Genomic DNA, 57,671 nt, shown 5'->3' with positions numbered 1-57,671 from the left:
CAGATCCGGTAGTCAGGGGGATCGTCGCACCCGTCGCGCGTCAATAGCGTCGGTGCCGAGAGTTATCGGGCGACAATCGAGGAGAACCCCACCATGAGAAGCAGACTCGTAGCCTCCGGGCTCGCCGCCGCGGTCACCGCGCTGCTCGTCGGCGCGACGCCCGCGCTCGCGCAGCCCCAGGCACCCGCTACCGCCGACGGCGCGGCGGTGCAGCAGGCGATGGACCGAATCCTCGCGAACGGCGCGGTCGGGGTGCAGGTCCGGACGACGTGGGACGGACGGACCGCGACCGCCACCGCCGGTTCGAGTGTGCTCGGCACGCCGTGGGCGGTTCCCGACGACGGCCGGTTCCGGATCGGCAGCGTGACCAAGATGTTCATCGCCACCGTGCTGCTGCAGCTGGTGGAGGAGGAACGGGTCGAGCTGGACGCGCCGGTGACGCGGTACCTGCCCGGCCTGCTGCCCGACGGCGACACCATCACCGTCCGGATGCTGTTGCAGCACACCAGCGGGCTGTACAACTACACCGATTCCCTCCCGCTGGACGACGGCGAGTTCCTCGGCATCCGGTTCCGGCCCTACACCCCGCAAGAGCTGGTGGACCTGTCGACGAGCAAGCCTCTGGACTTCGCGCCCGGCACCGACTGGGCGTACTCCAACACCAACTACATCGCGGCGGGCATGCTGATCGAGAAGGTGACCGGGCGATCCTGGGACACCGAGGTCGCCACTCGGATCACCACGCCGCTCGGGATGCTCGCGACCAGCGCCCCGCACGGCAGCGTGTTCATCCCCGCACCGCACGCCCGCGGCTACCATCCGGTCGCGGGGGTGCCCGTGGACACCACCGAACTCGACCCGAGCTGGGGCGGCGCCGCCGGTGAGATGATCTCCACCACCTCCGACCTGGACCTCTTCCTGACCGCGCTGGTCGACGGGCGACTCCTGCGACCCGCCCAGCTCGCCGAGCTGACCTCCGCCCGGTCCATCACCGACGGGCACGGATACGGGCTGGGCGCCCAGTCCAGGAACACCCCGTGCGGGTTGACGGCGTGGGGTCACAGCGGCGGCATCCCCGGCTACACCACCCTCGCCTTCACCACCCTCGACGGCAGCAGGCGGATGGAGGCGTCGGTGACCAACGGGCTCGGCCCCGACTCCGAGGACGCCGTGTACGGGATCGTGGACGCGGCCATCTGCGGCTGATCCGCCCCCGGTCAGCGGGGGGAACTGGGTGGACCCGCCGATCGCGCTGCGCGGATGGCTTATCCGTGACCTCGGGAGCCGAACGGGGGCCTCAGAGCCGAACGGGACCTCAGGAACCGAACGGGACCTCAGGAACCGAACGGATTGGCCGAGCTGCCGAAGTCGCCGAGGCCGCCGCCGTAGATGTTGAGGTCCACGTTGCCGTTCACGCCGGGGATCCGGCCCGTGCTGGTGTACTGCCAGAACGTCCAGTGCCGCCAGCCGCCGGGCAGCGGGCCGGGCTCACTCCTGCCGTTGTAGTCGGCGATCCAGAGCGGGTAGTTGGAGAACTCCGTGGTGTTCGCCATCGCGGTGCGCCAGAAGTTCGGGTACGTGTAGATGATCGGCTGCTTGCCGGTGAGCGCCTGGACGGAGTTGAGGTAGCGGCGCGTCCAGTCGATCACCGCGGCGGGCGGCAGGCCCTTGGCGTCCTCGATGTCGAGCACCGGTGGCAGTCCGTCGCCCCCGATCACCGGGAACGACGTCGATGCGAAGAACGCGGCCTGCGCCTCGGGCGACTCCCGGACGTCGGCGTAGTGGTAGGCGCCGCGGGACATCCCGGCCGCGCGCATGCCGATCCCGTCCTGCACGAAGAACGGGTTGACGTACCAGAGACCCTCGGTGGCCTTGACCATCGCGAACTCGTGGCCGGAGGCGCGGACGGCGAACCAGTCGATGCCCGACCCGCCCGGGTGTTGCCACGAGGCGACGTCGGGACCGTTGTACGGCTCGGCGCTCGCGGTGCCAGGCACGGCGAAGGCGAGGGCACCGGCCATCAGCACCGGGACCAGGCGGGTGACGGCTCGGACACGCTTACGACTCGACGACGTCATCGCCCGAGACTAAACCGATATTTCGGGCACGACCACGAAACCGAGGATGAACTTTAGGCGTCGGCCCGCGCGCGTCACCCGCAGTTCGACATCACGGCCTCGGCGTACTGCGTCAGGGCTGCGACCTTCTGGTCCAGCGGCTCCGTGTCCTGCGCGACGCTGTACGGGTCGCGGAAGCCGACGATCACGTCGGTCACGCCCTTGTCCTCGAGTCGCCTGATCCCGTCGACCGTGTAGGCCTGCGGCGAGATCACGTGGATCTCGAACGGGCTGTTCTCCGTGCCCTCCTCCCGGCGCATCCGCTGCAGCTTCGCGAGCAGGACGTCGAGTTCCTCGTCACCGCCGCCCGCGTGCATCCACCCGTCGCCCCGGACCACCGCGCGCCGGAGCGCGGCGTCGCTGTGCCCGCCGACGAGGATCGGGATGGGCTCGCTCGGCACCGGGCTCAGCTTGATCGCGGGCAGGTCGAAGATCTCGCCGTGGTACTCGAAGTAGTCACCGCTCACCAGACCGCGAAGGATGTCGATCGCCTCGTTCGTCCGCTTGCCGCGCCGCTCCCATGGCACGCCGAGCACCTCGAAGTCGTCCGGCCACGGGCTCAGTCCGATGCCGAGGCTCAGCCGGTTGTTGATCATGTAGGCCACCGAGGTGGCCTGCTTGGCGACGAGGACCGGGGGACGGATCGGCAGCTTCAGCACGAAGGTGGTGAACCGCAGCGTGGTCGTCGCCATCCCGAGCGCGGTGGCGAGGACGAACGCCTCGACGAACGCCTTGTTCTCGAGGAACTCCCGGCTTCCGTCGGGCGTGTAGGGATAGACCGAATCGGATTCCTTCGGATAGCAGAGGCTGTCCGCGATCGACATCCCGTGATAGCCGGCTTCCTCCGCCGCCTGCGCGAGCGGCACATAGAAGGCCGGGTCGGTCATGGCCTCGGCATAGGTGAATCGCACAGCCCTGCTCCTTCGGTCCGGTGTGGTCTACGTCATACCTGACCCGACGCACCCGGGGTACCGAATCCCGACCTCCCGCCCAGCGAGACGAAATCGGCTGGAGGGTTCAGCCGAGCCAGTCCAGCACCGCGGCCGCGGTCCAGGACTGCTGCATGCTCCCCAGCGGCGCGCCGGTGAACGGCTCGTAGTACTCGGCGAAGCTGCCGTCGGCGGCCTGCCTCAGACCCTCCGCCCGCAGGTGCCGGGCCCGCTCGGCCCACCCGCGGCGGGCGAACGCCCAGGAGAACAGCCAGGTCATCACCGGCCACACCGGGCCGCGCCAGTACTCGCGCGGCCGGAAGTCGCCCGAGACCGGCGAGGTCGACGGCGGCACCGCGTACCGAAGATCCGGATGACCGCAGAACCGCGGTCCCTCGAAGATCCGCACCAGCGCGCGCTCGGCGTCGCGGTCCAGCCCGCCGCACAGCAGTGGGGCGAACATGGCGAGCGTCTCGGTGGGGATCCAGCGCCCCGACCGCAGGTCGAAGTCGCGGGCGGCGCCCGACCGCGGGTCCGTGGTCGCGATGGTGCCCCGCTGGAACTTCTCGGCCCAGTACCGCAGGTCCCGGACGTCGGACTTCGGCGCCGAATGCTCCTCGCCGATGGTGGCGAGAACGTCGCAGGCGAGCGAGAACACGGCGCTGACGAACACGTCCTCGACGGCGAAGCTCATCGTGGAGGCCAGCTCGGCGTCGTCGTAGCGCGCCAGCTTCATCTCCTCGAGCAGCCACAGGTAGCGGTCGTACTCGGCGTTCGACGGCCGCTGCGTGGGGTCGGAGATGATCGCGGTGTCCTCGCGCAGGTAGGGCGGCACCTGTCCGGGAACGACGTTCGCGTACGCGGCATCCCAGCGCGGCGAGTTGTCCATGCCGGACTCCCAGCCGTGGTACAGGCTGATCCGTCCGTTGTCCTTCGGGTCGCGGGCGGTCGCGAGCCACCGGTGCCAGCGCACCAGATCGCCCCAGCGCCGGTCGAGGAACTCCTCGGCCACCGCCCGGGTGCTGCGACCGTGCCTGCGGGAGTGGTCGAGGATGCGCTGGACCGCGATCGCGTGCACCGGCGGCTGGGTGATGCCCGAGGTCTGGGGGACGACGGGGGCCGTCGCCGCCAGCTCGCCGCAGGCCCACCGCGCGGGCCCGGGGAAGTACCCGTCGACGCCGTTCGCGAACACGATGTGCGGGATCATCCCGTTGCCCCACTGCGCGGACAACAGCGTGTCCAGCTCGACGACGGCCCGCTCCACGCTCAGCGGCGCCAGCCCGACCGCGACGAACGCCGCGTCCCAGCTCCACATGTGCGGGTACAGGCGCGGCGCCGCACTGGTCATGGTGCCCAGGTCGTTGCCGCGCAGCAGGTATGCGGCCCGGGCCGCGAGCTGGGTCGGGATGAATCCGGGATCGGCGGCCATCGTCCTAGTTTGCGTCCGCCGCGCCGATTGCGCCCGTCGGGGTGACGTCTCGGGCCTTCCTTGGTGAGAAATGCCCACACCCGGGGGTCCGTCGCACCACCCCAAGGGTCCGTAGTCACCGGAGCCGCGGCCAACAAGTGTTGAGGACGTTCCCAGCGCACCCCGAACTCGTCGTTCGACCGCATCGTGCACCCCGAGGAAAGAGCCCCCGTGTACCCCGATTTCGTTTCACACGTCCGCGCCCAGGTCGGCGCCCACGGCGACACCCGCTCCTACACCTACCACCGCGAGGTCGGGCTCGACCTGGTCGAGGAGGTTCTCAGCTTTCGCGAGATCGACCGCAGGGCCAGGGCAACGGCAGCCTGGCTGTCGCAGCGCCCGGAGGCCGACCGGCCGGTCCTGCTGCTCTACCTGGACAGCATTGATTTCCTGCCCGCCTTCCTCGGCTGCCTGTACGCGGGGGTCGTCGCCGTGCCCGCCCCGTTGCCACACGACCAGCAGAGCACGCAGCGGGTGGCCGGGGTGCTGGACGACGCTGACATCGGCCTCGTCCTCACCACCTCCGCCTACGCCGAGCTCCTGACCGCGTGGATCGCCGACAACGGCCGCGCAGAGACGGTGTCCTGCGTGAGCACCGACGCCGATGAGTTGGGCGACGCCGACGCGTGGCGGATGCCCGATCTCGACGGACGCACGGTTGCCTTCCTGCAGTACACGTCCGGCTCGACGAGTGAACCCAAGGGCGTCATGGTGACCCACGGCAACCTGCTGCACAACGAGGCGACCATCTCGGCGACGGTCGGCTTCGACGACGCCGCGACCGGGGTCAGCTGGCTTCCGCACTTCCACGACATGGGCCTGATCTCGATGCTGCTGCCCCTCTATGCCGGGGCCGATGCCGCATTCATTTCCCCACTGGCCTTCCTCAAGCGCCCGGTCCGCTGGCTGGAGTTGATCGACCGGTACCGCGCCGAGTTCACCGTCGCGCCGAACTTCGCCTACGAGCTGGTCGCCCGGCGCGCGACCGACGAGCAGTTGGCCGGCCTCGACCTGTCCTCGCTCCGGGTTGCCCTCAACGGTGCGGAGCCGATCCGATCCCGCACCCTCGACGCCGTGATCGAGCGGCTCGGGACCGCTGGCTTCCCGCCGCACGCGTTCGTCACTGGATACGGCATGGCCGAGGTGACGCTGCTCGCCACCGCGAGCCGGGCCGGCGAACCACCGGTCCGCATCGACGTCGACGCGGCGGCCCTGGAACGCAATGTGGCCGTACTGACCACCGACGGCACCGGCGTCCGGCTGGTCAGCAGCGGACCCCCGCGGGATCTCGATATCCGCATCGTCGACCCCGACACCGGAATAGCGCTGCCGGACAATCGAGTCGGCGAGATCTGGGTTCGGGGCGCGAGCGTCACCGCCGGCTACTGGAACCGCCCGGAGGAGACCGCGGAGACGTTCGGGGCCGAGCTGGCGGGGGAGGGGACGTACCTGCGTACCGGGGATCTCGGCCTGCGCCACCACTGCCACATATTCGTCACCGGCCGGCTGAAGGATCTCCTGATCATCAACGGGCGCAACCTCTATCCCCAGGACATCGAGGAGGTCGTCCGCGACGTTCACCCCGCGCTCGCCGGGACCGCCGGGGTGGCGCTCTCGATCGACGCCGGACGGCAGGAGCGGCTACTGGTGATCCAGGAGGTCAGGACCGCGCTGCTCGACGGCATCACCCTCGCCGAGGTCACGTCGCTGATCAAGGTCGCGGTGTCCCGACACTTCGAGGTGCCCGCACCCGATGTGGTCCTGGTCGATCGCCGCGGGGTGCACCGCACCACCAGCGGCAAGGTTCAGCGCCGCCTGATGCGCAAGTCATTCCTGGAGAACAGGATCCACGCGCTGCTCCACGAAGACATCGCCACCACCGTGCAACGGCTGCGCGGCGCCGCGTAAACGCTGTCCGCTGCCACCCACCCCCGGAACCACGAGGAGTACCCCCATGTCCACCACAATCTCCACCCCCACCGCCGCCGCTCTCGCGCCGATAACGCGCTGGCTCGTCGAGCGGGTCGCCGGCTACCTCGACGTCCCCGCCCCGGACATCGATCCGACGACGCCCCTCGCCGAGATCGGGATCGATTCGGTATCCGCGCTGAGCCTGTGCGGCGAGGTCGAGGAAAGGTGGCGGATCCCCGCGGACGCCACCCTGGTCTTCGACTACCCCACGATCGCGGAGATCGCCGGATACCTCGCGAGCGAGCTCGCGCCGGAAGCAGCGGCATCATGACCGACATCGCGATCGTCGGACTCGACTGCCGATTCCCGCAGGCCCCGAACGCGGAAGCGTTGTGGGCGTTGCTGATGGACGGCGGGGACGGCATCACCGAGGTCCCGGCCCAGCGGTGGCACGCCGACGACTTCTACGACCCGAAGGGCGGCCCCGGCAGGGTCAACAACACGAGCGGCGGCTTCCTGAGCGACGCCGACGCCTTCGACCCCGAGTTCTTCAGCATCCCCCCGCGCGAGGCCGAGGCGATGGATCCGCAGCAGCGACTGCTGCTGCAGGCCGCCTGGCGCGCGTTCGAGGACGCCACGCTCGATCCGCGCGCCCAAGCCGGCTCGAACACCGGTGTGTACGTCGGTGTGATGGCGAACGAATGGGCGAACCTGCACCTGAGCGACTACGCGAAGATCACACCCCAACTCGGTTCCGGCAATGGATATTTCATGACCGCAAACCGGATCTCCTACCAACTGGACCTGCGGGGACCGAGCGTGGCGGTCGACACCGCCTGCTCGTCCTCGCTGGTCGCCGTCCACATGGCCTGCGCGGCCCTCCGGGCAGGCGAGTGCGATCAGGCCCTCGCGGGGGGTGTCAACATCATCCTCACACCCACCCTCAACGTCTTCTACGCCCAAGCCGGGCTCTCCGCACCCGACGGGCGCTGCAAGCCGTTCAGCGAGAACGCCGATGGCATCGGCCGAGGCGAGGGTGTCGCCGTGCTCGTGCTGCGACGCCTGGATGACGCTCGGCGCGAGGGACTTCCGATCTATGCGGTGATCAAGGGCAGCGCGGTCAACTCCGACGGCCGCAGCAACGGGATCACCGCGCCGAACCGCTGGGCGCAACAGCAGGTCGTCGGCGAGGCGTACCGGCGCGCGGGCGTGCGACCCGAGCAGGTCGCCTTCGTCGAGGCCCACGGCACGGGGACCGTGCTCGGCGACATGATCGAGGCCAAGGCACTCGGCCATCTGCATGCGGTGCCGCGGTCACAGCCCTGCGCGGTCGGCTCGATCAAGGGCAACCTCGGCCACACCGAGGGCGCCGCCGGTGTCGCCGGACTGATCAAGGCGGCACTGAGCCTGCACCGCCGCATGGTGCCACCCAGTCGATTTGCCGCACAGGAGAATCCACGCCTCCGCCTCACCGACCACGGCCTCCGCCTGCTCACCGAGGCGCTGCCCCTGCCCGAGGGCACGGTCTACGGCGGCGTGAGCAGCTTCGGCATCGGCGGCACCAACGCACACCTGCTGCTGGGTAGCGCGCCCGAACGCGCACCGGCGTCCGAATGCCCCGGTGGGGGCGTGCTGACCGTGTCCTCGGCGAGCCGGGACGGGTTGCGGCGCAACGTGGCCCGGATGGCCGATGATCTCGCCGGACTGCCCGATGGACGACTGGCGCAGATGTGCTGGTCCAGCAACGAGGTCAAGTCGTCCGGGCGCCATCGCCTGGCCTTGCCGGTGCGGGACCGCGACCAGGCGATCTCGGACCTACGCGAGTTGGTCACCGACGACGGCCGGTTCGCCGCCGCGGCGGGCCTGGCCGGGGGAGTGAGCACCGGGTGGCTGTTCACCGGCCAGGGATCGCAGTACCGGGGCATGTCCGGCCCGCTGTATGCGGAGTCCGGGAGCTACCGGCGCGCGCTCGCCGAGGTGGACGAGCGGATGACGACGCACCTGGGCCGGTCGATCCGCGACCTGGTGCTGGGCGGGGAGGACCTCGACCGGACCGAGCACGCACAGCCGGCAATCTTCGCGGTGCAGTACGCGCTGGCACGCACACTCACCGATTCCGGAGTCGAACCGTCGTGGGTCATCGGCCACAGCATCGGCGAGTACGCGGCCGCGACGCTCGCCGGGGTGTTCGGTCTGGACGACGCCTGCCGGCTGGTCGTCGCCCGGGGACGGCTCATGCAGCAGCTCCCCGCCGGCGGCGCCATGCTCGCCGTCCGCGCCGCCGCTTCGGAGGTCGCCGACCTCCTCGCGGACGAGCCCATGGCGGCGGTCGCCGCCGTCAACGGCCAACGCGAGCTGGTGCTCTCGGGCGCCGCCGAGACCCTCGCGCGGATCGCCGAGGAACTCACCGCCCGCTCCGTATCCGTCCGGACGCTGTCCGTCTCCCACGCGTTCCATTCCCCGTTGATGGAGCCGATGGTGGCCGCGTTCGGCGCCGTCGCCGCGGACTGCACCTTCGAGCCGCCCCGCATCCCGGTCTACTCGACCCTGCGCGGGGGCCTCCTCGACCTCGGCGATCCGATGGACGCCGACTACTGGACCGAGCACATCCGCGGGACGGTCCGGTTCGGCGATGCGTTGGCGGCCGGGCTGGAAAGCGGCCCCACCCACCTGATCGAGCTCGGACCGAGGCGCGTACTCGCACCGATGGTCGCCCGCGCCAACCCCGAACTCACCTGCCTCGTTCCCTGCCCGGGTCCGGCGGCGACGGGGCGCGAGCTCACGGAGGTCGTCGCGGCCCTGTACCGGGACGGCCACAACCCGAACTGGGATGCCCTGTACGAACCGGCACAGCGGGTTCGTACGGCGCTCGGCGGCTACGACTTCGACACCACCCACCGCTACTGGACGCCCGGCGCGTCCGTTTCATTGACGAATTCGACAGCACCGGAACAAGAGTCACCCGCCGATGCCCCCATATCCGTACGCAGCGAGGACACCACCATGGACAACCTGATCTCCCTCTTCCGTGAGCAGACCGCACTGCTCGCCGCCCAGTCCGGCCCGGCGGCACCGGGCGCCGCGCCCGACACCGTGACCGCCGCCGCGGCGATCCGGCCGCAGGCGAGCGCCGTGACTCCGGCACGCGAGGTCACCTCCGACACCGTCACCGCCGTGGTCAGCGCCGAGATCGCCCGGATCGCAGGCTATTCCGCCGACACGCTGCGGTCCTCCCAGACGATGTCCGGTGAGCTCGGGTTCGACTCGATCATGGTGGCCGACCTGGTGTCCGGGCTGGCGCGCAGGTTCCCCGAACTCACCGCCGAGCCCGCCTGGTTCTCGCCGACCAGCACAGTCGGTGATCTGGTGGCCATGGTGTCCGCGCAGCTCGGCGCTGCGCCCGCCCCGGCGGCGCCGGACAAGGCGGCTGATACCGGGTCCGCACGTCCCGTCGTCCCACCGAACGCGGCAACTGACGAGATCGCGACCGAGACCTACCTCATCGAGCAGTTCCCCGAGGTCAGGGAGATCGCCGAGCGATTGACTCTCGGCGAGGCCAACGGCCTGTCCAACCCGTACTTCCTGGTCAACGACGGGATCACCAGGGACACCTCGATCATCGACGGGCAGGAGGTCCTCAACTTCTCCAGCTACAACTACCTCGGCATGTCCGGCCACCCACGCGTCGTCTCCGCGGTACAGGACGCGGTCGCCCGTTACGGCAGCTCCTGCTCGGCCAGCCGGCTGATCTCCGGGGAGAAGCCCCTGCACGGGCAACTCGAGGCGGAGCTCGCCGGGCTGCTCGGCACGGAGGACGCCATCGCGCTCGTCAGCGGCCACGCCACCAACGTGACCGTGATCGGTCACCTCGTCGGCGAGGGCGACCTCGTCATCCACGACAGCCTGGCCCACGACAGCATCCTGCAGGGCTGCAAACTCTCCGGTGCCACCCGAAGATCGTTCCCGCACAACGATCACGCTGCCCTCGACGCCATCCTCACCGAGATCCGGCCGCGGTTCCGCCGAGTGCTGATCCTCATCGAGGGTGTGTACAGCCAGGACGGGGACATCCCGGATCTGCCCGCCGTGATCGCGGTCAAGCGCAAGCATCACGCCCTGCTGATGATCGACGAGGCACACAGCATCGGGGTGCTGGGGGCCACCGGCGGCGGTATCGGCGAACACTTCGCCGTCGACCGCGCCGACGTCGAGCTGTGGTCCGGCACGATGTCGAAGGCCCTGGCGGGGTGCGGGGGTTACGTGGCCGGCAGCCGCGCGTTGATCCAGTACCTCAAATACACCACCCCCGGGTTCATCTACAGCGTCGGCATGACACCGTCGAACGCCGCCGCCTCGCTGGCCGCCCTGCGGCAGATGCGTAACGAGCCAGAGCTTTTCGAGCGCCTGCACCGACATTCCCGGCTCTTCCTGACCCAGGCCGTCGAGGCCGGGCTCGACACCGGTGACAGCTGCGACACCCCGATAATCCCCTGCATCGTGGGCGATTCGATCAAGACCCTGAAGCTGTCCAACGCGCTGCTCACCCGGGGGATCAACGTCAACCCGATCCTGTATCCGGCGGTGCCGGAGGATCAGGCTCGGCTGCGCTTCTTCGTGACGTCCTGCCACACCGAGGATCAGATCCGCTACACCGTGAAGACCACGGCCGAGGAGCTCGCCCTGCTGGAAGAGGGGCACTGATCATGGAGACCGCGCCCCTGACGCCGTATCTCGAGGACGGGGTCGGATCCGACACGGCGCTGCGGATGTTCTGCTTCCATCACGCGGGCGGCGAATCGTCGATGTACCGGGCGTGGCATCGCGCCCTCGGCCCGCACGTCACCGTCGTGCCCGTGCACCTGCCGGGACGGGGCAGACGCGCGGAACACGAACGGTTCGTCGACCTCGACCTGCTCCTGGACGATCTCGAACACCATCTCGCCGAACACCTCTCTGGCCCATACGTGTTCTTCGGGCACAGCATGGGCGCACTCGTCGCGTACCGGCTGGCACGGCGTCGCGATGCGGGCGGCCATCGGCGGCCCGAGGCGCTGCTGCTCTCGGCGTACGCGGCCCCGCACCTCCCTGCGCCGCTACCGCCGATCGACCATCTGGACGACGCCCTGCTCGCGCGGTTCCTCACCGCCATCGGTGGGCTGCCCGCCGAGATCCTCGGATGGCCCGCCTGGCTGGAGGCGGCGCTGCCGGTGATCCGGGACGACGTCCGGATGTGCGCGGACCACCGGGATCCCGGCGAGGCGCCGCTGGCCTGCCCGATGCACCTGTTCGGGGCCGATGCGGATCCGCTGGTCGGCGAGCTCGACCTCCGCGCCTGGAGCCGGCACACGACCCACCCGACCGACCCGCAGATCCTCGAGGGCGATCATTTCTACCTCGACGAGTCACCCGACGAGCTGTTCCGCCTGCTGCGGCCGCTGCTCCGCGGCTACGCGCGCGCCGCCTCCGCCGATCGCAAGGAATGATCGAATCATGGTCACGAATCACGCACCGAAATCGAGTGGCAGGCAGCGTGACGGACCAGTAAGTTCGATAACCACCCCACCCTGTTCCGTCGGCCGCCGGGGTGACCCCAGTTCCCACCATCCGAAAGGTCCACCGTGACCGAGTCCACCCGTCTCGAGACCGATGGCGTCGTCGTCGGCGACCGAATCGAACGGCGCCACCTCCAGGTGATCGGTGTCCTGTTGGTAGCCACCTTCGTGGTGATCCTCAACGAGACGGTGATGACCATCGCCATCCCGGTCCTGCAGGTCGAACTGGGCGTACCTCCGAGCGTGGGGCAGTGGCTCACGACCGCGTTCATGCTCACGATGGCGGTGATCATCCCTCTCACCGGCTATCTCATCCAGCGCATCCCCACCCGCACCCTGTTCACGCTCGCCATGTCGCTGTTCACGGCGGGAACTCTCATCGCGTTCGCCGCACCCGGCTTCGGTGTGCTGCTGATCGCCCGCATCGTGCAGGCATCAGGTACGGCGATCATGTTGCCACTGCTGATGACGACGATCATGACGCTCGTACCGCCTGCTCGCCGGGGGGCGATGATGGGCAACATCTCCATCGTGATCGCGGTTGCGCCTGCCCTCGGCCCCACGGTGTCGGGATTCATACTCGACCACTTCGGGTGGCGTTGGATCTTCGGATTCGTGGCCCCGTTCGCGTTGGCGACGCTGGTCATCGGCGCACGATTCGTCGTTTCGGTGTCCGAGACGACGATGGCGCGCATCGACCTCTTGTCGGTCCCACTCGCGGTACTCGGATTCGGTGGACTCGTGTACGGCCTGGTGAGCATCGGTGAATCGGCGCAAGGGTCCTCGACGACCCCGGTGTGGTTGCCCTTCCTCATCGGTGCGGGCGCGATGTTCGGCTTCATCGCCCGACAGTCCAGGCTGCAACGCGAAGACCGCGCCCTGCTGGACCTACGCGTGTTCGGATCCCGCCAGTTCACCATCTCTGTTGTCGCGATGCTGGTCGGCATGGGAACCATGATGGGCACCTTCATCATCGTCCCGTACTTCGCGCAGTCGGTGATTCACCTCGACCCGTTCGAAACGGGTCTCATCACCCTCCCCGGCGGCCTTCTCATGGGTGTCGCCGGACCGATCGTGGGCCGCATCTACGACCGGCGGGGTCCACTCGTGCTGGTCATCCCCGGATCGATCCTCGTCAGCATCGGCGTGTGGATGCTGACGGCGGTGAGCACTTCGACCTCGCTGTGGTGGCTGCTGTTGTCGAACATGGCTCTGTGCCTTGGTCTGTCGGCGACGTTCACACCGCTCATGACATCGGGATTGGGATCGGTGGCCCCCCACCTCTACGCGCACGGTTCGGCAGTTGTTGGCACGTTCCAGCAGGTTGCCGGTGCCGCAGGTACGGCATTGTTCGTCACAGTGATGACGGTGGTTTCCTCGCGATCCGTCGACCCAGCCGATTCACCCGAGGCCATCGTCGAGGGTGTGCGGGCGGTCTTTCTCGTCGCCGGGATCCTGTCGTTCGTGCTGATCGCGGTATGCCTCTTCGTTCGCAAGCCGGCGGACTCGGTGGAACCGACAGGCGGCGAGGCAGACACAGCCACCGCACCGGTGGACGTACCCGCTCAGCACCCCTGAAGGGGTAACCCTTCAGGGGCGTGAACGGCGGTTCATCTCACCCGCGTCCGTGCCGCAACGACACGATGGTGGCGAGGATCTTGTCGGTCTTGGCGGTGCGGGTGAAGCTGGTCAGCGCCATCAGCGCGGGCATCCGCCTGCGGGCGACGGCCTTCGCGTAGGTGAACTCCTTGAGCCCGTCCGGGCCGTGGATGCGACCGAAGCCGGACTGGCCGACCCCGCCGAACGGCAGCGAGGGGATCGCCGCGAACGCGATCACCGAGTTCACCGCCGTCATCCCCGACCGGATCCGGCGGGCGAGCTCGGTGCCGCGGCGCTTGCTGAACACCGCCGATCCCAGGCCGTAACGCGAGGCGTTGGTGAGCTCGATCGCCTCGTCCATGTCGCGCACCCTGGCGACCGTCAGCGTCGGGCCGAAGGTCTCCTCGGTGACCGCGATCGAGTCCTCCGGGACATCGACGAGGATGGTCGGCTGGACCAGCCTGTCTCCCACCGAGTCCGGGCCACCGACCACCGCGCGGCCGCCCCGCTTGATGGCATCGAGCACGTGGCTGCGTACCACCGCGGACTGGGTCGGCATGGTCATCGGGCCGATCTTCGCCTCGGGATCGGTGCCCGCCCGCACGCCATCGGCGAGCGCGACGAGCTTGGCCAGGAACGGCTCGTACACCCGCTCGTGCACGTACACCCGCTCGGTGCCGACGCAGGTCTGCCCCGCGTTCGACATCCCGCTCCACAGCGCCGCGTCGGCGGCTGCATCGAGGTCCGCATCGGCGTCCACCAGCAGTGCGTCCTTGCCGCCCGCCTCGATGACCACGGGCGTGAGGGTGTCCGCGCAGGCGGCCATCACCTTCTTGCCGGTGGCGGTCGATCCGGTGAAGGCGAGCTTGTCGACCCCGGAGCGGCACAGCGCCTCCCCGGTCGGTCCGAGGCCCGTGACCAGCTGCAGCACCGGCTGATCCGGAACCACCTGCGTGAAGGTGTCGACGAGCCAGGCCCCGACACCCGGGGTGAACTCGCTGGGCTTGAAGACCACCGCGTTGCCCGCCGCGAGCGCGTAGGCGATCGAGCCCATCGGCGTGAACGCGGGATAGTTCCACGGCCCGATCACGCCGACCACCCCGAGCGGGAGGTACTCCACGCTCGCGGCGTGGTCGATCATCTCAAGGCCCGACGGAACACGCTTGCGCCCCAGCACCTTCGGTGCGTTCTTGGCCGCCCAGGCGAGATGGCCGATGGCCATCACGGCCTCCAGCTGGGCATCGGAATGCGGCTTGCCGGTCTCGGCGTGCATCACCTCGGCCAGCTGGGCGATCCGGCGGGTGAGCACTCCGGCCCACGCGTCCAGGTGGGTCCGGCGCTGCGCGAAGCTCAGCCCGGACCACCACTTCGCCGCGGCCCGCGCGCGCTCGACCGTCGCGGCGACCGCCTCCGCGTCCTGCACGGGATAGGTGCCGACGACCTCACCCGTCCCGGGATTCAACGAGTCGAAGGTGGCGCCCGCATCGGTCGTGGGGTCGGTCTCGAGCGTGGTCATGTGGTGTCCTCGAATCTGGTTGTGGGAGAGATGGTCATCGCGGAAGCGGTGTGCCGATCGGGGGCTTGCCGAGGATCAGGTCCGCGGCCTTCTCGGCGACCATGATCGTGGGGGCGTTGGTGTTGCCGCGGGGCACGGTCGGCATCACGGAGGCATCGACCACCCGCAGCCCCTCGACCCCGTGCACGCGCAGCTGCGAATCCACCACGGAGTCCTCGCCGTCGCCCATCGCGCAGGTGCCAACGGGGTGGTAGAGGGTCTGACACCAGGCGCGGATGTGATCGGCCAGATCGCTGTCGCTGTCCATCCGGATCGGCAGACTCGGCCCCTCGAGAAACGCCGCGATGGCGGACTCACCGGCGATGTCGACGGCGCGCCTGCAGCCGGCCAGCATCGCATCCATGTCGGCCTGCTCCTCGAAGTACGCGGGATCCATCTGGGGCCGCCACAGCGGGTCCGCCGAACGTAGCCGCAGCCGGCCGCGGCTCGCGACGTCCACCAGGGTGACCCCGGCCGTGAACCTCTTGCCCACCGGTTCCCGGAGGCCGTTGTCGTAGAAGCCCGAGGCCGCCACCAGGATCTGCAGGTCCGGCGCCGGGAGACCGTCGCGGCTGGCGAAAAAGGCACCGCCCTCGCCGACATTGGACGCCAGCGGTCCGCGCCCGGTGGCCTGCCACTGCGCGAGCCGAAGCGGGGTGGAGAAGTCGGCCAGATCGGTGGTGTTCCTGGTGTTCCACAGCATCGGGGTGACCGGGTGGTCCTGCAGGTTCTCCCCGACCCCCGCCAGGTTCACCGCCACGTCGATGCCCAGTTCACGCAGGTGCCCGGCGGGGCCGATGCCGGAGAGCATCAGCAGCTGTGGGCTGTTGATGGCCCCGCCGCTCAGGATCACCTCGACGGACGCATGGGCGGTGCCCTCGACACCGCCGCGCAGGTAACGGACGCCGACGGCGCGGTCTCCTCGCAGCAGCACCCGCGTGGTGTGGGCGCCGGTACGCACGGTGAGGTTCGGCCGCCCGAGCGCGGGCCTGAGGTAGCCGTCGGCGGTGGACCAGCGCCTGCCCTTGTGGCAGGTGACCTGGTATCGGCCCGCCCCCTCCTGTTCGGCGCCGTTGAAGTCCTCGGTCGGCTTGATCCCCGCCGACACCGCGGCGGCGACCCAGGCGTCGGTCAGCTCGTGCGTGTAGCGGCGGTCCTCCACCCGCTGCGGGCCGTCGGTGCCGTGATACGGGCCCGACAGGCGCGAATTGTGTTCCGCGCGAACAAAGTATGGCAGCACATCCTGGTATCCCCAGCCCAGCGCACCGTGCTGATCTCGCCAGCCGTCGTAGTCGGCGCGGTTGCCCCGGATGTAGATCATCGCGTTCATCGACGAGCAGCCACCCAGCGCCTTCATCCGCGGCCAGTACGCGCGGCGCTCGTCCAGGTGCTTCTGCGGGGTGGTCTCGTAATTCCAGTCCCACTTGGTCTTGAACAGGGTCGGGAAGGCCGCCGGGATCTTGATCTCGTCGGCGTCGTCCTCGCCACCCGCCTCGAGCAGCAGCACTGAGACACTCGGGTCCTCCGTCAGGCGGGCCGCCAACACGCATCCGGCGCTACCCGCCCCGACGATGACGTAGTTGAACACGTCTTGTTTCACGCCAGCCTGCTCCGACGCGGTTTCTCCAGCCACGGGTGCTCCTCGACCTCGGTCGTGCCACCGCGGCGCGACGGACGTCTCACCGCACCGTCCAGTCTAGGAATACCGGAGCCGACACCACAGCCTTTGAAGAATCCGGGATTCTCCCCGCCCAGCACTGAAGCGAGGGATACGCAAACACGGATGATCTTGGGCTGCATTTCCGCATTCACCGATCTAGAGTGAATTTGAGGACGCAGATAAGAAACACAGACGGGAATGCTCATGTCGTCGATACGAATCAAGGACGCGGCCGCGCTGCTCGGGGTCAGCGATGACACCGTCCGTCGCTGGATCGACGGCGGCAGCCTCGCCGCCACCAAGGACGCGTCGGGCCGCAAGGTCATCGACGGCAAGGTCCTCGCCGACTTCGCCCGCGAGCACGCGACGCCCCCGCCGGACCCGCTCGGCGTGGGCAGCTCCGCCCGCAACCGCCTGGTCGGCCTGGTCACCAAGGTGACCGCCGACAAGGTGATGGCCGAGGTGCAGATGCAGTGCGGCCCCTTCACCGTCGTCTCGCTGATGAGCAGTGAATCCGCGGCCGAACTCGGGCTCGAGCCCGGGAAGGTCGCCGTGGCGGTGGTCAAGGCGACCACCGTGATCGTCGAAACCCCAGGAGGAATGTCGTGACCCGCACTTCCCGCGCGATGCGCATCGGCCCGACGGCCGTGGCGCTCGCCGCGTTGACCGCCGCCACCCTCGTCGCCGGCTGCTCGAGCTCGGACTCCGCGCCGGCCGGGGACACCACCACGTCCGCGGCGGCCTCCCCGGTCAGCGGCGACATCACCGTCTTCGCCGCGGCCTCGCTGAAGAAGACGTTCACCGAGCTCGGCGAGAAGTTCGAGGCCGAGCACCCCGGCACCAACGTCGAGTTCAGCTTCGCAGGCTCGTCCGACCTGGTCGCCCAGCTCACCCAGGGCGCGCCCGCGGATGTGTTCGCCTCCGCCGACACCAAGAACATGACCAAGGCCGTCGACGCCGGGCTCACCGCGACCGCCCCGGTGAACTTCGCCACCAATACGCTCACCATCGTGACCCCGCCCGGCAACCCGAAGCACATCGCCACCTTCGCCGACCTCGCGAACCCGGGCAACCAGGTGGTCGTGTGCGCGCCGCAGGTGCCGTGCGGGGCGGCGACCCAGAAGATCGAGGAGACGACCGGCACCGACATCACGCCGGTCAGCGAGGAGTCCTCGGTCACCGATGTGCTCGGGAAGGTCACCTCCGGTCAGGCGGATGCCGGGCTGGTCTACGTCACCGACGCCGCGGGCGCCGGCGCCGCCGTCGCCACGGTCCCGTTCCCCGAGTCCGCTGGCGCCGTGAACACCTACCCGATCGCCGAGCTCAAGAGCTCCGAGAACAGCCCCGCCGCAGCAGAGTTCGTCGAACTCGTCACCGGGCCCACCGGCCGTCAGGTGCTCGCCGGGGCGGGATTCGCCGCACCGTGACTCCCATCGGGGTGCTCCGCACCGTGACCCGCTCCCGGGGACCAGGGGGCGAGGTCGCGGTGGGACTGCCCCGATGGGTGTACCTCCCGGCGCTGCTGGGCGCCTGCTTCGTGATCCTGCCCCTGGTGGCGATGCTGCTGGAGATCGACTGGGCCCACTTCGTGCCGCTGGTCACCTCCGAATCATCCAGGGCCGCACTGCTGCTGAGCCTGAAGACCGCAACAGCGAGCACGGTCCTGTGCGTGCTCATCGGGGTCCCGATGGCGCTCGTCTTGGCCCGCAGCAGCTTTCCCGGCCAGTCGGTACTGCGATCGTTCGTCTTGCTGCCGCTCGTGCTGCCACCCGTCGTCGGCGGCATCGCGCTGCTCTACACCTTCGGCCGCCAGGGCCTGCTCGGGCAACAACTCGAGGCGTTCGGGGTCCGGATCGCGTTCACCACCACCGCGGTGGTCCTCGCGCAGACCTTCGTCGCGCTGCCGTTTCTCGTCGTCAGCCTCGAGGGCGCGCTGCGCACGGCCGGCAGGCGCTACGAGACCGTGGCCGCCACCCTCGGCGCCCGGCCCACCACCGTGTTGCGCCGGGTCACCCTCCCGCTCGTGCTGCCCGGACTGATCTCCGGCGCCGTGCTGGCCTTCGCGCGCTCTCTCGGAGAGTTCGGCGCCACCCTCACCTTCGCGGGCTCGCTGCAGGGTGTCACCCGGACCCTGCCCCTGGAGATCTACCTGCAGCGCGAGACCGATCCGGAGGCCGCGGTGGCGCTGTCGCTGCTGCTCGTCCTTGTCGCCGCGCTGATCGTGATCGGCACCAGCAGGCGCCGGTCCGGCGGTGTGCTGTGAACCGGGCCGCCGAGACCACGGCCCGGGCGACGGGCCGCGACGGGCTCCGGGTCCATGCCCGCCTCGACCATCGCGACGTCGACCTCGACCTGGACCTCGAGCCCGGGCAGGTGCTCGCCGTCCTCGGCCCGAACGGGGCAGGCAAGTCGACGCTGCTCTCGCTGATCGCCGGGCTGGTCCGGCCCGACCGGGGACGCGTCGAACTCGAGGGACGGGTGCTCACCGACACGGCGTCGGGGGAGTTCGTACCGGCCCACGCGCGCGGCGTGGCGATGCTGTCGCAGCAGGCGTTGCTGTTCCCGCACCTGAGCGTCGCCGAGAACGTCGCGTTCGCGCCGCGCAGCCGGGGCGAAACCCGTTCCGCTGCACGCGGGATCGCCGAGCAATGGCTCCGCGAGGTGGAGGCGGACGAGCTCGCGAGCAGGCGGCCGACGCAGCTGTCCGGCGGCCAGGCCCAGCGCGTCGCGATCGCCCGCGCCCTCGCCGCCGACCCGCGACTGCTGCTGCTGGACGAACCGATGGCGGCCCTCGATGTCGGCTCGGCTCCTGCGGTGCGCCGACTGCTGCGCCGGATCCTGCGGGAGGAGCAGCGCACCGCCGTGCTCGTCACCCACGACCTGCTCGACGCCCTCGCGCTCGCCGACCGCGTGATCGTCCTCGAGTCCGGGCGGATCGTCGAACGGGGGAGCGTGCGCGAGGTGCTGACCTCTCCGCGCAGCGCCTTCGCCGCCCGGATGGCGGGGGTCAACCTGGTGTCCGGGACGATCGAGGAGCCGGGAATTCTCCGGACATCCTGGAGCACAACGCTGTCCGGGATCGGCGAGGCCGCGGTCGGGTCCGATGCCGTCGCCCTGTTCCGGCCGGGCGCGGTCGCCGTGCACCTCGAGCCGCCGCCACACGCCAGCCCCCGCAACGTGATCGCGGTGACCATCGCGGAGCTGGACGTGCACGGGGCCACCGTCCGGGTCAGGGGAGTGGACCACCCGGACGGCAGCACCGGACCCGCCGCCGATGTCACGGCGGCCGCGGTCGCCGACCTCGACCTCGCCCCGGGGCAGCACGTCTACTTCGTCGTCAAGACGCAGGAGATGGAGCTGCATCCGGCGCTGGCCCCGACCGCGCGTCCGACGGACATCTAATCGGTCGCGGATGTCGGTGGGTCTGCTTATCGTGAGCCCATGAGCATCCCAGCCATGATCAGCGTCTCGGGGCTCGCGCGCACGTTCACGACCAAGACCGGACCCGTCGAGGCCGTCAAGGGCATCGACTTCCAGGTGTACGAGGGCGAGATCCTCGGACTGCTCGGTCCCAACGGTGCGGGCAAGACGACCACGCTGCGCATGATCAGCACCCTCATCAACCCGACCGCGGGCGAGGCCACGGTCTCCGGCGCGGACCTGCGCCGTGATCCACGCGGGGTCCGTTCCCGGATCGGATACGTCGCGCAGGGCGGGTCGACCAACGAGGAGGAGCTGGTCCTCGACGAGCTGATCCTGCAGGCCAGGCTGTTCGGGCTGAGCAAGGCGGCCGCCGTCGCGAACGCCGTGGCGCTGCTCGGCGCCCTCGACCTGGACGGCCTCGGCGGCCGAAAGTGTAAGCAGCTCTCGGGCGGTCAACGCCGACGGGTGGACATCGCGCTCGGACTCGTGCACCAGCCGAACCTCATCTACCTCGACGAGCCGACCACCGGCCTCGACCCGCAGAGCCGCGCCAACCTCTGGGACCACATCCGCTCGTTGCGCGACCGCGGCACCACCATCGTGCTCACCACGCACTACCTCGACGAGGCCGACGCCCTCTGCGACCGCATCCTGGTGATGGACCACGGGGAGATCGTCGCGGAGGGAACCCCGGACGAGCTCAAGCGACGCATCTCGGGCGACGTGATCAGCCTCGAGATCGCGCCCGAGCTGGCGGCACGCGCGATCGCGGTCGCCGACGACGCGCTCGACCTGCGCTCGCAGCTGACCGAGGGCCATCACGTGCACCTGACCGTCGAGCACGGCGACGCCGCGGTCATCCCGCTGTTGCACGCGCTGCAGGGGGCAGGCATCGTGCCGGGCTCGCTCACCGTGAAGCGACCCAGCCTCGACGACGTGTTCCTGACCGTGACCGGACGATCCCTTCGGGACGGAGACCGAGCATGAGCTTCCTCAACGAGACCGGCCTGATCTTCTGGGCGCATCTGCGCGCGAACCTGCGCAACCCGCTGTGGGTCCTGATCGGACTGACCCAGCCGATCCTCTACCTGGTGCTGTTCGGCCCGCTGCTCGAGGGCGTCGCCGGCTCGATGGGCGCGGGCACCGACCCCTGGCTGGTGTTCACGCCCGGACTGATCATGCAGATCGGACTGTTCGGCTCGATGTTCGCCGGCTTCGCGATGGTCTACGAACTGCGCGCCGGGATCATCGAACGCCAGCGGGTCACCCCGGCCAGCCGCGGGGCGCTGTTGCTCGGCCGGGTGCTCAAGGACATGGTGGTGCTCATGGTCCAGGCCAGCATCCTGACCCTGGTCGCGGTACTGCTCTTCGACCTGCGGCCCAACCCGCTCGGCTTCGTGCTGACGCTGATCCTGGTCGCCATCATCGCGGCCGGGATGTCCTCCGCCTCATACGCGCTCGCCCTTGCAACGCGGTCCGAGGATTCGCTGGCCTCCGTGCTGAACATGGTTTCGGTTCCGCTGCTGCTGCTCTCGGGAATCCTGCTGCCGATGACCCTCGGTCCCGGGTGGCTGCAGACGCTGGCGCGGCTCAACCCGCTCTCGCACACCGTCGATGCCGCCCGCGCCCTGTTCCGCGGCGACTTCGGGTCCTCCGACGTCTACATCGGGACCCTCGTCACCGTCAGCCTCGCGCTGGTGCTGGGCCTGATCGGGGCCCGCACCTTCGCCAAGGAGAACGCGTAGGGGCGCCCCGCCGGTTCGGCTAGCCTCGACTCCATGCGTCCGACTGCACTGATCACGGGGGCGAGCCGCGGGCTCGGCGCCGCCATCGCCCGCGAGCTCGCGCCCACCCACGACCTGCTGCTGGGGGCGCGCCGCCCCGAATCCCTGCAGCCGATACTCGCGGAGCTGCCCGGTGCCGTCGGCTGGCCGGCGGACCTCACCGACCACGCCGCGGTCGCAGCCGCGGTCGCGGGAATCGAGCGCCTCGATGTCCTGGTGCACAACGCGGGTGTGGCCGAGCTCGGCCCGGTCGCCGAGATCCCCGCCGAGGTGTGGCGCCGGACGTTCGAGGTGAACGTGGTGGCCGTCGCGGAGCTGACCCGGCTGCTGCTGCCCGCCCTGCGCGCGGCGAACGGGCATGTGGTGCTGATCAATTCGGGCGCCGGGCTCCGCGCCAACGCCGGCTGGGGCGCCTACGCGGCCAGTAAGTTCGCCCTGCGCGCGTTCGGTGATGCGCTGCGGCTGGAGGAGCCCGCGCTGCGGGTGACCTCGATCCACCCGGGACGGATCGACACCGACATGCAGCGCGACATCATCACGGCCGAGGGCGGCGCGTACGACCCGGACGAGTTCCTCAAGGCAGGCACTGTCGCGGGCGCGGTACGGGCCGCGATCGAGACTCCGCGCGACGGACACCCGACCGAGGTCATCCTGCGCCCGATCGCACGGTAGGACGTCCCACCAGACGCCGCGGCGGCTCCGGTGTCGCTTCACCGGTGGCAGCTCGGATCGATTCGCGCGTTGTATCGACGCAGGGGAAGTGTCGGACCCCCTCGCTAGAATTAGCACATGCGTTCGAGCGCGTGTGGTGGAGAATCCGAGCAGGTCGCAGAGCACCTGGCGGGACTGGCCGCTGCGGTCGACGGACTTTGCACGGATGATCTCACCAGACTGCCGGACTCCGACGTCCTGGGAGCGCTGCGTGGGATGGAGGCCGCGCTACGCTCCGCCGCCGCGGTCGGGCACCGCCTGATCGTCGAATCGGTCGAGCGTGGACTCCCTGGAAAGAACGGCTGCGCGTCGGTCAACAAGCTCCTGATCGAAGTGCTGCGGATCTCCGCGGGGGATGCGAGCAGGAGGGTGACCGCCGCGAGGAAGCTCGGCACTTGGCGCACCCTGTCGGGCGAGGAGCTACCGGCGACCCTCCCGGCGACCGCCGCCGCACAACGCGACGGCGACATCGGCGCCGAGCACGCCGCGGCGGTGCGCGAGGTGGTCCATAAGATCCCCCGCGCCACCCCCACCCCTGAGGTCGAGACCGCCGAGCGGGTCCTGGCGGAGTTGGCCCGGCGCGGTACGCCCGAGGACGTGGCGAGGGCAGGCCAACGACTACTGGCCTACCTGAACCCAGACGGCAAACTCACCGACGACAAGGATCGCGCCCGCCGCCGGGGGCTCCGACTCGGACGCCAGGATTCCGACCTCATGACGCCCGTGTCCGGGTGGCTGGATCCGGAAACCAGGGCACTGCTCGATCCGGTGCTGGCCAAACTCGCCCGACCGGGGATGAACAATCCCGACGCCCCCCAATCACCTTGTGGGGATGCAGAATCCGCGAGCATCGATCGGAACGAGCTCGGTCGGGCAGCCGCCCGAGATACCCGCACCGCCGCACAACGAAATCACGACGCCCTCAAGCAGGTCCTGCGAGGGCTACTGGGGTCCGGAGCGCTCGGCAACCACCGCGGGCTGCCGGTCACGACGATCATCACGATGCGCCTCGATCAGCTGGAACACGCCACCGGCGTGGTCACCACGGCCTCCGGAGGCGCGGTCCCGATCAAGGACGCACTCCGGATGGCCGAACGATCCCACCCTGTGCTGGCGCTATTCGATCACAACGGCCGCCCGCTACATCTTGGGCGCGTCAAACGGCTCGCCTCCGCCGACCAACGTCTCGCGTTGATCGCCGCCGAAGGCGGCTGCTCCCGGCCCGGCTGCGACGCCCCCGCCACCATGACCGCGGTCCATCATGTCCACGACTGGCGCAAGGGCGGCAACACCGACATCGACGAGCTGACATTGGGCTGCGACGCCTGCCACGCCCTCATCCACGACGGGCCCGGTGGCTGGCAGACCGGCATCGCCCCCGACGGCACCGCCTTCGCCGGGCGCACCCAATGGACCCCACCACCGCACATCGACCCGCAGAAGCGGCCGAAGGTCAACCACCGCCACCATCCTGGGGAACTCCTCGACCGCGCTCGTCGAACAGCGATGGAACACAACGAAATCCACGTCCGACGACGTGGCCGGGTGCGAGGAACGCCACACAGCGGCGGCAAAACGGGCGATGGCGAAGAGCCGTGACAGCGGATCGCTTGGTAGGGCACCCCGACCCGCCGACAGCGCGACCGACCCGAGCAGGGCTCGTTCCCTGGATTCGGATCAGGGCTGTCGATTCTTGTGGTTCTCCGCAACCCAGGCCGCGATCTGTGTCCGCGAGGTGAACCCGAGCTTGGACAGGACGTGCTCGACGTGACCCTGAGCGGTGCGGGGCGAGATCACAAGCACGGAGGCGATCTCCTTGTTGGTCAGTCCCTCCGCGACGAGGTCGGCCACCTCGGCTTCTCGACGAGTCAGCACCGGTGCGACCGGCGCCTTCCGGGGCTCCTCGGTGCGGCGGTCCCCGAGTGCGTACGCGACAGCGTCGTCGACACCCATCCCGGCACCGGTCCGAAACGCCTCGCCATAGCCGCGAATCCCGAGCGCGTCGCGAGTGAGTCGCTCACACTCGTCGTGGTGGACAAGTAGGTAGGGAAGGGTCACCGTGGCGCTCCCCGCCGTCCGCGCGAGCGCCTCCGCGGCACCCATCAGGACGGCCGCACGCGTCGGCTCGTCCTCGCGTATCGCGATCCAGGCAAACGACTCCAGGCACCAGCCCGCCATGACCGGGTCGTTGATCTGCCGGATCAGCCGCAACGCCTGCTCCGTCAGGGTTGCTGCTCGATCGGTCTCGCCCACCTGGAGCGCTGTATGTCCGAGAGTCCAGGACGAGTACGCACGGAAGTGGTGCTCGCCTCGCGGGGTGGTGATCGCAAGGATCTGCTCGTGGCAGGCGACGGCCGTCTCCTCGTCCCCCGATAGTCCGCTCGCCGCTGCCAGGCCTAGAAGCCCACCCACCTGTCGGCCGACTCGGGACACACTTCGACTCGGGGCGGACCCGGTCGCCGACCGTGCGCCTGCGCTGGCGATTGCGGCCCGGAACGGTTCGACCGCGGCGGCGGGATCTCCACTGAATACGGCCAGATAGCCGCTCGCGTAGTTCGCGGCCTCGAGCGACTCCGGATCCCCCAATTGCTCTGCGAGCTCGCGGCATTGCGCCACCCGCGCCGCGGCCTCGTCGAGTTTGGCCTGCATTTCCGCCGATACGCTGTCGAAGTACAACATCAGCACGCGTTCCTCGGCCCGCGCGGCATCGGCGGTTGTCAGGCAACGGCCCATCCAATGCCTGGCTTCCCCCCACTGGCCCCGGCACGACGACCAGAACGTGTACATGCCGTTGACGAAGCGCGCGGTGGCATCTGGCTCGGTGTCGATCACCGACGCGGTCATGCTGAACGCCAGGGCCTCCCGCAGGTTCGACTGCTCCCGATCGAGTCGGCCGATCCAGTGCACCTGGCGGGGGCCGAGCCACTCCGACCCGGCCAGCTCGACGAGCTGCTCGTGCCACGCGAGGTGGCGTCGCTGAGCCCTGGGAAAGTCGCCGGATTCACGCAACTTCTCCGAGCCGTACGCACGGATCGTCTCGGCCATGCTCAGGCGCACGATCTCCCCACACTCCTCGCGGACCAGGATCGACTTGTCCACGAGTGAGGCCACCGCGTCCAGAAAATCGTCGTCTACCAGCTCCTCGGGGCAGACTCCCTCGGCCGCATCCAGCTCGAAACCGCCCACGAACACCGAGAGCCACGCCCACAGCTGCTGCTCTTTCGCGGCGCACAGCTCGTAGCTCCAGTCCACGCACGATCGCAACGTCTGCTGCCGAGTCGGTGCGACCCGGGAACCGACGGTCAGCAGCCGGTACCGGTCGGTCAGGCGTTCCATGATCTGTTCGGCGGACATCGCCCGGATCCGCACCGCCGCCAGCTCGATCGCCAACGGCAGGCCGTCCAGCCTGCCGCAGATTCCCGCCACCGCAGCGCAATTGGCCTCGGTGAGCACAAACTCCGGCAGGCAGGCCGTGGCACGTGCGACGAACAGCGCCACCGCCTCGTACCGCGACATCGCCTCGAGTGGTGGGGTCTGCTCCACGTCCGGAACCGTCAACGGCGGCACCCGGAGCACCCGCTCCCCGTCCACCCCGAGGAGCTCGCGGCTCGTCGCCAGGATCCGTAGCTCTGGACATGCGCGCAGCAGCGCCTCGCCAAACTCCGCGACCGCCCCGAGCAGGTGCTCGCAATTGTCGAGCACCAACAAGATCTGCCTGGCGGAGAGGTGGTCGACCAGCACACTGGACACCGAACGTCCCGGCTGATCCGGCAGGCCGAGCGCAGCGGCGACGGTCTCCGCCAACAGGGCAGGATCGCGCAACTCGCCGAGCGCGACCAGCCAGACCCCGCCGGCGAACGCACGCCGCGAATCCTCGGCGACCCGCACGGCCAGCCTGGTCTTGCCGACGCCACCGATGCCGGCCAGCGTGACCAACCGCGAGGTGGACTGCAAGCGCCTTGCCTCGGCGATCTCGTGGCGCCGACCGACGAAACTGGTCAACTCCGCAGGCAGGTTTCCGGGCTTGTCCTTCACGGAGGTCGTCACAACGTCCCCTCGTCTCGCCGGGATTCGATGCGTTTTACGCTACCCCCGGCAGATCAGGACGGGCTCGTGGTGACGATCTTGTTGTGCACCTTTTGCCACCCGCTCGAGGGCAGCGATGATCGGTCAGACCGGATCGGACACCGTTGCGCTGTTCCTGTCCCGAACCCAGCGCGGCAGGATGAAGACCCCCTCCGCCTCCACGCAGACACCGTCCGGCCCGGCAAGATGCCCGACGACGATGGTCTTGACGCCCTCGAGGCGATCGATGCGCGCCTCGGCGTGCAGCGCGCCGAGCGGGGTGGGGCGGCGGTAACGCAGGGTCAGCGTCCCGGTCATGCCGGGCGCACCGCCCGCCTCAGCCGCCGCACCGAGCACCTGATCGAGCACCAGAGCGGACACACCACCGTGCGTGAGACCGGCGGGACCCTCGTAGGCCGACCCCAGGTGGAAGTCGGTCGACGCGCGCCCGTCGGGGTCGCAGTCGATGACCAACGGCGGCGCGATCGCATTGCGCAGCCCGGCCGCGGCATTGCCCCAGGCCCGCTTCTGACCCGAGGCGCCCCAGCGCACGCCGTACGGTCCGGGGATCATCTGCTTCCGCAGCAACTGCTTGGCGGACTCGATGTGCTCCATCGCGGCGCGCACCTCCGGGTCGTCGACCTCGGTCAGCAGCGCGATCTCGATCAGCTCCCTGACGCTGTCGGTCAGCGGCCCGTACAGGTCCGCCTGCTGCGCGATCTCCTCGTCGGACAGTCCGTCCGCGACGTAGAGCTGTTGTTGGTGAGCGATCGAGTCAGTCACAGTGCCTCACTAGTGCGGGAAGTCGACACCGGGCACGAGGGCAACGGTCCTGGTGCACGGAGCGTCATGCGTGCGATGTGCACTCTACATACGACCGAGGGTGCGCCCCCGGACGCCGTCGGCCGGTCCTACCGGAGGCGCTCGCGCCGCGCCAAGGTACTCCCCAGCCCCGCGGCCGCCGCACGCACGGCCCCGACCTGGCTCTCCGGTCGAAACCGCCCGGTCGGGCCGGTGACGCTGATGGCGGCGAGGGGCTCCTCGCCCTGCCCGAGCACCGGCGCCGCGACACAGGTGAGACCGAGGGCGGATTCCTCGTGTTCGAAGGCCACGCCCGTCTCCACGATCCTCGTCAGCTGACGGCGCAGCAGTCCTGGCGCCACCACCGTGTGAGCGGTACGCCGGGTCATCGGCGACGAGAGCACCTCCCGCTGGATGTCCGGACCCGCATGCGCCAGGAGTGCCTTGCCGATCGCGGTGCAGTGCAACGGATTTCGTCCACCCGTCCGCGACGGCGACTTCGCCTGACGGTGACCGCCGATCTTCGCGATGTAGACGACGTCGTGACCCTCCCGGACGCCGAGATGCACGGTCTCGTGGGTTCGCTCGTACAGGTCCTGCAGAAAGGGCATCGCGACCTCGAGCAGGCTGCGTTCGACCGATGCCCGCATCCCGAGTTCGAAGAGGCCGCCGCTGAGGCGGTAGCCGCCGTCGACGCGGTCGAGCAGTCGGTTCGCGACCAGATCACCGGCGAGTCGATGCACGGTCGCCTTGTGCAGCCCCGTGCGTCGGACCAGGTCGGCGAGGGTGAGCACCTGATCCTCTGCCCGGAAGGCGCGCAGGATCGTCACCGCCTTGCCGAGCACGGTATCGAGGTCCGCGGCGCCCGTCATCATTCGAGCGTATCGCTGAGTGAGACGAAGGGCTGGTTCGGCCGCACGGATCCCGTAACAGTAGGGGCCATGAGCCAGCCCACGAACTCCATCGCGGCGAGCGAGTCCGACATCGCCACCGCCGCGGACCGCCTCGCGTCCGCCGCCGCGGCCGGTGTGCCCTGCTCGCCGGTGCGGGATCTGATCGGCGCCGACGACCTCGCCGCCGCCTACGCCGTCCAGCAGCGCGTCAACGACCTCCGGCGGCAGGCCGGCGCCACAGTCGTGGGCCGCAAGATCGGCCTGACCTCGGTCGCCGTCCAGCAGCAGCTCGGCGTCGACCAGCCCGACCTCGGCGTCCTGTTCGACAACATGGCGTACGCCAATGGCGCCGACATCCCGATGAGCCTGCTGATCCAGCCGAAGATCGAGGGCGAGGTCGCGTTCGTGCTCGGCGCCGACCTGGCCGACGGCCCGCTGGACGCGGCCCAGGTCCGCGGCGCGATCGAGTACGCCGTCGCCGCACTGGAGATCTGCGACAGCCGCATCGAGAACTGGGACATCCGCTTCGGCGACACCGTCGCCGACAACGCATCGTCCGGTGTCTACGTCCTCGGATCCGAGCGGCGCACGCTCGACGAGATCAATCCGGTGGACGTCGTCATGTCGATGGCCGTCGACGGCCAGGAGGTCTCCTCCGGAAACGGCGCCGCCTGCCTCGGCGACCCGATCGAGGCCGTGGTGTGGCTCGCCCGCGCGGCGCGCGACCTCGGCCAGCCGCTGCTCGCCGGTCAGGTCATCCTGTCCGGCGCCCTCGGCCCGATGGCGACCGTCGCCGCCGGCAACACCGTCACCGTCACCGTGTCCGGTCTCGGCACCGTGACCGCCAGTTTCGTGGGAGAGAAGGAAGCATGAGCAAAGTCAAGGTCGCGATCATCGGATCGGGCAACATCGGCACCGATCTGATGATCAAGGTGCTCAACCATTCGGAGCACCTGGAAATGGGCGCGATGGTCGGTATCGACCCCGCCTCCGACGGTCTGGCACGGGCGGCGAAGCTCGGCGTGCCGATCACCGCTGAGGGCGTCGAGGGCCTCGTCGCGCTGCCGAACTTCGACGAGATCGAGATCGTCTTCGACGCCACGTCGGCGAAGGCGCACGTCGCGAACAACGCGCGTCTGGCCCCGCTCGGCAAGCGCATGATCGACCTCACCCCGGCCGCCATCGGGCCGTATGTGATCCCAGCGGTCAACGGCGACGACCACCTCGACGCGCCGAACGTGAACATGGTGACGTGTGGTGGCCAGGCCACCATCCCGATGGTCGCGGCCGTCTCACGGGTGGTCCCGGTGGCGTACGCCGAGATCGTCGCGTCGATCGCGTCGAAGTCGGCGGGCCCCGGTACCCGCGCCAACATCGACGAGTTCACCGAGACCACGTCCGCGGCGATCGTGTCGGTCGGCGGCGCCAGGCGCGGCAAGGCCATCATCATCCTCAACCCCGCCGAGCCGCCGCTCATCATGCGCGACACGGTCTTCTGCCTCGTCGACGCGCCGGACCCGGCCACCCACGACGAGATCCGCCAGTCGATCGAGAAGATGGTAGGCGACGTCTCGGCCTACGTCCCCGGATACCGCCTCAAGCAGCAGGTTCAGATCACCGAGATCCCCGCAGACCAGCCGGTCGAGACCCTGGTCGTCGACGGCAACCGACCGACCCACCAGGTGTCGATCTTCCTCGAGGTCGAGGGCGCCGGACACTACCTGCCCGCCTACGCCGGCAACCTCGACATCATGACCTCCGCCGGACAGCAGATCGCGGAGCGGATCGCACAGAAGAAGGAAGCCACCCGATGAGCAACCCCACCATCTTCGTCCAGGACGTCACCCTCCGGGACGGCATGCACGCGGTGCGCCACCGGATCTCGCCGGAGGACGTCAAGCGCATCGTGTCGGCCCTCGACGCCGCCGGCGTCGACGCCATCGAGGTCGCCCACGGTGACGGTCTCGCCGGCGGGTCCGTGAACTACGGTCCCGGCTCGCACACCGACTGGGAGTGGATCGAGGCCGCGGCGGAGTCCATCCAGAACGCCCGCCTGACCACGCTGCTGCTGCCCGGTGTCGGCACCATCGAGGAGCTCAAGCACGCCTACAAGCTGGGCGTGCGGTCGGTGCGCATCGCGACGCACTGCACCGAGGCCGACGTCTCCGCCCAGCACATCGAGACCGCCCGCGAAATCGGCATGGACGTCTCCGGCTTCCTGATGATGAGCCACATGGCACCCGCCGAGGAGCTCGCCAAGCAGGCCAAGCTGATGGAATCGTATGGCGCGCACTGCGTCTACGTCACCGACTCGGGTGGACGCCTGACCATGGGTGGGGTCCGCGACCGGGTCCGCGCCTACCGCGAGGTCCTCAACGAGGGCACCGAGATCGGCATCCACGCCCACGAGAACCTCTCGCTGTCGGTGGCGAACAGCGTCGTCGCCGTCGAGGAGGGTGTTTACCGCGTCGACGCGTCCCTCGCCGGGCACGGTGCGGGCGCGGGCAACTGCCCGATCGAGCCGTTCATCGCGGTCGCCGACCTGTACGAGTGGAAGCACGGCTGCGATGTGTTCGCCCTGCAGGACGCCGCCGACGACATCGTCCGTCCGCTGCAGGACCGGCCGGTGCGCGTCGACCGCGAGACCCTGACCCTCGGCTACGCCGGTGTGTACTCGAGCTTCCTGCGGCACGCGGAGACGGCGTCGGCCCGCTACGGCATCGACGTCCGCACTCTGCTGCTCGAGGCCGGCAAGCGCAAGCTGGTCGGCGGCCAGGAGGACATGCTCGTCGACATCGCTCTGAACCTGGTTGCGGAGCGCGAGGGCAAGGGCGCCAGCGCCTGACCTCAGGTACGACAGGGGGGCTGTGACCGGAAAGGTCACAGCCCCCTTGGTGTTCCCAGGCGACGGTAGCGTCAGGGCCTGCCGGCCGCGTCCTTGCGCAGCAGGAAAGCGAGGACGGCGGACTCGAACGCCTCCTTCTGCTCGATCATCGCCCAGTGCCCACAGTTGGGGAACACGTGCAGCTCGGCATTGGGGATGGTGCGCATCGGGATCAGCGCCATGTCCAGCGGGCTGACCCGGTCGTCGCGGCCCCACGTCAGCAGCGTCGGCGCCTTGACCTTGTGCATCATCGCCCACGGCGGCGGCGCATCGGAGGCCTCCATCATCTTCACCATCTGCGCGAACGCGGCCTTGCCGTACATCCGGCGGGCGCTGTCGAGGGTCTCCGGATCGGTGGCCTGGGTCCAGCGCTCCTCGATGAGTTCCTCGGTCACCATCGACGGGTCGTAGACCATCGAGTGCAGCCACTGAATGAGGCGCTCGCGGGTCGGCGCCTCGGTGAACTCCTGGAGCAGCTTGATGCCCTCGCCAGGGCCGGGGCTGAAGATGTTCTTACCGATGCCGCCGATGGTCACGAGCCGGCGCACCTTGTCGGGGTGGTTGATCGCGTAGCTGATGCCGACGCCGCCGCCCATCGAGTTGCCGATGATGTCGACGCTGTCGAGCCCGAGCGCGTCGACGAACACCTCAACCGACTGCAGCGCGGTGACCATCGGGTGGCCGCCGAAGTCATCGCTGACGCCGAAGCCCGGGAATTCCAGTACGAGACAACGGAAGTGCTCGGCGAAGAAGCCGAGGTTGCCCCGGTAGTTACGCCACCCGGTGACGCCGGGGCCCGACCCGTGCAACAGCAACAGTGGGGGACCGTCGCCCGCCTCGTGATAGCGCAGGACGCCCGCGTCGGTGGTGACCTCCCGCAGGGTGCCCTCGTAGCTCAGGTCCGATGTCATCGCCTACCTCCGTCTCAAGAAGCGGTACGTCAGCCCGCTGATTACCCGCCACGCTGCCACCGCCGCGGCCCCGCTCCCAGGTGCCGTTCCGGTCAGTGGGCAACCCGTGCCCGGACATGCGTGAAGGGCACCCCCATCCGGTCGGACCGGACGGGAGTGCCCTTCACCTTGGCGAGATGTCGCCTGCGGGCGACTAGTCGACCGTGGCCATCGCGGGCTCGCCCGCTGCCGCGGAGGTGGGCACCGCCACCTGCTCGATGCGGCGCGGCAGCAGCAGACCCGCGACCAGGCCCGCCACCGCGGCGGCCGCCGCGATGAGGAAGGCGATCTGGAAGCCCTTGTCGGTGTAGAACGCCATGCCACCCGTCATCTCCAGCGGGATCGGCGCGATGTGCGAGTTGTTCATGACGGTGAACGCGATCACCGGCAGCGCGGCCGGGAACACGCTCTGGAACACACCGACGATGCTCGCGGTGGATGCCTGCAGCTGCGGCGGCACCGCCTCGATCAGCAGGTTCGGGATCGCCGCGTAGCCCATGCCCATGCCGAGACCGACCAGGCCTGCGAACACGATCAGCATGCCCTTGGTGTCGTGCGAGTAGGCGGTCAGGGTGCAACCGATGGCGGCGGAGACCATGCCAATGGCCAGCAGCGGCCGCGGCTTGACGTGGCGACCCACCAGCACACCGACGATCAGGCCGCCGATCACGGTCATGGCACCGATCGGCGCCTGGAAGAGCGCGAAGCCCTCGGCGTCGACACCGAATCCGTAGCCGAGGCCCATGATCTCGGGCGTCATGGCCATCATCGGGAGCAGCATGGTGTACAGGCCGCTGACGCCGTAGATGAACCCGGCCGCGATGGCGGTCAGGATGACGGGGCGACGACGCAGCACCTTGAGGTCGATCAGCGGCTCCTTGACGATGCCGGCGGTGACCAGCCACGCGACGACAAGCGCGATGCCGCCGAACAGGTACGCCAGGGTCGAGCCCGACTTCCAACCCCAGGTCGGGCCGAAGCTGATGCCGATCAGGATGCCGGCGATACCGCCGCCGAGCAGCAGGGCGCCGAGGAAGTCCAGGCGCGAGCGCAGCCGCACGGTGGACTCGTCGGTGCTCACGAAGATCATTCCGCCCAGGATGACGAGGCCGATCACGAAGAACCAGAAGATGCTGCGGAAGCCGTGGTTGTCGATCAGCCATCCGGTGATGAACGGCGCGGGGATGGCGATCAGGCCCATGCCGCTGGTCGCGATGCTGACGGCGAGCGCGATCGTCTTGGCCGGGAACACGTCACGGATCAGTGAGTAGCTCAGGAACAGGCAGGGCACCAGCAGGCCGGACAGCGCACGGCCGGCGATCAACACCGCGAAGCTGCCCGCGATGGCGGAGATGAACGATCCCAGCGCGGCGACCGCGATGCAGGCGAGCAGCATCTTGCGCTTGCCGTACATGTCGGCGAGCTTGCCGATCAGGGGCGCGGTCATCGCACCGACGAGCAGGAACGAGGTGAGCAGCCAGGCACCCTGCGTGGTCTGGTAATGCCCCGAGATCGCCGGGATGGCCATCGAGATCATCATGTAGCTGATCGCGAGCATCTCGAGGACGAGCACGATCGAGGCCAGGGAGAAGATCAGGCGCGGCGTCCACCGCTGCGGGAGTGCGTCCTGAACCTGCGGCGGGACAGATCCGCCGGGTTGAGCTGGAGCGACCATCATCGGGTCCTTTCGGGTGTTCCGCGAACTCGGTGTCGGAGACCGACGAGGATTCGAGCCGGGCATGTGGTGGGTGTTCACATTCACCAGGTGCTTGCCGACTGAATGTGTAATCGACATCACAGTTCGTGAGGCCCTCCCAGCACCATCCGTTGTTCCGCCCAGCGGGAGATCCGAGCGGTTTGCGCGTCGATTCGGACCGAAATGCAGAGGTAAATAGGCAAATCGGGCGTGTAGCACTGTCCGCCGCCGCCCGCCACGAGACCATCGTCACGGACCTCACCACGGGGCCGGGCAGCGTAGGGCAGCGCCACCCGCGACCGCGTCCGTATCTCCCGATGAGCGGTACGAGATCGCCGCGCACGCCACGCGCGCTGGCTACCTTGGAGCTGAAGATGTGATGTCGACCACCAGAAGGAGTTCCATGACGGCCACCCTTAGTTTCGAGAGCACCAGCAGGACCATCACCGGCGAGTACGAGCTGCATTATCACGAGGCGGGTACCGGGCCGGTGCTGCTGATGCTGCACGGCTCCGGCCCCGGGGTGAGCGGCTGGTCGAATTTCGCGGGGAACCTCCCCGTGTTCGCCGAGCACCACCGCACGATCGTCCTGGACATGCCCGGATTCGGACGCAGCCCGGCGCTGGAGTGGAACGACGTGTACCCGAGGGTGGCCGCCGACGCGATCCGCTTCTTCCTCGACGAGCTCGGCATCGAGAGCGTCGACATCGTCGGAAACTCCATGGGCGGCAACGTCGGTACGGAATTCGCCCTGGCCCACCCGGAGCGGGTGCGTCGGATGGTGCTGATGGGCCCCGGCGGGCTCGCGGTCAACAGTTTCGCGCCGCCGGTGAGCGAGGGCTCACGCCGGCTGTTCGAGTTCCTGGCGAACCCGACGCGCGAGGGCATGGTCGCGTGGGTGGACACGATGGTCGGCAACCCCGCGGTGGTCACCGACGAACTGATCGACCAGCGGCTCGCGAACGCCCTTGCGCCGGGCGCGATCGCCAACACCTTCAAGATCTTTCAGACGTTCTCGGATCCGCGGTTCGCGGACCGGCCGCAGCTGTGGGCCAGGGCGGCCCAGGTGCAGCAGGAGACGCTGCTCGTCTGGGGCCGGGACGACCGAATGCTGCCCTACGAGGGCAGCCTGTTCCCGTTCCGGCAGATGCCGAACGCGGAACTGCACGTGTTCTCGCGCTGCGGGCACTGGGCGCAGATCGAGCGCAAGACGGACTTCGAGCGCCTCACCCTGGAGTTCCTCGGGCGCTAGGCCCCGAAAACGACCGTGACCCAATGTCACACTCGTTCGGTCGAACAGAACGAATGTGACATTGGGTCAACGGGTTTGGCTCGGATCAGTCCAGGCGACCGGGAACCGGATAGCTGCGGAGCGCGTCGGTCTCGAGCACACCCTTCATCGCGGCCTCCTCGATCGAGTCACGCAGCGCCGTGCAGGTGGGGATCCACTTGCTGTCCACGCCGAGCGCGGCCTGCCGTGCGAACTCGGGGCAGGACACCTCCGCGTCCGCCAGCCACTGGATGCTGGTGTGGGTGGGGCTGTATTTCTCCACCAACACCCGGTTCCCGCAGCTGGTGCAGCTCAGTTCCTGCATGGTCGCCTCGTCTCCTAGTTGACGCCGGCGGCGTGCCGCGCGCCGATGTAGCCGAACACCATTGCCGGACCGATGGTCGCGCCGGCACCGGCGTAGTCGTTGCCCATCACCGCAGCCGAGGTGTTGCCGGTGGCGTAGAGGCCCGTGATGGCCTCACCGTCGGCGCGGAGCACCTGCGCCTTCTCGTTGTAGACCAGTCCGCCCTTGGTGCCGAGGTCGCCGGCCCTGGTACGCAGCGCGTAGTACGGCCCCTGGTCCAGCACGTCCAGCGTGGGCTGCGCCAGGGTCGGGTCGCCGTAGTAGTTGTCGTATGCGCTGGCGCCCCGGTTGAAGTCCTCATCCCGGCCGGCCCTGGCAAATCCGTTGTACCGCTTGACGGTGTCGGCGAGCGCGGCCACGGGGACGTCGATCTTCTCCGCGAGCTCTTCGACGGTCTCGGCGGTCTGGATGAGACCGCTCTCCAGCCAGGACTTCGGGAACTTCTGGCCGGGCATGATGCCACCGATCGGGTAGCGGCCCTTGGCCTTGTGATCGAAGACGAACCAGGTGGGCTCGTGTCCGCCCGCGAGCTGATCGTGCACGAACGTCACGTACGGCGACGCCTCGTTCGTGAAGCGCTTGCCGTGCTGGTCGACGATGATCGAGCGCGGGATCGAGCGCTCCGAGACCAGCACCTGGTTGATGCCGTCGGGGCGCCGGAAGGACGGCATCCACCACGCGTCGTCCATGAGATCCAAGGCGGCGCCGAGCTTCTCGCCCGCGATGATGCCGTCACCGGTGTTCTCCACCGCGGCCGCGCTGAAGTTGTCCTTGCCGCCCTCGCGCAGGTAGCGCTTGCGCATCTCCTCGTTGTACTCGAAGCCGCCACTGGCAAGCAGCACGCCGCGGCGGGCGCGGATCCGCACCTGCTTGCCGTTGCGCTCGGCGACCACGCCGGTGACGGCGCCGGACTCGTCGGTGACCAGGGACTGCAGCGCGGTGTTCAGCCACAGCGGGACACCGGCATCCTTGAGCGCCAGCCGCAGCCGGGCGATGAGCGCGCGGCCGAGGGTGTCCATGTGCCGACGGAGGACGATGGCCTTGACGGCCCGCAGCCCGGTGAGCAGCGCGGTCCACTTGGCCTTCCAGGTCCGCGTCACCATGTTGAGCTGCACGAAGTCCTTCGAGGTGATGAACAGCCCCGGAGGCGTCGCCAGTGCGGCCGGACGCAGCAGGTCCTCGTCCTCGCCGAGCTCCTTGAGGTTCACCGGGAGCGGCTCGATCGTGCGGCCGTTGGGGCGGCCACCCGGCTGCTCGGGGTGATAGTCGGAGTAGCCGGTGCACCACTGGAACCGCATGTGCGGGCTCGAGGTCTCCAGGAACTCGAGGGTGCGGGGGCCTTCGTCGATGAACGCGTCGAGGTTCTTCGAGGGCACCCGGTCCCCGACGACGGCATCGAGGTAGGTGCGCACGTCCGCGCGCGAGTCGCCGAGTCCCTCACGGACGAGCAGCGGGTTGTTGGGCACCCAGATGCCGCCGCCGGACAGTGCGGTCGTGCCGCCGTACACGGCGGCCTTCTCGATTACCAGGGTGTCCAGGCCCCGGTCGGCCGCGGAAAGGGCGCCGGTCAGGCCGCCGCAACCGCTGCCGACCACGACGAAATCGACCTCATGGTCCCAGGATTGTTCGCTTGCAGACATAGTTCTCTCTCTGGTGATACTCAGCCGAAGCTGATGTCGTCCTGCGACCAGAACGCGCGCATGCTGGTGATCCGCGCCTGGTCGTCGAAGGTCATGACGTCGATCGGTTCGATCGTGATGGTCTGCTCGCCGGTGTCGGTGACCACCCGGAACGCGAAGGCGGCCGAGTTGCCCGCGACCCGGATGGAGAGCAGTTCGGTCTTGTTCTGCACCGCGTCCAGCGCGCTGTAGAACTTCTCGATGGCCTCGCGGCCGACCAGCGGCTCGGTGCCAACCGGGTCCTCGAGGGTGGCGTCGTCCGCGTACAGGGCGGCGACGTCGGCCGATGTGCCGCCCCCCACCGCGTCGAGGTACTTCGACACCGTCGAACGGATGTCGTCTGCTGAGGCCATGATCTCTCCCGGGCATATGGGTACGGTCTGTACGTGTGACGGTAGCCACAACGGCCCGCACGTGCCCCCCGGCCTTCCCGCCCAGCGGGAGGCCGCCGACCAGCGGAACAGAGGTGCGACGATGTCCGGTACGGTCCCTCGGTTATGACCGTCGGCGACATTTCCCCCGACACGATATGGGCGGTGCTGAGCGAGTCCGCGCGGCGCCACCCCGAACGCGAGGCCGTCGTGGACGGGCGGGAGCGGCTCACCTATGAGCAGCTCGCCGCGGCCGCCTCCCGTGCGGGGATGGCGATGTCCGCCAGCGGGATCCGGCACGGCGACCGCATCGCCCTGTGGGCACCGAACTCCGCCCGATGGGCAGTGGTCGCTCTCGGCGCCCATTCCATCGGCGCGGTGGTGGTGCCGGTCAACACCAGGGCGCGCGGGGTCGAGGCCGCGCATCAGCTGCGCATGACCCGCAGCCGGGTGCTCTTCGTGGACGACGGGTTCCTCGGCACCGGCTACGCCGCGATGCTCCGGGGGGCCGCCGGGGAATCCGGACCGGACCGGCCGGTGCTCGGTCTCCCGGATCTGGATCGGATCATCGATTTCCACCGTGAGCCGGACCTGCACATCACGAGCTGGGCGCAGTTCCTCGGGTGCGCGGCGAAGCCACGCACCGTCGACCTGCGGGCGGCCCATCGGGCTGGTCCGCCCGGGCCCGACGACCTCGCCTACGTCATGTCGACGTCCGGCTCGACCGGTCCGGCCAAGGGCGTGGTGCTCCGGCACGGACAACTGGTCCGCGTGTACCGGTCCCTGTCCGAGCGGCTGGGGATCGGCAGCGGCGACCGGATCCTGGGGGTGACCCCACTGTCGCATTCGTTCGGACTCAACGCCGGCCTGCTGGCGGCGCTGGCCGCGGGCGGCTGCTACGTCGCCGTGGACGTGTTCGACCCGGCGGCCGCGCTCACCCGGATCGCGACCGAACGGATCACCGTGTTGTCCGGTCCGCCGACGCTGTTCACCGACCTGATCGCCGCGTCGCCCGCGGAGCGAGACCCGCGGGCGCACACCCCGCGGCTCGCGGTCACCGGCGCGGCGACGGTGGCGGCCCCGCTGCTCGACCGTATCCGCCGGGTGCTGGGCATCCAGCTGATCGTCACCGGCTATGGACTCACCGAGGCCAGCGGCACCGTGACCGCGAGACACCCCGAACCGCAGACCGTCTCACTCGCCGCGCCGCCGCTGCCGGGGGTGGAGCTGCGCGTGGTCGACGCCGAGGGAAACGCCGTCGCGGACGGCACCGCGGGCGAGGTCCTGGTCCGCGGATACAACGTGATGTCGGGCTATTTCGAGAACGAGTCGGCCACCGCGAAGGCCCTCGACGGCGACGGCTGGCTGCACACCGGCGACGTGGGGGTGCTCGAGGACGGAGAACTGCGGATCGTCGACCGGATCGGCGAGATGTTCATCGTCGGCGGCTTCAACGTGTACCCCTCCGAGGTGGAACACGTGCTGAGCCGCCACCCGGCGGTCGGCGAGGTCGCGGTCGTCGGGGTTCCCGACGACCGGCTGGGGGAGCGCGGGATCGCCTACGCGGTCCCGCGCCCCGGACACAGCGTGACCGGACGGCAGCTGATCGAGCACTGTCGCGATGCGCTCGCCGGCTACAAGGTGCCATCCGAGGTGATCCTGCTCAGCGAGATGCCGCGGATCGCCGCGGGTAAGCCGTCCCGGCGGGCCCTGCGCGAGCTGGCCCTGCAGCGGCGCGCGGAGCACCGCGGCACCGCCTGAGTCGGGTGGCTACGCCGAGAACCCGCCGAACCCGCCCTTGAAGAACAGCAGCGGCCTGCCGTCGGCATCCGCGGTCAGGTCGGTGATGCGGGCGAGCACGATGGTGTGGTCGCCTGCGTCGTGCTCGAGTTCGACCGTGGCCTCGATCCTCGCGAGCGCGCCGCCGAGCGCCGGGGCACCGTTGCCCGCCGGGCTCCAGTCGACCTGAGCGAACTTGTCGCCGCCGCTCACCGCGAAGGTCGAGCAGACGTCCTTCTGATCGTGGGCGAGGATGTTGATGCACAACGAACCGGCCTCGCGCAGCAGCGGCCAGCTGGTGGAGGTCTTCGCGGGGCAGAACGAGATGTACGGCGGATCCAGCGACACCGACACCACCGACTGGCAGGCGAACCCGAGGGGTCGGTCGCCGTCGTGGGCGGCGATCACCGCGACCCCGGTGCAGAAATGCCCCATCACCTTTCTCAGTGTGGCGGCGTCGGGAGCCGAGAGAGCATCCTGCTCGGCGACGGCTGTGATCTCTGCGCTCATTGCGGTTCCTCCTGATGAAACGGGCAACAACCAGGATCGCCACACCCAGTGCGTGGCGCCATCCAGGTTCCCGGTCAGTGGTAGCTTGCCTTGTCCAGGTCATCTGTCCAGTTGTTAGGCTCCCGGAGTGGCACCGACCGAACCGGCCTCCGAGTCCGACCTCCCCAACCTGCCCGCGACCAGCTGGGCCGTACTCGGCATGCTCGCGTTCGATGAGGAGCTGTCCGGCTACGAGCTCAAGAAGTGGGCCGACTGGAGCATCAAGTTCTTCTACTGGAGCCCGTCGTTCAGCCAGGTCTACACGGAGCTGAAGAAGCTCGAGAAGCACGGCTTCGTCACCTCCCGGGTGCAGCACGACAACGGCGTCCGCGGCCGCCGCCTCTACAAGATCACCGAGGCGGGCACCGCCGCGGTCGGGCGCTGGTCCAACGAGGCGCCGATCGACCCGCCCATCCTCAAACACGGTGTGATGCTTCGCATCTGGCTCGGACACCTGAACAAGCCGGAACGGCTCAAGGAGATCCTCCGCGAGCACATCGAGTACGTGTCGAAGATGGAACGGCGCGCCGCGGCCGATGCCTCCGGCGCGGACAAGGAACCGGCATGGGCGTACTCCCAGATCGTGCTGCGGTGGGCCGAGCGGTACTACGCCGCCGAGCGCGATCTGGCCGAGCAGCTGATCGCAGACATCGACAAGGCCGACGCCGTCCTCGCACAGGTCAAGGACGGCGACGACGCCGGTTTCCCGAAGCCGACCCCCGGTGCCTGGCGCCAGGTGGAGGTCGAGACCGAGTCGGAGAACCCCGACCTCGAGTGAGGCCTAGCGGGCCGGGTCGAGGATCTCCCGCAGGTCCGCCCACGCCTGCTTCTGCGCGGTGCGCGCCAGGGCCAGCATGCCCATGGTCATGAACCCGTGGATCGCCCCGTCGTATCGACGATGGTTGATCTGAACACCCTCGGCAGCAAGGGCATTCGCATAGGCGTCACCCTCCGAGCAGAGCGGGTCACAGCCCGCGGTCACCACCACTGCCGGCGGTAGGCCGGCGAGCTCCGCGCGCAGGGGAGAGGCGTACGGGTGTCCCCGGTCCTCGACCGCGACGTACTGATCCCAGTACCACCGCATCGCGGCACGGGTGTTGAAGTGACCGGTCGCGAACTCCCGGTAGGAATCGGTCTCGAAGTCCGCGGCGATCACCGGGTACAGCAGCAGCTGCGCCGCGAGGCCGGGGCCGCTCCGATCCCGGGCCATCAACGCGGTCACCGCGGCCAGGTTGCCACCGGCGCTGTCGCCGCCGACCACGATGCGGCCGGCGTCGCCACCGAGTTCCGCCGCGTGCTCGGCCGCCCACGCCACCACGGCGTAGACGTCCTCGGCGGCGGCGGGCCACCGCGCCTCCGGGGCCAGCCGGTAATCGACCGAGATCACGATCGCCCCGACACCGTTGGCCATCGCCCGACAGATCCCGTCGTGGGTGTCCAGATCACAGAACACGAACCCGCCGCCGTGCGCGAACACGACGATCGGCACCTCCGCGCCTGCGGTGACCGCGGGCCGGTAGATCCGGACCGGCAGATCCGAGCAGGGACCGGGGACCACGCGTTCGGTGATCTCGGCGACCTGCTCCGGCTGATCGGGCCGCACCAGCCTGGCCCGGATGGCGGCGCGCGCCTGCGCGCCGGTCATGGTCTCGACCTTCGGGAAGCCGGCGTTCAGCGCGTCGAGGATCGCTGCCACCTCGGCGTCGACGCTCATGCGTACTGCAGATCCGTGGGCGCCGCCGCGGGGCGGGCGCGGTGGGCCGACGGCCCGCCCAGGATGGGGCGAGGCTGCTGCTGCAGGGTCGGCTGGACCCGGACCGGGCCACCCTCGATGTTGCGCCAGATTCCCAGCGCGGTCATCCGGACGGGTGCGGCGAGTCGGTGGTCGAGCTTCATCTGCGAGACCGGACCGCAGATCGAGACGGCCGCGACAGCTTCGCCGATGTTTCCGATCGGGGCCGCCACGCAGCCGAACCCGGGCAGCGACTCCTCCCGCTCGTAGGCGATGCCCTGCTCGCGCACCTTGGCCAGCTCGGCGCGGAGCTGGGCCCCGGTGGAGATGGAGTACTTGGTCTTGCGGCTGAGGAGGTCGCCGTCGAGAGCCGCGAGCTGGGCCTCGCCCGCGAACCCGAGGATCGCCTTGCCCACCCCGGTGCAGTGCGCGGGGTAGCGGCCGCCGACGCGGGTCGGGATGGCGGCGGCCATCCGGCCACCGATCTTCTCGAGGTACACGACGTCGGGGCCGTCGAGGATCGCCAGGTGGACGACGTGGCCGGTCACCCGGTGCAGCTCGTGCAGGAACGGCAGCGCGGCCCGGTGCATCCGATCCTGGTGCACCGCGAGGGAGCCGAGCTCCACCAGGCGCATGCCCAGCTCGTAGTCGCGACCCTGCCTGCGCAGCCAGCGGAGGTGGACGAGCCGTTCGAGCATCCGGTGCGCCGAGGAGCGCGGCAGCCCGGTGCGCCGAACCACCTGAGCGAGCGTCAGCCGGCCCGGTCCGTCGAAGGCATCCAGAACGAGCGAGACGCGATCGAGTACGGCGCTCGGGGTGCTGGCGTCGACCAAAGTTGTCATGGAGTCCTCCGGGAGTGCTTGGCGGCTGGGGGCGCCGGGTTGGTGCGACGGTCGGCTAGGGGTCCGACCGGGGTGTTTCGATTAGGAATATGACTATTGATAGCACGAGCTTGTGTCGGCTGTCACACACGACCGAGTGGTTCGTTTTCGGTCACGGGACGGCAAAGGGCCCCGGGTCGATTGACTCGACCCGGGGCCCTTGCGGTTGACCAGCGGTTATCGTCCGTTCAGTGGGATCAGCCCTTGGCGGCGGACCGGCCCGCACGGCGGCCGAAAAAGCTGCCGTCGCCGAGCGACGCACCGCTCGCATACCCGCCTGCGGACACCCCCGCGGTGCACCGACCGGCGCCGAACAGGCCGGGGATCGGCGCACCCGACACGTGCAGCACCTCGGAGTCGACGCTGGTGCGCAGCCCGCCCAGGGTGAACCCGCCGGTGAACCCGCGCAGGTCGATCGCCGCGACCGGCGACCCGATCGGCTTGACCCATTCCGGCTTCTTGCCGAGTACCGGGTCCTCACCATTCGCGGCGTGCCGGTTGTAGACCTCGACGGTGGACTGCAGGGTGCCCGCGGGCAGCCCCATCTCCGCCTCGAGTTCTTCGACCGTCTCGCAGACCCACGCCGGCTGATGCCGCAGGAACGGGGTCGCGGTGGGGGTGGTCAACGCCTCCTCGTACGCGGCCTCGTCGATCACCAGGAACGCCTGGTTCTGGTTCTCGATCAGGGTCGCCTGCCCGACCCGGCCGGGATAGGTGTCCTCGTTGATGAAGCGCTGGCCCCGCCCGTTGACCAGGATGCCGCGGATGAACAGCTGCGGGTCGCAGAAGAACGCGACCTCGGTGGCGTCCATGTGCGCCAGATCCGCGCCGAGCGCCTGCGCCATCTGGATCGCGCGGCCGTCGTGCTCCTCGATCGAGGCGGCGGGACGGCCGACCAGCCGGGGCGCGTACGCCTCGACCATCTGGTCGTTGTACGCGAAGCTGCCGGTCGCGAGCACAACGCCGCGGCGGGCCCGGATGGCGATCTCCTTCCCGTACTGCGTCGCCAGCACGCCGACCACCCGGCCGGTCTCGTCGGTGACCAAGGTCCGCGCGCGGGTGTCGTAGACCGAGCGCACGCCGAGGCCGGCCGCGGTGTCGGTGAGCGGCTTCATCAACATGTAGCCGCCACCGCGCTCGCCGCCGGACTGCTTGTCCGCCATCTGCGGCACGTGCCCGCGCGGAGCAGGCGGGATGGTCGCGGCGAACGGCGCGGCGTTCTCGCCGCCGGTGTACTGCAGACCGTCGTCGCCCGGCGGTTCCCAGCCCGGCTCGCCCCAGAAGCTCGCCTTGAACGGCACGCCGCACTCGACCAGCCAGCCGTAGTGGTCCACGCTGCCCTGGCAATACGCGTCGATCTTCTCGGCGTCCACGCCGGGGCCGAGTGCCGCCGTCATGAAGGCCTTCATGCTCTCAACGGAATCCTCGAAGCCACAAGCCTTTTGGAGTGGGGTGCCGCCGCCGAGATAGATGAACCCGCCTGCCATCGCGGCCGCGCCGCCCCATCCGCCGGTGCGCTCGAGCACCAGCACGTCGGCGCCTTCCTGGGCCGCGGCCACGGCCGCTGACGCACCGGCAACGCCGAACCCCGCCACCACCACATCGGCCTCGTGGTCCCACTGTTCGATCTCATGGGCCGACCTCGGATGGACGGTCCCGGTGTTGCTCGTCATTGCGGTCCTCTCTATCTGGGTCTGAATACACCTCACGCGCGGACCCGGTGCCTGTGCGCTGATGATGCACACGAACGGTGGGACCGCGCGCGAAGTGAGGGGGGTGTGACTACATAGCCGCCAGGGGCTCGCTGCCGGACCAGTCGTGGCCCCAGTAGCTGTCGGCGGTGATCTCCTCCGCGGAGTAGTACTTCTCGTCCACCCGCATGCCCTCGGTTCCGAATTCGATGTCCCAGCCTCCGGGAGCGCGAACGTAGAACGAGACCATCTTGTCGTTGGTGTGCCTGCCCAGCGTCGAGGAGACCGAGAAGCCGTCCTTGACGACGCGGTCGAGCGCCTGGCCGACGGCGTCGAGGGTGTCGACCTCGACCATGATGTGCACCAGGCCGGGGGCACCGCCGTGCGGGGCGGGGCACAGCGCCAGGCTGTGGTGGCGCTCGTTGACGCCCATGAAGCGCACCCGCATCGGGCCGAACTCCGGCGGTGCCGGGATGCGGAACGCGCCGCGCGGCAGGAACCCGAGCACCTCGGTGTAGAAGGCGAAGGCACCGTTGATGTCCATCACCGGCAGCACCACGTGGCCGAGACCCTGTGCGCCCGTGACGAACTTGGCACCGAACGGGGTGACGACCGGGCTGTGGTCGAGGACCGCGCCGTGGAAGATCTCGAGGGTGGCACCGGTCGGATCCTGGAAGGTGATGACCTCCTCCACCCGGCGGGCGTCGGCCTCCTCCAGCGAGAGCGGCTTGACCGCGATGCCCGCGGCCTCGACGGCCTCCTGCACTCGGACCAGGGCGGCGTGGTCGCGCACCTCCCAGCCAATGGTGACGACCTCGTCGGCGTCACCCGGCACGATGACGATGCGCGCGGCGCGCTCGTCCATCCGCAGATAGATGGCGTTCTCGTCCGGACCCGAGCCCTCGGCGAAGCCGAGCACGTCGAAGGCGAACTTGCGCCAGCGCTCCATGTCGTTGGTCTGGACCTTGATGTAGCCCAAGCCCTTGATGTCAGTCATGTGTTGTCCTTCTTCTGTTTTCAGTGCTTGTGCGGGACCGGATCAGATCATCGACTTGAGGTTTTCGGCCGGGTCGAGACCGAGCGAGCTCACCGCGGAAGCGTGGTAGACGGTGCTGGGCACGTGGATGGCGTGGGCCAGGCCGGCGTGCGCGTCACGCCAGTACCGCTGCAGCGGCTTGTCCATGCGCAGCGCGTTGCCGCCGGAGCGGGCGAAGATCTGGTCGACGGCGCCGACGGCGCGCCAGGCGGCACGGACCTGGGTGCGACGACCGGCCGCGCGATCCGCGAAGGAGACCTCCTTGCCGGATTCGACGATGTCCCACATCTTGTCGACGTTCGCGAGCAGTTCCTGGCGGGCGGCATTGATGTCCGCGGCGGCCTCGCCGATCGCGAACAGCACGTACGGGTCGTCCTTGACCGCGGTGCCCTGCGCCCCGACCCGGTCACGCTGGTAGTCCAGGTGGGCGGCCAGCGCGCCCTCGGCGATGCCGATGACGGCGGAGGAGATGCCGAGCGGGAACATGTTGGACCAGGGCATCTTGTAGAGGGTCTCGGTCATGCCGGCGTTCTTCTGCGCGGTTCCGTTGATCACCTCGTCGCCGTCCATCACCCGGTAGGAGGGCACGAAGGCGTCCCGCACGATGACGTCCTTGGATCCGGTTCCCTTGAGGCCCACGACGTTCCAGGAATCCTCGACGATCTCGTAATCCTTGCGCGGCAGGATCATGTGTAGCATGCGCGGCGGCAGCGCCATGTTGCCGTCCTTGTCGCCTTCCATGGCGCCCAGGAAGATCCAGTCACAGTGATCGGTGCCGGAGGAGAACTGCCAGCGGCCGTTGAAGATGTAGCCACCGTCGACCGGCTTGGCGATGCCGGTGGGCGCGTACGGCGACGCGATCCAGGTGTCGTTGTCCTGGCCCCACACCTCTTCCTGGACCTTCGGGTCCGCGAAGGCCAGCTGCCAGGGGTGCACGCCGACGATGCCGCACACCCAGCCGGTGGCCGGATCGAGCGAGGCCGCCTTCATGACGGTCTCCGAGAACTCACGGGGATGCGCCTCGAAGCCGCCGTACTGCTTGGGCTGCAGCAGCTTGATCGGGCCTGCCGCCTTGAGCTTCTTCGCGGTGTCGTCGGGCAGGCGGCCGATCCGCTCGGCCTCCGTTGCCTGGTCGCGGATCTGATCCGCGATCTCGATGAGGTTGTCGATGGCCTTGTTGGTCATGGTGATGTTCCTTCTTGTCTAGCTGTGAGGCTGGAAGTCGGTGGTGGTTCAGGCGTTGGTCTGGAGCGGGACGACGCCGTTGGCGATGTTCTCGGCGACCTCCGCCTCCCAGCTCTTCACGGCCCGATCGGTGTCGATCTCGAATTCGAAGCGCTTGGTCATGTCCTCGGTGATGTCCTCGACATCCACGTAGAACTGCTTGTACCAACGGCGCAGCTGGTACACGGGGCCGTCCTCCTCGGACAGCAGCGGGTTGTCGATGGGCGCCTTGTTCTTCCAGATCTCGACGTCCTGCTCGAAGCCCATCTCGACTCCCTCGGCGAACTGCTTGGCCATCGCCTCGGCCGCCTCGTCCGACATGCCCTGCGGCTTCTTGACCATCGCGCCGTACTGCAGCACGAAGGAGTTCTCGTCGACCGGGTAGTGGCAGTTGACGAGGACCGTCTCGATCGTCATCCCCTGGGCATCGCTCCAGAGCCAGTCGATCATGTAGGACGGGCCGAAGTACGAGGCGTCCGAACGCAGGGTGGAGTTCGGATCGTCGTAGCTGGTGCCGACCGAGATGTCGTGGCGCGGGGTCGAACGCATGTACTGGGTGGCCACGTGACCCTCGAAGACGTTCTTGAAGAAGCGCGGGAACGAGTAGTGCACGTAGAAGAAGTGCGCCATGTCCACCACGTTGTCGACGATCTCGCGGCAGTGCGAGCCCTCGATCAGCATGGAGTTCCAGGTCAAGGCGGTCCACTCGTCGGTGCCGAAACCCTCGATCTCAGGGATGGTCACCTCGTCGGTGGGCTTGCTGCCCTGCGGGTCGTGCCACACGTACAGCTGGCCGTTGCGCTCGAGCGTCGGCCAGGCGCGGGTGCGCGCGAGCGGGGGAACGCGGCGGGCGTAGGGGATGTCCGTGCACTTGCCGTTGCCGCCCCAGCGCCAGTCGTGGAACGGGCAGGCGATCGAGTCACCCTTGACGGTGCCCTGGGCGAGATTGCCGCCCATGTGCCGGCAGAACGCGTCGAGCACGTTGATCTTGCCGTCCGACTCCGACTGGAACACGACCAGCGACGTGCCGAAGGCCTTGACCTCGTGCGGCTTTCCGTCCTGGAACGACTTCAGCAGGCCAAGGCAGTGCCAACCACGGGCAAACCGGGTAGGGGCCGCCGCCGCCTCGATCATCCTGACCTCGTCGGCTTCGGACTTGGATTGCAGCGCCATTGCCACCTCTTCTCTCACTCTCGAGACAAACGCGCTCGAGAAACGCACTGATGTGATGCGCCTCATACTTCGGGGCGACGGCATGCGAGTTCATGGGGCCTTCCCGCTGACCGGGACGATTTCGCCCCCGCCCAGCAAGCCGGTGCCCGGGGTCTCCCGATCAGCGGGAAGGGGATGCCGTCGAACCCTCTCGCGGACCTAACGTCGCGGTATCCGAACTGATCGAAGGAGGTGCGGATCGATGATCACCACAACCGCAGCGAGCACGGTGGGGGCGCCGTTCACCGGCGTCACCGTCGACCTGGAGCGCGGCAAGATCCTCGAGTTCGCGGAGGCCATCCGCTCCACCCACGGCGCGTACCGCGACGCCGAGCGTCCGGTGGTGCCGCCGACCTACCTCTGCTTCGAAGGGCTCGTGCCGGGTTCGGCCCGGCCGGATCAGCAGGCCATGCCCGCCGAGCAGGACTGCCGGTTCTTCGGCCCCCCGCCGCGGGCAGGCGATCGGCTCAACGTGCACTCCCGCGGCAACGAGTCCGAGCAGCTGACCGAGTTCCGCGACGCCGAGGGCAGGCTGATCGCCGACTCCTGGTCGCACGGCTCGGCGACCGACGCCGTCGCCTCCGGCCTGCTGGCCAACTTCGCCACCGACTGGCTGGGCCCGGAGTCGGTGCGGCGGTTCCGGACCCGGTTCCTCGAGCGGGTATCCGAGGGGGACACCCTGGCCTGTTCCGGTGAGGTACTGCAGGAATACGTCCAGGACGGCGAGCCGCGGGTGGACGTGGTGCTCACCGCGGTCCGGCCCGGCGGCGCGGTCGCCGCCAAGGCCTGGGCGACGTTCGCGCGCGCTAGCTGACCACGGGGCGGGAACCGAGCCGGGCGGCGCCCGCGCCGATCTTGTTCAGCGCCCATTCGAGCGGACCCCGCCCGAGGTAGTGCCGCCACAGAGTGGCAAAGATCAACGGCACCGCCAGGAACCAGAGCAGGGTCGCCCACGACTGGGTGAACGACTCGGTGCGCAGCAGGAGCGCCAAGGCGACGATGTGCCCGGCGTAGATCGTCAGCGGCATCGAACCGAGCGCGGCCAGCGGCACCAGGATACGCGGGACGACCCTCGCCGCGAGCAGGCACAGGCCGAGAACGGCGACGGCGACGCCGCCGGACCCCACGACCTCGAACACGGTCCCGCTGTGCGGGGTGCTGGTGAGCATCCACTGCCAGGGATCGGTGCCGACGGTGCCGAAGCTCCCCATCCGGAGCAGGTCCGCGAGCAGCTGGGCACCCTCGCCCGGCATCATCTCGTCCAGGTGGGCCACCAGCGCGTCCTTGCCGCCGAACAGGTTCAGCGCCACCCAGGACCCGCCGAGCCCGAGCACGGCCAGCGCCGAGCCGAGCGCGACCAGGACGAGGCCCGCCCGCTCACGCCGCAGGCCCCAGCGACCGATGGCCATGCCCGCGAGCAGGAACGGCACCCAGGTGAGCACCGGGTAGGTGCCCTCCAGCAGGATCACCGAACCGAGGTGCCGGACCCCGTCGACCGAGGTGAGCATGTCGAATCGCGCGGTCTCGCCGAAGGTGCCGGGCACGTCCATGTGCGAACGGATGGCAAACGAGAGCAGCGGGCCCGCTACGGCGGCCACGGCCGCGACGGCGGTCAGCCACTGCCAGCTCAGCCGCAGCAGTGGGAGCGCGATCAGGAACAGGACCGCGTACGTCGCGAGGATGACCATCGCCGGGGAACCGAGCTGGGTGAGAACGAGGCCGAGGACGAAGAGGGCGAGGGCGCGCGCGGCGATGGACCTGCGCGCCGCGACTAGCCCGGGCCCCGCGGGCGGGCGGGTGCCGCCGGTGGTGAGGGCAAGCGATACGCCGGCGAGCACCGCGAAGAGAATGGCGGATCGGCCGCTGAGCGCGAAGAAGGCGAACTCGCCGATCTGTTCGGCACTGGCGGTGTGCACAGCGATCATGCCGAGCACGGCGAGGCCCCGCGCGACGTCCACGCCCACAATCCGGGGGAGTGAGCGGGGAGTCGGCGGGGCCTCGGCCTGGGACAAGATCTGGGTCATCGCACGCTTTCGGTCGCCTGGTGATCGTGTTGCGATCCGAACGTATTGCCGCGGCGACCCGTTGTCGTCAGGCCTGGAGCTGATCCCGGGTCCGACCACGGTATGACCCGCGGACCGAATCCGGGCGAGCGGTCAGCTGGCGACCATGTCCTCCGGACCCCAGATCGCCTTCATGGTGGTGATCTTGGCGTCGTCGTCGAAGGTCATCACGTCGATGACGGAGATCTCGACCTTCTGATCACCCATGATGGTGGTGAGGGTGAAGTTGAAGGCGGCCGTGCCCGCCGCGATCTTGACGACGCCCAGCTCGGCGGTCTGCTCGAGCGGCTCGATGATGCCGTAGAACTCGCGCAGCGACTCCTCGGTGGTCCGCGGGTCGGTGCCGACCGGATCCTCGACGGTGGCGCCGGGCGCGTACAGCGCCAGGACGTCGTCCACGGTGCCGCCCGCCACCGACTTCACGTAGCTCTCGATGGTGTTCAGGATGTCTTCGCGTGATGCCGCCATGCCGGTACCCCTTCATTGTTAGAACCTGTTCTAGTTGCGAGGGTACCGGCGATGCCGGCGGGATTCCATGGAACGAGGAGCCGGCATCGTCCGCCCTCCTCGTCCGGTTCGTCCGGATTCGCTGGGCCGCAGCTCACGATGTGATAACCGTGGCCTCCGAAAGTCGTTCGGGCCGCGGCAATCCGGTGTTACGGTGCCGCGCATGCCTATCCAGCACGGGGGTTTCTGGGTACGAATGGGTGTGGCCGCCTTGGCGGTCGGCGTCGCGATCGGGGGTGGCACGTCGGTCGGCACCGCCGTCGCGCAATCCTCCGGCAGCGCCGGAGGTGAGGGGTCGGTTGGCACCGGGTCCCTGACGGACGGCACGGCCTCGGACGGCACGCCCTTGAACGGGACGACGCTGATCACCGGCTCTCTCGGAACCGGCTCCGCCGCCGGATCACCGCTGGGGTCCGCGATTCCGGGCGTGGTCGGCTCGGTGATCCCGGGACCTGATCTCGATCCCCCGCCCCTCGAGACGCTGCGCGCCGAGATGCTGCCCAAACCGATCGGGGACCCGTTCTTCGACGTGTACCCGCCCGGCCTGCCCGGCATGACCAACGGCCAGGTCATCGAGACCCGTGATGTGACGCCTGCCGCCCGAGCGCTCCTGCGCGGGCCGGTGCGGGAGGTGCGCCAGATCAAGGTGAAGAGCACCGACGCGGCAGGCGCGCCGTCGTTCGCGACCGCGACTCTCGTCGTGCCCGCCACGCCCTGGCCCGGCCCGGGACCGCGGCCGGTCCTGGTCAACAACGTGCCGATCAACGGGCTCGGGCGGAGCTGCACCCCGGGCCACACCCTCGGAAACGGGATCACACCGACGGAGAACTTCCTCGAGCTGGTCCGGCCCGTCACCACGAAGGCCGAGGAACGCGGCTACGCGGTGCTCATCCCGGATCACGAGGGGCCCCGGATGGCGTACGCCGAACCCTTCGTCGCCGGGCACGCGATCCTCGACACGATCCGCGGCATGCGCACCGTGTTCCCCGCCGAGTTCGGCAGCAGCAAGCTCGCCATGATGGGCTACTCCGGCGGTTCGATCGCGACGCACGGCGCGGTCAAGCTGATCGACTCCTACGCCCCCGAACTGGCGGGCGACATCGTCGGCGCCGCGATGGGCGGGATACCGGCAGACTTCGAGATGCTCGGACGCACCATGAACGGCAACCTCGCCGGGGGGCTGTTCCTCGCGGCGCTGTTCGGGATCACGAGGGAGAACCCCGAGATCCTCCCGCTGATCAACACTCTCGGTCAGCGACTGAGCATCACGTCCATCAAGGACCAGTGCGCGAACACCCTCGCGCTGGCCGGCGTCCTCGGGATACCGGCCGAAGCACTCGCGAATGTGAAGCAAGCGCTGGATTCACCTGTCGCACATGACATCTACACGAAGATGAAGATGGCGGACCGTAAGTCCGGCACGCCGCTGTACATCTACAGCGGTGGTCAGGAGTTCTGGATCCCGGCGCTCGGCTCCCGCAACCTGTACGACGAGCAGTGCGGCTACGGCGTGCGCGCGCTGTACCGGCAGGTACCCGGCGAACACATCCTCGGCGAACTCACCGGGAACTCCGGGGCATTCGACTGGGTCGACGCCCGGCTGCGCGGGGAACCGGCACCGACCGAGTGCTGACGACGGCTTCGCCACCTGTGTGCGGTTAGCGGGTCTCTGGACCCGCTAACCGCGCACGGGCAGCGGAGCTGCCTACTTGACGATGTTGACCATCTTGCCCGGCACCACGATCACCTTGCGGGGCGCGTTGCCCTCCAGGAGGGCGACGATCTTCTCGTCGGCCAGGGCCGCGGCCTCGATGGACTTCGGGTCGGCGTCGGCCGCCACGGTGAGCCGGCTGCGCAGCTTGCCGTTGACCTGGATCGGGTACTCGACGGTGTCGTCGACCAGCCACTTGTCCTCGGCCAGCGGGAACGGGCCGTGCGCAAGCGAGGTCTCGTGCCCGAGCCGGGACCACAGCTCCTCGGCGAGGTGCGGGGCCAGCGGGCCGAGCATGAGCACCAGCGGCTCGACCGCCGACCGCGGCGCCCCGTTCGGGTACTCCTTGGTCAGGTGGTTGTTCAGCTCGATCAGCTTGGCCGCCGCGGTGTTGTCGCGCAGCGCGGCGTAGTCCGCGTTGACGCCGTCGATCGTCTTGTTCAGCGCGCGCAGGGTGTCGTCGGTCGGCGCCTCGTCGGTGACCCGGAGCTCGCCGGTCTCCTCGTCGACGACCGTGCGCCAGACGCGCTGCAGGAACCGGTGCGACCCGACGACGTCCTTGGTCGCCCACGGACGTGAGGTGTCAAGCGGCCCCATCGACATCTCGTACACGCGCAGGGTGTCCGCGCCGTACTCCTCGCAGATCTCGTCCGGCGCAACGGAATTCTTCAGGGACTTGCCCATCTTGCCGTGCTCACGGTGGACCGGCTCGTCGCCGTGGAAGTACTTACCGTCGCGCTCGGTGACCTCCTCCGCGGGCACGTAGACGCCCCGCGAGTCGGTGTAGGCGTAGGCCTGGATGTAGCCCTGGTTGTAGAGCCGGCGGTACGGCTCGCTCGAGCTCACGTAGCCGAGGTCGAAGAGAACCTTGTGCCAGAACCGCGAGTACAGCAGGTGCAGCACCGCGTGCTCGACGCCGCCGACGTACAGGTCGACGCCGCCCGGGTCGTTCGGGCCGTGCAGCTCGGGACGCGGACCCATCCAGTACTGCTCGTTCTCCTTGGCGCAGAACTCGTCGTCGTTGGTCGGGTCGATGTAGCGCAGCTGGTACCAGGAGCTGCCCGCCCACTGCGGCATCACGTTGGTGTCGCGGTGGTAGCTCTGCAGCCCGTCGCCGAGATCGAGCTCGACGTTCACCCAGTCGGTGGCCTTCGCCAGCGGCGGGGACGGCTCGGAGTTCTCGTCGTTCGGGTCGAAGGAGACCGGTGCGTAGTCCTCGACCTCCGGGAGTTCCACCGGCAGCATCGATTCCGGCAGCGGGTGGGCGACGCCGTCCGCGCCGTAGACGATCGGGAAGGGCTCGCCCCAGTACCGTTGACGGGCGAACAGCCAGTCCCGCAGCTTGTACTGGATGGTGCCCTTGCCGGTGCCGTCCGCCTCCAGGCGCGCGGTGATGGCGGCCTTGGCCTCCGCGACGCCGAGCCCGTCCAGGTAGTCCGAGTTCACCAGTGGACCGTCGCCCGTGAAGGCGGCCTCGGTGATGTCGCCGCCCGCGATGACCTCGACGATGTCGAGGCCGAAGGTGGTCGCGAACTCCCAGTCGCGCTGATCGTGCCCTGGCACCGCCATGATCGCGCCGGTGCCGTATCCGGTGAGCACGTAGTCCGCGATGAAGATCGGCAGCCGGTGCCCGTTGACGGGATTCACCGCATACTCGCCGAGGAAGACGCCGGTCTTCTCCTTGTTCTCCTGCCGCTCCAGGTCCGTCTTCGCGGCGATGGAGGCGCGGTAGGCGGCGACGGCCTCGGCCGGGCTGGCCGCGCCGCCGGTCCAGCGGGGGTCCACGTCGTCGGCGTACGAGCCCGACGCCAGCCGGTCGACCAGCTCGTGCTCGGGGGCGAGGGTGACATAGGTGGCACCGAACAGGGTGTCGGGGCGGGTGGTGAAGACCTCGATCGCGACGTCGTCGACCGCCGGGTCAACGCCGAACCGGACCTGGGCACCGTGCGAGCGCCCGATCCAGTTGCGCTGCATGGCCTTGACCTTGTCCGGCCAGTCCAGGAACTCGAGGTCGTCGACGAGGCGGTCCGAGTACGCGGTGATGCGCATCATCCACTGCTGCAGGTGCTTGCGGAACACCGGGAAGTTGCCGCGGTCGCTGCGGCCGTCCGCGGTGACCTCCTCGTTGGCCAGCACGGTGCCGAGCCCGGGGCACCAGTTGACCATCGAATCCGACCGGTAGACAAGGCGATACGAGTCGATCACCGTGCGGCGCTCACCCGTGTCGAGCGCGGTCCATGACCGGCCGTCCGGGGCGGTGCGGGCACCGGACTCGAACTCCGCCTCGAGCTCCGCGATGGGGCGGGCCCGCTTGAGGTCGATGTCGTACCAGGCGTTGAAGATCTGCAGGAAGATCCACTGCGTCCAGTGGTAGAAGTCCACATCGGTGGTTGCCAGCGAGCGCCGCTCGTCGTGGCCGAGCCCGAGCCGACGCAGCTGCCGCTTCATGTTCTGGATGTTCGACTCGGTGGTGGTGCGCGGGTGGGTTCCGGTCTGCACCGCGTACTGCTCGGCGGGCAGGCCGAAGGCGTCGTAGCCGAGGGTGTGCAGCACGTTGTGCCCGTGCATGCGGTGGTAGCGCGCGAACACGTCGGTCGCGATGTAGCCGAGCGGGTGCCCGACGTGCAGGCCCGAGCCGGACGGGTACGGGAACATGTCCTGGACGAAGAGCTTGTCCGCAGGCAGCTCCCCGGCGAGATCGCCGACCGGGTTCGGCGCGTTGAAGGTGCCGCGCTCACTCCACAGCTCCTGCCACCGCCGCTCGATCCGACCCGCGAGCTCCGCGGTGTATCGGTGCTGAGGGGTGGCGTCGTCCGCTGGCTGCTGCACTGGCTCGGTCACGTGTTTCGCTATCTACTCTGCGCTGAGCTCGGCGTCTCGGCGCTGGTTCTCGGGCATGGATTACCGTCGACCAGCCTAAGGTGTCACCCGAATAGTCCCGGTCATCGGTCCCCGCCGTACCCTGGACCCGTGGTCATCGTCGCAACCGTGCTGTTCGTAGTCGCCCTCGCCGTCGGCGTGGTGGCGGTCGCCGGGATCGCCGGCCGGCTGCCACGCAACCGCTGGGCCGGCGTCACCACCCCCGAGGCTCTCGCCAGCGACGACGCCTTCCGCCTCGCCAACCGCATCGCCGCGCCCACCATGGCCGCGGCCGCGTTGTTGCTGGTCATCGGCGGTGTCGGTGCCCTCGCCTTCGGCACGGCAGGAGGACTCCTCGCCGTCGCTGTCGCCGTGGTCGCGGCCCTGGTCACCGCCGGGTACGGCGGATCCATGGGAGCCCGCGCCGCCGCGGCGGCCGCCCCTGCCGGTGGCTGTGGCCACGACTGCGGCTGCGGCAGCCCCGCCGAGCCGGAGTCCGCGGAGTTCGCCGCCAACGCTGCCGACGCCGCGGCCGCCGCGGACTGCGGCATGGACTCATGCGGGTCTTGCGCCCTCAAGGGCGCCTGCCTGCCCAGCTGAACGGGTCCGCACGTCGGCACCTGGTTGAATCGGCGCCCATGAGCAATTCCCGGACCTTCGATCCGGCCGGCGTCCTGTTCGGCATCGGTCTGCCCGCGCTCGCGGCCGCCGTAGGCCTGACACTCACCCGGCTCTGGTCCCCGCGCCTGCCCGAGACCATCGCCACGCACTGGTCCGGGAGCGGCCCCGACGGCTTCAGTACGCCCGGGTCGCTGGCCGCGACCATGGTGATCGTGATCCTCCTCGTCGGATGCGGCGCCAGCGCGATCGCCGCCCTCGCGGGCGCGATGCTGATGATGCGCCGCGCGATGCTGATCGTCGGCCTGACGGTGGTCGGCCTACTGCTCACCCTGTGGATCGCGCTCCTCGCCGCGCAACTGGATCTCGCAACGGCCGTGAACGTGACGCTGCCGATGTGGTGGATCGGGCTCGGGATCGTGGCAGGCGCGGCCGTCGGCGTCCTCGGGGCGTCGACCCTGCGCGACTATCGCGAACGATCCGCGGCGACCACGCCGCCGGACCCGCGACTGCCGCGCGGGCCGCTGGACCTGCCGATCACCCTGCGGCTCGGGCTCGGCCCCACGACCACGGCGGTGCTGCTCGGGATCGGCGCGGCGATCACCGCGGGGCTCTGCGCCCGGGCGGGCTCGTGGTGGCCGGTCGCGGTCTTCGTGCCGGTCTCGGTGCTGATGGTCGGGCTGCTGCGCTTCCGGGTCACCCTCGACGAGACCGGCCTGTGGGTGCGCAACATGGGCATGACCGTGGTCGGGTACGGGGTCGAGGAGCTGGTCGGGGCCGCCGTCGAGGAGGTGAACCCGTCCAGGGACTTCGGCGGGTGGGGGCTGCGCCTGAAGGGCCGCGGCAACTACGGGGTGGTCACCACCACCGGGCCCGCGGTGGTCTTCACGGCCGCGAACGGTCAGCGGCTGACGGTCACCACGCCGCGTGCCGAGGAGATGGCAGGCGCGCTGAACGCCCTCGCGGACCGGCGGCTGGCCGACCGCTGACATTCGGCCCCGGATTATCGTTACCGATGTGAAGTTCTTGAGCAGGTTCTACATCGACGGGTTCATCCTGTCGATCATCGCGGTGGCCGTCGTGGCCAGCATCTTCCCCGCATCCGGTGGCGGGCAGACCGCACTGGACTGGGCCACCAAGATCGCGATCGCGCTGCTGTTCCTGCTCTACGGCGTCCGGCTGCACCCGCGCGAGGCGCTCGAGGGGCTCAAGCACTGGCGCCTGCACTCGGTGGTGCTGGCGTCGACCTACCTGCTGTTCCCGCTGATCGGACTCGCGCTGCGCGTGCTGGCGCCGACGGTCCTCACCGACGAGCTGTACACCGGCGTGCTCTACATGTGCCTGGTGCCCTCGACGGTCCAGTCGTCCATCGCGTTCACCTCGATCGCGCGCGGCAACGTCGCGGGGGCGGTCGTCAGCGCCTCGTTCTCGAATCTCATCGGGGTGTTCATCACCCCACTGCTGGTGATCCTGCTGATGAACACCACCGGCGAGGCCACCGTCGACGCGTCCTCGATCGTCGACATCGTGCTGCAGCTGCTGCTGCCGTTCGTCATCGGTCAGCTGATCCGACCGTGGGTGACCGGCTGGCTGCAGCGGCACGCCGCACCGACCAAGATCGTCGACCGCGGCTCGATCCTGCTCGTGGTGTACTCGGCGTTCAGCGCGGGCATGAACGAGCACGCGTGGAGCGGGCTCTCCGCCTGGCGGGTGCTGGCGCTGGTCGCGGTCTGCTGCGCGATCCTCGCGACGGTGCTCGGGGTGACGGCCTTCGCCGGGCGCGCGCTCGGGTTCTCGCTGCCGGACCGGATCGTGATCCTCTTCTGTGGGTCCAAGAAGTCGCTCGCGACCGGGCTGCCGATGGCCTCGGTGCTCTTCGCCGGGCAGCCGGTCGGCCTGATCGTGTTGCCGCTGATGATCTTCCATCAGATCCAGCTGATCGTCTGCGCCGCGCTGGCGCAGCGGTTCGCCCGCCGCCAGGACCCGGAACCGGCGGCCTCGGCACCGGGCCGGTGAACCGCTCGGTCCGGGCTGGTCAGTTCCGGTCGACGTCGATCGGGTGCGTCGCGAGCAGCGCGAGGGGGAGTGGCTGGCGGCGCAGGACGTGCGCCCAGAGATCGATCCGCG

Annotated in this window: 49 protein-coding genes (1 of these 49 only partly in view); 25 read left to right on the top strand and 24 right to left on the bottom strand. The window is 69.3% G+C overall.

Annotated elements, in window-relative coordinates; translation table 11 throughout:
* Nucleotides 1–93: 93 nt before the first annotated feature.
* Nucleotides 94–1,206, top strand: coding sequence for a serine hydrolase domain-containing protein (locus FCG67_RS04460; protein WP_136907504.1), 1,113 nt, complete (start codon nt 94–96; stop codon nt 1,204–1,206).
* A 128-nt stretch (nt 1,207–1,334) separates the two neighbouring features.
* On the opposite strand, the gene FCG67_RS04455 is transcribed toward FCG67_RS04460, so the two are convergent.
* The 3 genes from FCG67_RS04455 to ggh all read right to left on the bottom strand — a co-directional run bounded on the left by FCG67_RS04455 (nt 1,335) and on the right by ggh (nt 4,475).
* On the bottom strand, nt 1,335–2,078 hold the full coding sequence (locus FCG67_RS04455; RefSeq protein WP_246044842.1) for a glycoside hydrolase family 25 protein: 744 nt from the start codon (nt 2,076–2,078) through the stop codon (nt 1,335–1,337).
* Between the two features lie 74 nt (nt 2,079–2,152).
* On the bottom strand, nt 2,153–3,028 hold the full coding sequence (locus tag FCG67_RS04450; protein ID WP_136907502.1) for a TIGR03619 family F420-dependent LLM class oxidoreductase: 876 nt from the start codon (nt 3,026–3,028) through the stop codon (nt 2,153–2,155).
* A gap of 106 nt (nt 3,029–3,134) precedes the next feature.
* Nucleotides 3,135–4,475, bottom strand: coding sequence for a glucosylglycerate hydrolase (gene ggh / locus FCG67_RS04445; protein ID WP_136907500.1), 1,341 nt, complete (start codon nt 4,473–4,475; stop codon nt 3,135–3,137).
* Nucleotides 4,476–4,685: 210 nt separating this feature from the next.
* Between ggh and FCG67_RS04440 the strand changes: the two genes are divergently transcribed.
* From FCG67_RS04440 to FCG67_RS04420, 5 genes are all read left to right on the top strand, one after another.
* The gene (locus FCG67_RS04440; protein WP_136907498.1) at nt 4,686–6,422 is read left to right on the top strand and encodes a fatty acyl-AMP ligase; all 1,737 of its coding nucleotides are present in this window, start codon (nt 4,686–4,688) and stop codon (nt 6,420–6,422) included.
* Between the two features lie 46 nt (nt 6,423–6,468).
* Nucleotides 6,469–6,756, top strand: a complete 288-nt coding sequence (locus FCG67_RS04435) for an acyl carrier protein (RefSeq protein ID WP_136907496.1) — start codon at nt 6,469–6,471, stop codon at nt 6,754–6,756.
* Nucleotides 6,753–11,126, top strand: coding sequence for a type I polyketide synthase (locus FCG67_RS04430; protein WP_136907495.1), 4,374 nt, complete (start codon nt 6,753–6,755; stop codon nt 11,124–11,126). Before FCG67_RS04435 ends, FCG67_RS04430 begins: the two co-directional genes overlap by 4 nt.
* Before the next feature lie 2 nt (nt 11,127–11,128).
* The gene (locus tag FCG67_RS04425; RefSeq protein ID WP_136907493.1) at nt 11,129–11,908 is read left to right on the top strand and encodes a thioesterase II family protein; all 780 of its coding nucleotides are present in this window, start codon (nt 11,129–11,131) and stop codon (nt 11,906–11,908) included.
* A 135-nt stretch (nt 11,909–12,043) separates the two neighbouring features.
* The gene (locus FCG67_RS04420) at nt 12,044–13,555 is read left to right on the top strand and encodes an MDR family MFS transporter (RefSeq protein WP_246044840.1); all 1,512 of its coding nucleotides are present in this window, start codon (nt 12,044–12,046) and stop codon (nt 13,553–13,555) included.
* A gap of 37 nt (nt 13,556–13,592) precedes the next feature.
* Here the strand turns inward: FCG67_RS04420 and FCG67_RS04415 are convergent, their stop codons facing one another.
* Nucleotides 13,593–15,092, bottom strand: coding sequence for an aldehyde dehydrogenase family protein (locus tag FCG67_RS04415; RefSeq protein WP_136907491.1), 1,500 nt, complete (start codon nt 15,090–15,092; stop codon nt 13,593–13,595).
* Between the two features lie 34 nt (nt 15,093–15,126).
* Nucleotides 15,127–16,764, bottom strand: coding sequence for a GMC family oxidoreductase (locus FCG67_RS04410; protein WP_246044838.1), 1,638 nt, complete (start codon nt 16,762–16,764; stop codon nt 15,127–15,129).
* 231 nt (nt 16,765–16,995) lie between these two features.
* On the opposite strand from FCG67_RS04410, the gene FCG67_RS04405 reads away from it, so the two are divergent.
* From FCG67_RS04405 to FCG67_RS04370, 8 genes are all read left to right on the top strand, one after another.
* Complete coding sequence (locus FCG67_RS04405) at nt 16,996–17,400, top strand: TOBE domain-containing protein (RefSeq protein WP_136907489.1); 405 nt, start codon at nt 16,996–16,998, stop codon at nt 17,398–17,400.
* Nucleotides 17,401–17,417: 17 nt separating this feature from the next.
* Nucleotides 17,418–18,218 carry a molybdate ABC transporter substrate-binding protein gene (modA, locus tag FCG67_RS04400; protein ID WP_136908065.1) on the top strand — a complete coding sequence of 267 codons (801 nt, stop codon included), beginning with the start codon at nt 17,418–17,420 and terminating at the stop codon, nt 18,216–18,218.
* Nucleotides 18,219–18,241: 23 nt separating this feature from the next.
* Nucleotides 18,242–19,054: an ABC transporter permease gene (locus FCG67_RS04395; protein ID WP_136908063.1), complete on the top strand. Its 813-nt coding sequence runs from the start codon at nt 18,242–18,244 to the stop codon at nt 19,052–19,054.
* Entirely contained in the window at nt 19,051–20,193 is a 1,143-nt protein-coding gene (locus tag FCG67_RS04390; RefSeq protein WP_136907487.1) for a sulfate/molybdate ABC transporter ATP-binding protein, read from the top strand. Before FCG67_RS04395 ends, FCG67_RS04390 begins: the two co-directional genes overlap by 4 nt.
* Before the next feature lie 39 nt (nt 20,194–20,232).
* Nucleotides 20,233–21,201 (top strand): ATP-binding cassette domain-containing protein, encoded by a 969-nt coding sequence (locus FCG67_RS04385; RefSeq protein WP_246044836.1) that lies wholly within the window; start codon nt 20,233–20,235, stop codon nt 21,199–21,201.
* Nucleotides 21,198–21,959, top strand: coding sequence for an ABC transporter permease (locus FCG67_RS04380; protein ID WP_077039979.1), 762 nt, complete (start codon nt 21,198–21,200; stop codon nt 21,957–21,959). The genes FCG67_RS04385 and FCG67_RS04380 overlap by 4 nt, the downstream gene beginning before the upstream one ends.
* Before the next feature lie 33 nt (nt 21,960–21,992).
* A complete protein-coding gene (locus FCG67_RS04375; protein WP_136907485.1) occupies nt 21,993–22,670 on the top strand; it encodes an SDR family oxidoreductase in 678 nt (225 codons plus the stop codon).
* A 117-nt stretch (nt 22,671–22,787) separates the two neighbouring features.
* Complete coding sequence (locus tag FCG67_RS04370; protein ID WP_136907483.1) at nt 22,788–24,308, top strand: HNH endonuclease signature motif containing protein; 1,521 nt, start codon at nt 22,788–22,790, stop codon at nt 24,306–24,308.
* A gap of 78 nt (nt 24,309–24,386) precedes the next feature.
* Here FCG67_RS04370 and FCG67_RS04365 read toward each other — a convergent pair whose 3' ends face one another.
* The 3 genes from FCG67_RS04365 to FCG67_RS04355 all read right to left on the bottom strand — a co-directional run bounded on the left by FCG67_RS04365 (nt 24,387) and on the right by FCG67_RS04355 (nt 28,447).
* A complete protein-coding gene (locus FCG67_RS04365; protein WP_246044834.1) occupies nt 24,387–26,756 on the bottom strand; it encodes an ATP-binding protein in 2,370 nt (789 codons plus the stop codon).
* A gap of 123 nt (nt 26,757–26,879) precedes the next feature.
* The gene (locus FCG67_RS04360; RefSeq protein WP_136907479.1) at nt 26,880–27,557 is read right to left on the bottom strand and encodes a PaaI family thioesterase; all 678 of its coding nucleotides are present in this window, start codon (nt 27,555–27,557) and stop codon (nt 26,880–26,882) included.
* 128 nt (nt 27,558–27,685) lie between these two features.
* Nucleotides 27,686–28,447 carry an IclR family transcriptional regulator gene (locus FCG67_RS04355; RefSeq protein ID WP_136907477.1) on the bottom strand — a complete coding sequence of 254 codons (762 nt, stop codon included), beginning with the start codon at nt 28,445–28,447 and terminating at the stop codon, nt 27,686–27,688.
* Nucleotides 28,448–28,516: 69 nt separating this feature from the next.
* Here FCG67_RS04355 and FCG67_RS04350 point away from each other — a divergent pair, with 69 nt between their 5' ends.
* The 3 genes from FCG67_RS04350 to dmpG are packed head-to-tail and all read left to right on the top strand — an operon-like array spanning nt 28,517 to nt 31,313.
* On the top strand, nt 28,517–29,341 hold the full coding sequence (locus FCG67_RS04350) for a 2-keto-4-pentenoate hydratase (protein ID WP_136907475.1): 825 nt from the start codon (nt 28,517–28,519) through the stop codon (nt 29,339–29,341).
* On the top strand, nt 29,338–30,282 hold the full coding sequence (locus tag FCG67_RS04345; RefSeq protein ID WP_136907473.1) for an acetaldehyde dehydrogenase (acetylating): 945 nt from the start codon (nt 29,338–29,340) through the stop codon (nt 30,280–30,282). The genes FCG67_RS04350 and FCG67_RS04345 overlap by 4 nt, the downstream gene beginning before the upstream one ends.
* Complete coding sequence (gene dmpG / locus FCG67_RS04340) at nt 30,279–31,313, top strand: 4-hydroxy-2-oxovalerate aldolase (RefSeq protein WP_077039973.1); 1,035 nt, start codon at nt 30,279–30,281, stop codon at nt 31,311–31,313. Before FCG67_RS04345 ends, dmpG begins: the two co-directional genes overlap by 4 nt.
* A 71-nt stretch (nt 31,314–31,384) precedes the next feature.
* On the opposite strand, the gene FCG67_RS04335 is transcribed toward dmpG, so the two are convergent.
* Together FCG67_RS04335 and FCG67_RS04330 are read right to left on the bottom strand one after the other, a co-directional pair.
* Nucleotides 31,385–32,263 (bottom strand): alpha/beta fold hydrolase, encoded by an 879-nt coding sequence (locus FCG67_RS04335; protein WP_077039972.1) that lies wholly within the window; start codon nt 32,261–32,263, stop codon nt 31,385–31,387.
* 193 nt (nt 32,264–32,456) lie between these two features.
* Nucleotides 32,457–33,977, bottom strand: a complete 1,521-nt coding sequence (locus FCG67_RS04330) for an MFS transporter (protein WP_136907471.1) — start codon at nt 33,975–33,977, stop codon at nt 32,457–32,459.
* 424 nt (nt 33,978–34,401) lie between these two features.
* Here FCG67_RS04330 and FCG67_RS04325 point away from each other — a divergent pair, with 424 nt between their 5' ends.
* Nucleotides 34,402–35,250, top strand: a complete 849-nt coding sequence (locus FCG67_RS04325; RefSeq protein ID WP_136907469.1) for an alpha/beta fold hydrolase — start codon at nt 34,402–34,404, stop codon at nt 35,248–35,250.
* Between the two features lie 85 nt (nt 35,251–35,335).
* Here the strand turns inward: FCG67_RS04325 and FCG67_RS04320 are convergent, their stop codons facing one another.
* From FCG67_RS04320 to FCG67_RS04310, 3 genes are read right to left on the bottom strand one after another with little or no spacing between them, the layout of a single operon-like run.
* Nucleotides 35,336–35,593, bottom strand: coding sequence for a hypothetical protein (locus FCG67_RS04320; protein ID WP_077039970.1), 258 nt, complete (start codon nt 35,591–35,593; stop codon nt 35,336–35,338).
* 14 nt (nt 35,594–35,607) lie between these two features.
* Nucleotides 35,608–37,272, bottom strand: a complete 1,665-nt coding sequence (locus tag FCG67_RS04315) for an FAD-binding protein (RefSeq protein WP_136907467.1) — start codon at nt 37,270–37,272, stop codon at nt 35,608–35,610.
* Nucleotides 37,273–37,292: 20 nt separating this feature from the next.
* Complete coding sequence (locus FCG67_RS04310) at nt 37,293–37,664, bottom strand: nuclear transport factor 2 family protein (protein ID WP_077039968.1); 372 nt, start codon at nt 37,662–37,664, stop codon at nt 37,293–37,295.
* Nucleotides 37,665–37,847: 183 nt separating this feature from the next.
* On the opposite strand from FCG67_RS04310, the gene FCG67_RS04305 reads away from it, so the two are divergent.
* The gene (locus FCG67_RS04305; RefSeq protein ID WP_211243105.1) at nt 37,848–39,443 is read left to right on the top strand and encodes an AMP-binding protein; all 1,596 of its coding nucleotides are present in this window, start codon (nt 37,848–37,850) and stop codon (nt 39,441–39,443) included.
* Between the two features lie 9 nt (nt 39,444–39,452).
* Here the strand turns inward: FCG67_RS04305 and FCG67_RS04300 are convergent, their stop codons facing one another.
* The gene (locus tag FCG67_RS04300) at nt 39,453–39,971 is read right to left on the bottom strand and encodes a flavin reductase family protein (protein ID WP_136907463.1); all 519 of its coding nucleotides are present in this window, start codon (nt 39,969–39,971) and stop codon (nt 39,453–39,455) included.
* Between the two features lie 199 nt (nt 39,972–40,170).
* Between FCG67_RS04300 and FCG67_RS04295 the strand changes: the two genes are divergently transcribed.
* Nucleotides 40,171–40,788, top strand: a complete 618-nt coding sequence (locus tag FCG67_RS04295; RefSeq protein WP_097210912.1) for a PadR family transcriptional regulator — start codon at nt 40,171–40,173, stop codon at nt 40,786–40,788.
* 3 nt (nt 40,789–40,791) lie between these two features.
* On the opposite strand, the gene FCG67_RS04290 is transcribed toward FCG67_RS04295, so the two are convergent.
* The 6 genes from FCG67_RS04290 to FCG67_RS04265 form a co-directional block, all read right to left on the bottom strand.
* Complete coding sequence (locus tag FCG67_RS04290) at nt 40,792–41,724, bottom strand: alpha/beta hydrolase (protein ID WP_136907461.1); 933 nt, start codon at nt 41,722–41,724, stop codon at nt 40,792–40,794.
* Nucleotides 41,721–42,584 carry an IclR family transcriptional regulator gene (locus FCG67_RS04285; RefSeq protein WP_097210788.1) on the bottom strand — a complete coding sequence of 288 codons (864 nt, stop codon included), beginning with the start codon at nt 42,582–42,584 and terminating at the stop codon, nt 41,721–41,723. The genes FCG67_RS04290 and FCG67_RS04285 overlap by 4 nt, the downstream gene beginning before the upstream one ends.
* A gap of 236 nt (nt 42,585–42,820) precedes the next feature.
* Nucleotides 42,821–44,296, bottom strand: a complete 1,476-nt coding sequence (locus FCG67_RS04280; RefSeq protein ID WP_136907459.1) for an FAD-dependent oxidoreductase — start codon at nt 44,294–44,296, stop codon at nt 42,821–42,823.
* Between the two features lie 109 nt (nt 44,297–44,405).
* Nucleotides 44,406–45,311 (bottom strand): biphenyl-2,3-diol 1,2-dioxygenase, encoded by a 906-nt coding sequence (bphC, locus tag FCG67_RS04275; RefSeq protein ID WP_136907457.1) that lies wholly within the window; start codon nt 45,309–45,311, stop codon nt 44,406–44,408.
* Nucleotides 45,312–45,353: 42 nt separating this feature from the next.
* Nucleotides 45,354–46,535 carry an acyl-CoA dehydrogenase family protein gene (locus tag FCG67_RS04270; RefSeq protein WP_136907455.1) on the bottom strand — a complete coding sequence of 394 codons (1,182 nt, stop codon included), beginning with the start codon at nt 46,533–46,535 and terminating at the stop codon, nt 45,354–45,356.
* Nucleotides 46,536–46,583: 48 nt separating this feature from the next.
* Nucleotides 46,584–47,747, bottom strand: coding sequence for a 3-ketosteroid-9-alpha-monooxygenase, oxygenase component (locus FCG67_RS04265; protein WP_136907453.1), 1,164 nt, complete (start codon nt 47,745–47,747; stop codon nt 46,584–46,586).
* A gap of 241 nt (nt 47,748–47,988) precedes the next feature.
* Between FCG67_RS04265 and FCG67_RS25320 the strand changes: the two genes are divergently transcribed.
* A complete protein-coding gene (locus FCG67_RS25320; protein WP_246044832.1) occupies nt 47,989–48,600 on the top strand; it encodes an FAS1-like dehydratase domain-containing protein in 612 nt (203 codons plus the stop codon).
* Here the strand turns inward: FCG67_RS25320 and FCG67_RS04255 are convergent.
* Nucleotides 48,593–49,810 carry a heparan-alpha-glucosaminide N-acetyltransferase domain-containing protein gene (locus FCG67_RS04255; protein WP_136907451.1) on the bottom strand — a complete coding sequence of 406 codons (1,218 nt, stop codon included), beginning with the start codon at nt 49,808–49,810 and terminating at the stop codon, nt 48,593–48,595. The genes FCG67_RS25320 and FCG67_RS04255 overlap by 8 nt on opposite strands.
* Nucleotides 49,811–49,942: 132 nt before the next feature.
* Nucleotides 49,943–50,317, bottom strand: a complete 375-nt coding sequence (locus FCG67_RS04250; protein ID WP_077039956.1) for a nuclear transport factor 2 family protein — start codon at nt 50,315–50,317, stop codon at nt 49,943–49,945.
* Nucleotides 50,318–50,519: 202 nt separating this feature from the next.
* On the opposite strand from FCG67_RS04250, the gene FCG67_RS04245 reads away from it, so the two are divergent.
* Nucleotides 50,520–51,989 carry a lipase family protein gene (locus FCG67_RS04245; RefSeq protein WP_246044831.1) on the top strand — a complete coding sequence of 490 codons (1,470 nt, stop codon included), beginning with the start codon at nt 50,520–50,522 and terminating at the stop codon, nt 51,987–51,989.
* Between the two features lie 72 nt (nt 51,990–52,061).
* Here FCG67_RS04245 and leuS read toward each other — a convergent pair whose 3' ends face one another.
* Nucleotides 52,062–54,908 carry a leucine--tRNA ligase gene (gene leuS, locus FCG67_RS04240; protein ID WP_136907449.1) on the bottom strand — a complete coding sequence of 949 codons (2,847 nt, stop codon included), beginning with the start codon at nt 54,906–54,908 and terminating at the stop codon, nt 52,062–52,064.
* Between the two features lie 129 nt (nt 54,909–55,037).
* Here leuS and FCG67_RS04235 point away from each other — a divergent pair, with 129 nt between their 5' ends.
* From FCG67_RS04235 to FCG67_RS04225, 3 genes are read left to right on the top strand one after another with little or no spacing between them, the layout of a single operon-like run.
* Entirely contained in the window at nt 55,038–55,526 is a 489-nt protein-coding gene (locus tag FCG67_RS04235; protein ID WP_136907447.1) for an SdpI family protein, read from the top strand.
* A 38-nt stretch (nt 55,527–55,564) separates the two neighbouring features.
* Nucleotides 55,565–56,533 carry a DUF1648 domain-containing protein gene (locus FCG67_RS04230; RefSeq protein ID WP_136907445.1) on the top strand — a complete coding sequence of 323 codons (969 nt, stop codon included), beginning with the start codon at nt 55,565–55,567 and terminating at the stop codon, nt 56,531–56,533.
* 28 nt (nt 56,534–56,561) lie between these two features.
* Nucleotides 56,562–57,560, top strand: a complete 999-nt coding sequence (locus FCG67_RS04225; protein WP_136907443.1) for a bile acid:sodium symporter family protein — start codon at nt 56,562–56,564, stop codon at nt 57,558–57,560.
* 19 nt (nt 57,561–57,579) lie between these two features.
* Here FCG67_RS04225 and FCG67_RS04220 read toward each other — a convergent pair whose 3' ends face one another.
* Nucleotides 57,580–57,671: the 3' portion of a YqgE/AlgH family protein gene (locus FCG67_RS04220; RefSeq protein WP_097210777.1), read on the bottom strand. Its footprint extends 514 nt past the window's final position; 92 of the gene's 606 nt are visible here — the last part of the coding sequence; the start codon falls outside the window, past its right edge — the gene reads right to left on this strand; it ends in the stop codon at nt 57,580–57,582.

It is taken from the genome of Rhodococcus oryzae, assembly GCF_005049235.1.
Lineage (GTDB): Bacteria > Actinomycetota > Actinomycetes > Mycobacteriales > Mycobacteriaceae > Rhodococcus_G > Rhodococcus_G oryzae.
The sequence above is the reverse complement of the archived record's forward strand: the minus strand, read 5'-3'. Positions and strand labels throughout refer to the sequence as shown.

Coding starts and splice junctions, on each gene's coding strand:
- FCG67_RS04435 (WP_136907496.1), top strand. CDS start 6,469: ATGTCCACCACAATCTCCACCCCCACCGCCGCCGCTCTCGCGCCGATA.
- FCG67_RS04430 (WP_136907495.1), top strand. CDS start 6,753: ATGACCGACATCGCGATCGTCGGACTCGACTGCCGATTCCCGCAGGCC.
- FCG67_RS04345 (WP_136907473.1), top strand. CDS start 29,338: ATGAGCAAAGTCAAGGTCGCGATCATCGGATCGGGCAACATCGGCACC.
- FCG67_RS04310 (WP_077039968.1), bottom strand. CDS start 37,664: ATGGCCTCAGCAGACGACATCCGTTCGACGGTGTCGAAGTACCTCGAC.
- FCG67_RS04425 (WP_136907493.1), top strand. CDS start 11,129: ATGGAGACCGCGCCCCTGACGCCGTATCTCGAGGACGGGGTCGGATCC.
- ggh (WP_136907500.1), bottom strand. CDS start 4,475: ATGGCCGCCGATCCCGGATTCATCCCGACCCAGCTCGCGGCCCGGGCC.
- FCG67_RS25320 (WP_246044832.1), top strand. CDS start 47,989: ATGATCACCACAACCGCAGCGAGCACGGTGGGGGCGCCGTTCACCGGC.
- FCG67_RS04295 (WP_097210912.1), top strand. CDS start 40,171: ATGCTCGCGTTCGATGAGGAGCTGTCCGGCTACGAGCTCAAGAAGTGG.
- dmpG (WP_077039973.1), top strand. CDS start 30,279: ATGAGCAACCCCACCATCTTCGTCCAGGACGTCACCCTCCGGGACGGC.
- FCG67_RS04245 (WP_246044831.1), top strand. CDS start 50,520: ATGCCTATCCAGCACGGGGGTTTCTGGGTACGAATGGGTGTGGCCGCC.
- FCG67_RS04335 (WP_077039972.1), bottom strand. CDS start 32,263: ATGACATCGGACCTGAGCTACGAGGGCACCCTGCGGGAGGTCACCACC.
- FCG67_RS04330 (WP_136907471.1), bottom strand. CDS start 33,977: ATGGTCGCTCCAGCTCAACCCGGCGGATCTGTCCCGCCGCAGGTTCAG.
- bphC (WP_136907457.1), bottom strand. CDS start 45,311: ATGACTGACATCAAGGGCTTGGGCTACATCAAGGTCCAGACCAACGAC.
- FCG67_RS04285 (WP_097210788.1), bottom strand. CDS start 42,584: ATGACAACTTTGGTCGACGCCAGCACCCCGAGCGCCGTACTCGATCGC.
- FCG67_RS04455 (WP_246044842.1), bottom strand. CDS start 2,078: ATGACGTCGTCGAGTCGTAAGCGTGTCCGAGCCGTCACCCGCCTGGTC.
- FCG67_RS04405 (WP_136907489.1), top strand. CDS start 16,996: ATGTCGTCGATACGAATCAAGGACGCGGCCGCGCTGCTCGGGGTCAGC.
- FCG67_RS04370 (WP_136907483.1), top strand. CDS start 22,788: ATGCGTTCGAGCGCGTGTGGTGGAGAATCCGAGCAGGTCGCAGAGCAC.
- FCG67_RS04355 (WP_136907477.1), bottom strand. CDS start 28,447: ATGACGGGCGCCGCGGACCTCGATACCGTGCTCGGCAAGGCGGTGACG.
- FCG67_RS04315 (WP_136907467.1), bottom strand. CDS start 37,272: ATGTCTGCAAGCGAACAATCCTGGGACCATGAGGTCGATTTCGTCGTG.
- FCG67_RS04290 (WP_136907461.1), bottom strand. CDS start 41,724: ATGAGCGTCGACGCCGAGGTGGCAGCGATCCTCGACGCGCTGAACGCC.
- FCG67_RS04415 (WP_136907491.1), bottom strand. CDS start 15,092: ATGACCACGCTCGAGACCGACCCCACGACCGATGCGGGCGCCACCTTC.
- FCG67_RS04250 (WP_077039956.1), bottom strand. CDS start 50,317: ATGGCGGCATCACGCGAAGACATCCTGAACACCATCGAGAGCTACGTG.
- FCG67_RS04325 (WP_136907469.1), top strand. CDS start 34,402: ATGACGGCCACCCTTAGTTTCGAGAGCACCAGCAGGACCATCACCGGC.
- FCG67_RS04280 (WP_136907459.1), bottom strand. CDS start 44,296: ATGACGAGCAACACCGGGACCGTCCATCCGAGGTCGGCCCATGAGATC.
- modA (WP_136908065.1), top strand. CDS start 17,418: ATGCGCATCGGCCCGACGGCCGTGGCGCTCGCCGCGTTGACCGCCGCC.
- FCG67_RS04460 (WP_136907504.1), top strand. CDS start 94: ATGAGAAGCAGACTCGTAGCCTCCGGGCTCGCCGCCGCGGTCACCGCG.
- FCG67_RS04385 (WP_246044836.1), top strand. CDS start 20,233: ATGAGCATCCCAGCCATGATCAGCGTCTCGGGGCTCGCGCGCACGTTC.
- FCG67_RS04350 (WP_136907475.1), top strand. CDS start 28,517: ATGAGCCAGCCCACGAACTCCATCGCGGCGAGCGAGTCCGACATCGCC.
- FCG67_RS04375 (WP_136907485.1), top strand. CDS start 21,993: ATGCGTCCGACTGCACTGATCACGGGGGCGAGCCGCGGGCTCGGCGCC.
- FCG67_RS04265 (WP_136907453.1), bottom strand. CDS start 47,747: ATGGCGCTGCAATCCAAGTCCGAAGCCGACGAGGTCAGGATGATCGAG.
- FCG67_RS04230 (WP_136907445.1), top strand. CDS start 55,565: ATGAGCAATTCCCGGACCTTCGATCCGGCCGGCGTCCTGTTCGGCATC.
- FCG67_RS04320 (WP_077039970.1), bottom strand. CDS start 35,593: ATGCAGGAACTGAGCTGCACCAGCTGCGGGAACCGGGTGTTGGTGGAG.
- FCG67_RS04270 (WP_136907455.1), bottom strand. CDS start 46,535: ATGACCAACAAGGCCATCGACAACCTCATCGAGATCGCGGATCAGATC.
- FCG67_RS04300 (WP_136907463.1), bottom strand. CDS start 39,971: ATGAGCGCAGAGATCACAGCCGTCGCCGAGCAGGATGCTCTCTCGGCT.
- FCG67_RS04255 (WP_136907451.1), bottom strand. CDS start 49,810: ATGACCCAGATCTTGTCCCAGGCCGAGGCCCCGCCGACTCCCCGCTCA.
- FCG67_RS04380 (WP_077039979.1), top strand. CDS start 21,198: ATGAGCTTCCTCAACGAGACCGGCCTGATCTTCTGGGCGCATCTGCGC.